The 46,928-nt window shown below is 68.9% G+C and carries 45 protein-coding genes and 2 pseudogenes; 30 read left to right on the forward strand and 17 right to left on the reverse strand.

All coding sequences use genetic code 11. The features are described from left to right. Window positions 1-184 precede the first annotated feature (184 nt). The gene (locus tag ABT009_RS43080; protein ID WP_351307440.1) at window positions 185-922 is read right to left on the reverse strand and encodes a phosphotransferase; all 738 of its coding nucleotides are present in this window, start codon (window positions 920-922) and stop codon (window positions 185-187) included. 321 nt (window positions 923-1,243) lie between these two features. Here ABT009_RS43080 and ABT009_RS43085 point away from each other — a divergent pair, with 321 nt between their 5' ends. The 6 genes from ABT009_RS43085 (at window position 1,244) to ABT009_RS43110 (ending at window position 5,012) form a co-directional block, all read left to right on the forward strand. Then, entirely contained in the window at window positions 1,244-2,413 is a 1,170-nt protein-coding gene (locus ABT009_RS43085) for a low temperature requirement protein A (protein WP_351307443.1), read from the forward strand. A gap of 196 nt (window positions 2,414-2,609) precedes the next feature. Continuing rightward, window positions 2,610-3,098: a hypothetical protein gene (locus ABT009_RS43090; RefSeq protein ID WP_351307446.1), complete on the forward strand. Its 489-nt coding sequence runs from the start codon at window positions 2,610-2,612 to the stop codon at window positions 3,096-3,098. A 256-nt stretch (window positions 3,099-3,354) separates the two neighbouring features. After that, complete coding sequence (locus tag ABT009_RS43095) at window positions 3,355-3,567, forward strand: hypothetical protein (RefSeq protein ID WP_351307449.1); 213 nt, start codon at window positions 3,355-3,357, stop codon at window positions 3,565-3,567. Between the two features lie 105 nt (window positions 3,568-3,672). Next, complete coding sequence (locus ABT009_RS43100) at window positions 3,673-3,939, forward strand: hypothetical protein (RefSeq protein WP_351307452.1); 267 nt, start codon at window positions 3,673-3,675, stop codon at window positions 3,937-3,939. Between the two features lie 349 nt (window positions 3,940-4,288). After that, window positions 4,289-4,732: a VOC family protein gene (locus ABT009_RS43105; protein WP_351307455.1), complete on the forward strand. Its 444-nt coding sequence runs from the start codon at window positions 4,289-4,291 to the stop codon at window positions 4,730-4,732. 94 nt (window positions 4,733-4,826) lie between these two features. Then, complete coding sequence (locus ABT009_RS43110; protein ID WP_351307568.1) at window positions 4,827-5,012, forward strand: hypothetical protein; 186 nt, start codon at window positions 4,827-4,829, stop codon at window positions 5,010-5,012. 27 nt (window positions 5,013-5,039) lie between these two features. Here the strand turns inward: ABT009_RS43110 and ABT009_RS47625 are convergent. Further along, window positions 5,040-5,190 (reverse strand): annotated as a pseudogene (locus ABT009_RS47625) (IS5/IS1182 family transposase); the annotation flags it as partial. Between the two features lie 233 nt (window positions 5,191-5,423). Between ABT009_RS47625 and ABT009_RS43120 the strand changes: the two are divergent. Both ABT009_RS43120 and ABT009_RS43125 read left to right on the forward strand, forming a co-directional pair. Beyond that, window positions 5,424-6,248, forward strand: a complete 825-nt coding sequence (locus tag ABT009_RS43120; protein ID WP_351307554.1) for an alpha/beta fold hydrolase — start codon at window positions 5,424-5,426, stop codon at window positions 6,246-6,248. A gap of 232 nt (window positions 6,249-6,480) precedes the next feature. After that, the gene (locus ABT009_RS43125) at window positions 6,481-6,636 is read left to right on the forward strand and encodes a VOC family protein (RefSeq protein WP_351307557.1); all 156 of its coding nucleotides are present in this window, start codon (window positions 6,481-6,483) and stop codon (window positions 6,634-6,636) included. Window positions 6,637-6,674: 38 nt separating this feature from the next. Here ABT009_RS43125 and ABT009_RS43130 read toward each other — a convergent pair. Both ABT009_RS43130 and ABT009_RS43135 read right to left on the reverse strand, forming a co-directional pair. Beyond that, window positions 6,675-7,085, reverse strand: a pseudogene (locus tag ABT009_RS43130) (protein kinase family protein); the annotation flags it as partial. A gap of 60 nt (window positions 7,086-7,145) precedes the next feature. Continuing rightward, the gene (locus ABT009_RS43135) at window positions 7,146-7,526 is read right to left on the reverse strand and encodes a winged helix-turn-helix transcriptional regulator (protein WP_351307459.1); all 381 of its coding nucleotides are present in this window, start codon (window positions 7,524-7,526) and stop codon (window positions 7,146-7,148) included. On the opposite strand from ABT009_RS43135, the gene ABT009_RS43140 reads away from it, so the two are divergent. Then, the gene (locus ABT009_RS43140; RefSeq protein ID WP_351307462.1) at window positions 7,506-8,264 is read left to right on the forward strand and encodes an NAD(P)-binding domain-containing protein; all 759 of its coding nucleotides are present in this window, start codon (window positions 7,506-7,508) and stop codon (window positions 8,262-8,264) included. The genes ABT009_RS43135 and ABT009_RS43140 overlap by 21 nt on opposite strands. A gap of 149 nt (window positions 8,265-8,413) precedes the next feature. Here the strand turns inward: ABT009_RS43140 and ABT009_RS43145 are convergent, their stop codons facing one another. Further along, the gene (locus ABT009_RS43145) at window positions 8,414-10,282 is read right to left on the reverse strand and encodes a glycoside hydrolase family 35 protein (RefSeq protein ID WP_351307465.1); all 1,869 of its coding nucleotides are present in this window, start codon (window positions 10,280-10,282) and stop codon (window positions 8,414-8,416) included. Window positions 10,283-10,345: 63 nt separating this feature from the next. On the opposite strand from ABT009_RS43145, the gene ABT009_RS43150 reads away from it, so the two are divergent. From ABT009_RS43150 to ABT009_RS43185, 8 genes are all read left to right on the forward strand, one after another. Beyond that, the gene (locus ABT009_RS43150) at window positions 10,346-11,365 is read left to right on the forward strand and encodes a LacI family DNA-binding transcriptional regulator (protein ID WP_351307468.1); all 1,020 of its coding nucleotides are present in this window, start codon (window positions 10,346-10,348) and stop codon (window positions 11,363-11,365) included. Window positions 11,366-11,605: 240 nt separating this feature from the next. Continuing rightward, on the forward strand, window positions 11,606-12,928 hold the full coding sequence (locus ABT009_RS43155; protein WP_351307470.1) for a carbohydrate ABC transporter substrate-binding protein: 1,323 nt from the start codon (window positions 11,606-11,608) through the stop codon (window positions 12,926-12,928). A gap of 109 nt (window positions 12,929-13,037) precedes the next feature. Next, window positions 13,038-14,027: a carbohydrate ABC transporter permease gene (locus ABT009_RS43160; RefSeq protein WP_351307473.1), complete on the forward strand. Its 990-nt coding sequence runs from the start codon at window positions 13,038-13,040 to the stop codon at window positions 14,025-14,027. Between the two features lie 11 nt (window positions 14,028-14,038). Beyond that, entirely contained in the window at window positions 14,039-14,962 is a 924-nt protein-coding gene (locus tag ABT009_RS43165) for a carbohydrate ABC transporter permease (RefSeq protein WP_351307476.1), read from the forward strand. 36 nt (window positions 14,963-14,998) lie between these two features. Continuing rightward, on the forward strand, window positions 14,999-15,187 hold the full coding sequence (locus ABT009_RS43170; protein ID WP_351307479.1) for a DUF6903 family protein: 189 nt from the start codon (window positions 14,999-15,001) through the stop codon (window positions 15,185-15,187). Continuing rightward, window positions 15,184-16,617 (forward strand): alpha-L-fucosidase, encoded by a 1,434-nt coding sequence (locus ABT009_RS43175; RefSeq protein ID WP_351307482.1) that lies wholly within the window; start codon window positions 15,184-15,186, stop codon window positions 16,615-16,617. Before ABT009_RS43170 ends, ABT009_RS43175 begins: the two co-directional genes overlap by 4 nt. Continuing rightward, complete coding sequence (locus ABT009_RS43180) at window positions 16,614-17,789, forward strand: hypothetical protein (protein ID WP_351307485.1); 1,176 nt, start codon at window positions 16,614-16,616, stop codon at window positions 17,787-17,789. The genes ABT009_RS43175 and ABT009_RS43180 overlap by 4 nt, the downstream gene beginning before the upstream one ends. Continuing rightward, a complete protein-coding gene (locus tag ABT009_RS43185) occupies window positions 17,786-20,170 on the forward strand; it encodes a discoidin domain-containing protein (protein WP_351307488.1) in 2,385 nt (794 codons plus the stop codon). The genes ABT009_RS43180 and ABT009_RS43185 overlap by 4 nt, the downstream gene beginning before the upstream one ends. Before the next feature lie 128 nt (window positions 20,171-20,298). Here the strand turns inward: ABT009_RS43185 and ABT009_RS43190 are convergent, their stop codons facing one another. Beyond that, window positions 20,299-21,390, reverse strand: coding sequence for a substrate-binding domain-containing protein (locus tag ABT009_RS43190; RefSeq protein ID WP_351307491.1), 1,092 nt, complete (start codon window positions 21,388-21,390; stop codon window positions 20,299-20,301). 209 nt (window positions 21,391-21,599) lie between these two features. Between ABT009_RS43190 and ABT009_RS43195 the strand changes: the two genes are divergently transcribed. Beyond that, window positions 21,600-21,752, forward strand: a complete 153-nt coding sequence (locus tag ABT009_RS43195) for a hypothetical protein (protein WP_351307494.1) — start codon at window positions 21,600-21,602, stop codon at window positions 21,750-21,752. 1,198 nt (window positions 21,753-22,950) lie between these two features. On the opposite strand, the gene ABT009_RS43200 is transcribed toward ABT009_RS43195, so the two are convergent. The 9 genes from ABT009_RS43200 to mhpA all read right to left on the reverse strand — a co-directional run bounded on the left by ABT009_RS43200 (window position 22,951) and on the right by mhpA (window position 32,122). After that, a complete protein-coding gene (locus ABT009_RS43200; RefSeq protein WP_351307497.1) occupies window positions 22,951-23,280 on the reverse strand; it encodes an antibiotic biosynthesis monooxygenase family protein in 330 nt (109 codons plus the stop codon). Window positions 23,281-23,470: 190 nt separating this feature from the next. Next, a complete protein-coding gene (gene lplAB / locus ABT009_RS43205; RefSeq protein WP_351307500.1) occupies window positions 23,471-24,535 on the reverse strand; it encodes a lipoate-protein ligase LplAB in 1,065 nt (354 codons plus the stop codon). 131 nt (window positions 24,536-24,666) lie between these two features. Next, window positions 24,667-25,353: an SDR family NAD(P)-dependent oxidoreductase gene (locus ABT009_RS43210; protein WP_351307503.1), complete on the reverse strand. Its 687-nt coding sequence runs from the start codon at window positions 25,351-25,353 to the stop codon at window positions 24,667-24,669. After that, window positions 25,353-26,534 (reverse strand): acyl-CoA dehydrogenase family protein, encoded by a 1,182-nt coding sequence (locus ABT009_RS43215; protein ID WP_351307506.1) that lies wholly within the window; start codon window positions 26,532-26,534, stop codon window positions 25,353-25,355. Before ABT009_RS43215 ends, ABT009_RS43210 begins: the two co-directional genes overlap by 1 nt. Before the next feature lie 170 nt (window positions 26,535-26,704). Beyond that, window positions 26,705-27,277, reverse strand: a complete 573-nt coding sequence (locus ABT009_RS43220; protein WP_351307509.1) for a TetR/AcrR family transcriptional regulator — start codon at window positions 27,275-27,277, stop codon at window positions 26,705-26,707. 237 nt (window positions 27,278-27,514) lie between these two features. After that, window positions 27,515-28,543, reverse strand: a complete 1,029-nt coding sequence (locus tag ABT009_RS43225; protein WP_351307560.1) for a maleylacetate reductase — start codon at window positions 28,541-28,543, stop codon at window positions 27,515-27,517. A 41-nt stretch (window positions 28,544-28,584) separates the two neighbouring features. Next, on the reverse strand, window positions 28,585-29,451 hold the full coding sequence (locus tag ABT009_RS43230) for a dioxygenase family protein (protein ID WP_351307512.1): 867 nt from the start codon (window positions 29,449-29,451) through the stop codon (window positions 28,585-28,587). An 8-nt stretch (window positions 29,452-29,459) separates the two neighbouring features. Then, on the reverse strand, window positions 29,460-30,569 hold the full coding sequence (locus ABT009_RS43235) for an alpha/beta hydrolase family protein (protein ID WP_351307515.1): 1,110 nt from the start codon (window positions 30,567-30,569) through the stop codon (window positions 29,460-29,462). Further along, window positions 30,566-32,122 carry a bifunctional 3-(3-hydroxy-phenyl)propionate/3-hydroxycinnamic acid hydroxylase MhpA gene (gene mhpA, locus ABT009_RS43240; protein ID WP_351307518.1) on the reverse strand — a complete coding sequence of 519 codons (1,557 nt, stop codon included), beginning with the start codon at window positions 32,120-32,122 and terminating at the stop codon, window positions 30,566-30,568. The genes ABT009_RS43235 and mhpA overlap by 4 nt, the downstream gene beginning before the upstream one ends. A gap of 173 nt (window positions 32,123-32,295) precedes the next feature. Between mhpA and ABT009_RS43245 the strand changes: the two genes are divergently transcribed. Beyond that, complete coding sequence (locus ABT009_RS43245) at window positions 32,296-32,943, forward strand: TetR/AcrR family transcriptional regulator (protein WP_351307521.1); 648 nt, start codon at window positions 32,296-32,298, stop codon at window positions 32,941-32,943. Window positions 32,944-33,302: 359 nt separating this feature from the next. Here ABT009_RS43245 and ABT009_RS43250 read toward each other — a convergent pair whose 3' ends face one another. Then, complete coding sequence (locus tag ABT009_RS43250) at window positions 33,303-33,809, reverse strand: MarR family winged helix-turn-helix transcriptional regulator (protein ID WP_351307524.1); 507 nt, start codon at window positions 33,807-33,809, stop codon at window positions 33,303-33,305. A 115-nt stretch (window positions 33,810-33,924) separates the two neighbouring features. On the opposite strand from ABT009_RS43250, the gene ABT009_RS43255 reads away from it, so the two are divergent. Together ABT009_RS43255 and ABT009_RS43260 are read left to right on the forward strand one after the other, a co-directional pair. Next, on the forward strand, window positions 33,925-35,058 hold the full coding sequence (locus ABT009_RS43255) for an ABC transporter substrate-binding protein (protein ID WP_351307527.1): 1,134 nt from the start codon (window positions 33,925-33,927) through the stop codon (window positions 35,056-35,058). A gap of 316 nt (window positions 35,059-35,374) precedes the next feature. After that, entirely contained in the window at window positions 35,375-36,640 is a 1,266-nt protein-coding gene (locus tag ABT009_RS43260; RefSeq protein WP_351307530.1) for an MFS transporter, read from the forward strand. A gap of 167 nt (window positions 36,641-36,807) precedes the next feature. Here the strand turns inward: ABT009_RS43260 and ABT009_RS43265 are convergent, their stop codons facing one another. Next, window positions 36,808-37,773: a LysR family transcriptional regulator gene (locus tag ABT009_RS43265; RefSeq protein WP_351307533.1), complete on the reverse strand. Its 966-nt coding sequence runs from the start codon at window positions 37,771-37,773 to the stop codon at window positions 36,808-36,810. A gap of 121 nt (window positions 37,774-37,894) precedes the next feature. Between ABT009_RS43265 and ABT009_RS43270 the strand changes: the two genes are divergently transcribed. The 9 genes from ABT009_RS43270 (at window position 37,895) to ABT009_RS43310 (ending at window position 46,814) form a co-directional block, all read left to right on the forward strand. Next, window positions 37,895-38,875, forward strand: coding sequence for a fumarylacetoacetate hydrolase family protein (locus ABT009_RS43270; protein WP_351307536.1), 981 nt, complete (start codon window positions 37,895-37,897; stop codon window positions 38,873-38,875). Next, on the forward strand, window positions 38,872-39,843 hold the full coding sequence (locus tag ABT009_RS43275) for a cyclase family protein (protein WP_351307538.1): 972 nt from the start codon (window positions 38,872-38,874) through the stop codon (window positions 39,841-39,843). Before ABT009_RS43270 ends, ABT009_RS43275 begins: the two co-directional genes overlap by 4 nt. Before the next feature lie 511 nt (window positions 39,844-40,354). Then, window positions 40,355-41,518, forward strand: coding sequence for an FAD-dependent oxidoreductase (locus tag ABT009_RS43280; RefSeq protein WP_351307563.1), 1,164 nt, complete (start codon window positions 40,355-40,357; stop codon window positions 41,516-41,518). After that, a complete protein-coding gene (locus ABT009_RS43285) occupies window positions 41,515-42,543 on the forward strand; it encodes an amidohydrolase family protein (protein ID WP_351307541.1) in 1,029 nt (342 codons plus the stop codon). The genes ABT009_RS43280 and ABT009_RS43285 overlap by 4 nt, the downstream gene beginning before the upstream one ends. A gap of 12 nt (window positions 42,544-42,555) precedes the next feature. Continuing rightward, a complete protein-coding gene (locus tag ABT009_RS43290; RefSeq protein ID WP_351307544.1) occupies window positions 42,556-43,494 on the forward strand; it encodes a VOC family protein in 939 nt (312 codons plus the stop codon). Window positions 43,495-43,627: 133 nt separating this feature from the next. Continuing rightward, entirely contained in the window at window positions 43,628-44,599 is a 972-nt protein-coding gene (locus tag ABT009_RS43295) for a fumarylacetoacetate hydrolase family protein (protein WP_351307546.1), read from the forward strand. Then, entirely contained in the window at window positions 44,596-45,345 is a 750-nt protein-coding gene (locus ABT009_RS43300) for an SDR family NAD(P)-dependent oxidoreductase (protein WP_351307549.1), read from the forward strand. The genes ABT009_RS43295 and ABT009_RS43300 overlap by 4 nt, the downstream gene beginning before the upstream one ends. A gap of 36 nt (window positions 45,346-45,381) precedes the next feature. Beyond that, window positions 45,382-46,164 (forward strand): CoA transferase subunit A, encoded by a 783-nt coding sequence (locus ABT009_RS43305; protein WP_351307551.1) that lies wholly within the window; start codon window positions 45,382-45,384, stop codon window positions 46,162-46,164. A 20-nt stretch (window positions 46,165-46,184) separates the two neighbouring features. After that, a complete protein-coding gene (locus tag ABT009_RS43310; RefSeq protein ID WP_351307565.1) occupies window positions 46,185-46,814 on the forward strand; it encodes a CoA transferase subunit B in 630 nt (209 codons plus the stop codon). Window positions 46,815-46,928 lie beyond the last annotated feature (114 nt).

Below are 46,928 nucleotides of genomic sequence, written 5' to 3' on the forward strand. Positions count from 1 at the left end.
CGGGGAGGGTGCCCGACGTCGCCTGGGCGCCGGGCGTGCGCGTCACACCCTGCCACAGCATCACTACGGTTGGCTAATCCAACTGGTGAGCCTGCCGCGCAGCGCCGCACCGTCTGGCATGAACATGGTCGTCCCCTCCCGTTGAACGGCGTGCCCCCCTGCCCGCCGCCAGGGCTCGCTCAGCTCAGCGCAGTGCACGCTCCAAGGCAGCCCGCTGCTCCACGACCCACCGATAAGCGCCCTGCACTTGTGTGACCACTCCCGCGTCGCGAAGGCGGACCATCGCGCGATCGCCGGATTCCGCCGCGGCCTCGATGCCGCGCCAGCAGTGGTCCTGCCACCACAGGATCGTCGATACGAGATCACGCCGCTCCGACAGCTGGTAGCTGTCAGCGATCAACCGCATCCGCCGAGCGGCATCGGCGACGTCCGCGACCTCCGGGCCGAGCCCGAGGTACTGCCAGCACACATGGGCCACGTCATGGATCCGGTCACCTGGCGCTGCGAGATCCCAGTCGATGAAGCCCACCGGACGCAGAGCGCCGCCCATCGGACGGTAGATGGTGTTCTTGGGCGACAGGTCGTTGTGGCACACGACCTCGTACGCTCCGGCCAGCTCGGTACCGGCCGTCAGATCGTGGAACTCACGGACGAGCAGGGCGACACGGGCAAGGCTCTCATCGGACACCACAGCGGCCGGCTGCTGCCTTTCCCAGGCCACATGCCCGTCGAGGTAGCTGAGGATCTCGCGGCCTTCCTCATCCCTGCCGAGGTAGCGCGGCGCTCCTGACCAGCCATGGGCCTCCAGCAGATCGAGGACGTGACCGACGAATTGGGTTCTGGCGGATGCGGGGCGGCGTACGGTTTCACCGACGCGAACGACGTGATTGACGAAACCTCCGGGCAGGGGCAGCTCAGGCATCCCTCCACCTTGCCCGACCAGCGCCTCGAATTCCTGTCCTTACCGACAGGCCTGCGGCGGAGAACTCGGTGATCTGCCCCCGTGTGTGGACCGACCAGCCGGCGGCTGGCGCGGCGACACGTGATCACGGATCGGCGTCGGCGACCTGCCGCAGATGAGGTCCCACTGGGCGCCGGCCCGCGTGACCACCATGGCGCAACACGCTGACCAGGGCGCAAGGTGCGTGCTGCGTGTGCCGGACGGGCGGCGTAGGCAACGGCCCATCGGATCTGCTGTGCTGGTGCCGTGACATCGACACCCGCTGCATCCCCGATACGCCGGATGACCGCCCGCAACCGGCACGAGGCGCACCGCTCCGCGACACCATTGGAACTCCTCTTCGACCTGTGCTTCGTCGTGGCCGTCAATCTGGCGGGCGCCCAGCTGGTGCACGCCGTCGCTGAGGATCATGCGGCGAGTGGCGTCGTGAACTACGCGATGGTGTTCTTCGCGATCTGGTGGGCCTGGATGAACTTCACCTGGTTCGCCTCGGCGTACGACACGGACGACGTGCCGTACCGCGTCACGACACTGGTGCAGATCGCCGGCGTGCTGATCCTCGCGGCCGGGGTGTCCCGCGCCTTCGGCGAGCATGACTTCACGGTCGTCTGCTTCGGCTATGTGGTGATGCGGCTGGCGCTGGTCACCCAGTGGCTGCGCGCGGCACGGTCCACCTCCGGCGAGGAGCGGGCCATGGCCCTTGCGTACGCGGGCGGGGTGTCGCTGTGCCAGCTCGGCTGGCTTGGCCTGCTGTTCGTGCCCGAGTCCGTCAGGGTCTGGGTCTTCCTGGTCATGGCCCTTGCCGAGATGTGCGTGCCGCTGGTGGCCGAGCGCCGCTGGAATACCAGCTGGCATCCGCACCACATCGCCGAGCGGTACGGGTTGTTCACCATCATCGTGCTGGGCGAGACCGTCCTGGCGGCCACCGTCGCGGTCCAGTCGGCGCTCGACGAAGACCACGCCCTGGGCGAGCTGGCGCCGATCGCCGTCGGCGGGCTGCTGATCGTCTTCGCGGCCTGGTGGATCTACTTCGTGGTGCCCGCCCACAGGAGACTGCTCTCCAGCAAGGAAGGGTTCCTGTGGGGGTACGGGCACTACCTGATCTTCGCCTCCGGCGCCGCTATCGGGGCGGGCCTGGAGGTGGCCGTGGAGCAGGCCGTACACAAGGCCCACATCTCGGTGACGGCGGCCGCCGCGGCGGTGACGATTCCGACAGCCCTGTTCCTGATCACGGTGTACGTACTGCACGCCCGCTACTTCAAGCGCGGGCCGGCCCAGCAGCTGACCCTGCCCGTCTCTGCTGTTCTGATTCTGCTGTGCACCTTCCTCGGCAACTGGGCCGTGCTGACCGCCGGGCTGGTGGCGACAGCAACAGTCGCCACGGGGGTCACCCTCACCGCCCGGGACACCCGGCAGCCGACGCAGGAGCACCGGCAAGCACGGCCAAAGTAAGGTGCGCGCCCAGGCTGGCGGACCGTCGCGTCCCAGGATGAGCAGCTTCACGACACACCGGAGACGGGTCCTCGACGGCGGCCTCCCGGCCCGTGTCCGGCATACGAACTTGCGGTCGTGCCTTGTGCACTTCGCGCCCTACGGATTCCGCGCCACGTACCACCATCTGTGCGTCAGCGCGGGGATCCCCGAGGAGATGGACGATGACCCGCGCTCCCTTGTGCGGGCGATCGAAGAATTGCACGCTGCTCGGCAGCTCTGGCTGGCTGACGAGCGCGCCTATGCCGCGCGACGGCGGGCTGAGAAGGCTCGTGGTCATCGGCAGCCGCGGCGCAACGAGACCTGGCGAGACTGGCAGCGGGGATGGGGAAACATCGCCTTCTCCCCCGACCCTGCGGTCCATCCCGACGGTGAGTTGTCCGCAGTGGTCGACCAGGTCCTGCGTTCGTCAGCCGCGCCCGGGGATACGGCTGCCCTGACGTGCCTGGTGTGCGGCGGCCGGGACGATGCCAGGCCCTGGTCCGACGGCGTCTCCCGGGTTCACCAGCTGTGCCGACGTTGCGGGGTGAGTCTGGCGGTCGAACGGGTTGATGCGCATGACCCGGTGCTGGCTGCTGCCCGTACCGAGCAGTGGAAGGAGATATGGAGGACGCGAGGTGTTTCCTCGCGCACCCGCGTCAGCTGAGCCCTTCCGAGGCTCGGCGGTCAGTTCAGCCGATGGCCTCTGGCTTGCGGGGGCTGGTCGTGAGGCACCCGGTGCCGGAGGGCGCGGCGCCGACACCGCAGCAGGCATGCGTGTGCCCCTGCACCATGTGCGCGAGGTTTCGCTGTGCCTCTGTACATGGCCAGAGCTGTCGAGCGACTCTGGTCTTGGTTGGCCTCAGCTCCATCCGAGCCCGGGCCCTGCGCCGTACCACGCTGCTCCTGCCAAGGGGTGCGCAATGCGAGTCGAATTGATCCAACGCGCCGCCGACGTGTTGTGGGACGTGCCTGACGACGCGCGCAAGGAGATCATCATGATCATCGCCGCCGTGGCCGAGGCGCCGGCCCCGGCGCGAGGGGTGATCGCAGCAGCGTTCGGCCAGCAGTGCTGGATCGAGTACATGTCCCGTGGCACCGTGCTCGAGGTCACCGACGTCGGGTGTTACTGCTGACGGCTGCACCGCGCCTGGGGCGCCCGGGGCAGCGGCACCCTCCCCGGCTTTGCTCGGCGCGGGGCGCTGGCAAGGGCTGTCACCATTGCCGAGATCGCCTGCCGAATGCCGCGCATCGACGTCGCGGTCCTGTTCATGGGAGCGGCTCGTGTGCCGAGCAAGATGCGCGGGCACCCGCTGACCTTGTCCGCACAGCGGGCGAGCGCCGCTGCGTCCGTGCTTGGTGCGCCCCTCGTGGTGCCTGCCCACTGCGACAGCTGGGCGCACTTCAGCGAAGAGCGCACCGACATCCAGCAAGCGTTCGACGACGCGGGACTGGCCGGGTGCCTGCGCACCGCTGAAACCGGTGAATGGATCGACCTGCCGTTCTGACCGCAGACCCCGTGGCCAGCAATTGAGTACGAAAAGGTTCCTGGGTGACGCTGCTGCGGCTGAGCAGTATCGTGAAGGGGTCTCTCCGCCGCGGCATTCTCCGCCGCCCCCGGGCGGGAGCCGACACCCAGGCGACCGTCGACCCTCAGCAGCCGTCCCAGATCCGGTCGGTTCCGCGCAGCCTCCTGTCCACCACATCGCTGGACGTCTACAAGAACACGGCTGCGGCGCTCAAAAAGAGAACCCTCACCAGCCGTGTCACAGGCGCAAACCCAGTACTGCGCGCCAGAGCGCGGGACTCGTGGACCGGCGGCTTGCATAGCTGCCAGAAATGCAGGAGGGCTCCATCGTGGATATGAGACTCGAAGTCGTCGTGATCCCCGTCGCCGACGTCGACCGGTCGAAGAGCTTCTACAAGGCGCTGGGGTGGCGGCTGGATGCTGACTTCGCCGCCGGTGACGGCTTCCGCGTGGTGCAACTGACACCGCCGGGTTCCGCGTGCTCGGTGATCTTCGGCAACGGGGTCAGCTCGGCCGTGCCGGGGTCTGCCGAGGGCCTGTACCTCGTGGTCTCGGACATCGAGGCGGCGCGGGCGGAGCTGGCCCGAAACGGGGTTGAGGTGAGCGAGGCCTTCCACGACGCGGGCGGAGTGTTCCACCACGCGGGCACCAAGGACCGGGTGCCCGGTCCCGATCCCGAGCGGCGCAGCTACGCGTCGTTCGCCTCGTTCACTGACCCGGACGGCAACGGCTGGATATTGCAGGAAGTCACCGAACGGCTTCCAGGCCGGTGACGCTGCTTGACCCCGTGTCGGCAGCTCCCAGGCAGCCGATCTCGTCGTCGGGCTGCCTGAAACTGGCCGACGGAAAGAGACGGGAGAGAATCCGATGCCTGTGGCATTCGCTTCGGCGGACGAACTGGCCCAGGCCCTCATACGTGCGGAGCAGGCACATGGGCGGTATGAGGAGGAGCTCGGGCACCGGGACGCGGACTGGCCGCTCTGGTATGCGCGCTTCCTTGAGGGAGAACAGACCGGTGGACTCATCTCCGACTCGGACGGTTCGAACCAGTAAGGAATTGCTTGTTCCGGAGCCCAGCGGGCGATGAGGTCGCCGTCCGCCGTCGCGGGGGCCTTCGCTGTCGTAGGTTTTGCCAGCCGATACTCCGACGACCAGGGGCAGTCCGTTCCCATCCAACAGGACGTGCATCTTGGATAACCAGGCTTGCCCCGGTCCCCGGGCTCGGACCTGTGTCTTTGCTCCTGCTGGAGCGCCAGCGCGCCGAGCAGCAGCGAAAGCCCGCACCCGACGGGATCCTCGAGGTCGGCATCGGCGCCGGCAAACTTGGCCGTGCCTACTTCGCCGTCTTCTTCGGCAGATGCCAGGGCTTTGCAGAACCCGCTGAACTCCAGCCCTGGCGCCGCCCCATCACGACACGTAAGGTGTCAATCGGATGGTGACACCTTACATTGAGGGGTGGACGCGTTGCGTGACTGGGAGCTGTCCAGGACGTTTGACAGCAGCTCGGGTGAGGTGCGCTGGGAGCGGCTCGGTAACCCGGCCGCGCCGCCGGTGGTTCTGCTGCACGGCACGCCGTTCTCCTCCTACGTCTGGCGCAGCATCGCCCGCGCGCTCGCGGCACATCATGAGGTGTTCGTCTGGGACATGCCCGGCTATGGCGCTTCGGCGAAGTTGGACGGGCAGGACGTCTCGCTCGCCGCTCAGGGCAGGGTCTTCACCGAGCTGCTGGAGCATTGGGGGGCGGCCGAACCCCTCGTTGTGGCACACGATTTCGGCGGCGCTGTCGCCCTGCGCGCCCATCTGCTGCACGGCGCACGCTACCGGCGGCTTGCACTGGTCGACCCGGTCGCCCTGGCGCCCTGGGGCTCGCCGTTCTTCCGCCTGGTCGGCGAGCACTTCAAGGTCTTCGAGCAGTTGCCGCCCGACCTGCACCGTGTACTCGTGCGCGAATACGTCAGCTCGGCGAGCAGCCCTGGGCTCCACCCGGCGGTCCTCGACCGCCTTGTCGAACCGTGGCTCGGCGAAGACGGCCAGCGGGCCTTCTACCGCCAGATCGCGCAGGCCGACCAGCGCTTCACCGATGAGATCCAGGAACATTACGGCTCCATCTCCGTCCCCGTCCTGGTGTGTTGGGGAGAGGACGACACGTGGATACCCGTGACCAAGGCACACGAGTTGGCAGCCCGTATACCGACAGCCGAGCTGCATCTGCTGCCCGGCGCCGGCCACCTGGTCCAAGAGGACACTCCAGCCGAGCTCACTGCGGCACTTTTGAACTTCCTCACCTGACAACGCCTTCAGGGTTCGCCCACGGCACCGTCAACTTCACCATCTACCGCCCGTCCTACGCCGAGTTCCGCCTTTACACCCCGGGGTAGCTGCGATGAGCTGAAGATTGCCGAGACATACTCCGGAGTGCCTTGCCCTCCCGCCAGCACACCCCCTGCCTGTCCCGGTGGTACTGCTCGGCCCAGATGCGACCGACGCCCACAAGACCCCGCGTCAGCGCTGACACATCGACCTGTGGCTGGCTCCGGAGCAGGCCGACTCACGTATCACGGCCGCCGTCACCGCCGGAGGCACCGTTGTCGACGATTCCCATGCGCCGGCGTTCACCGTGCTTGCCGATCCCGACGGCAACAGGGTCTGCGTGTGCACCGCCCTCGACCGGGATTAGCCGTCAGGGCCTGCTCCTGGGTGGAGTCGGCTCTAAATTGCCAGTTCTTCGGGGAGAGGTGGCACCGTGTCCGGCAGTACGCGCCAGTGGTACATCAGGGGAAAGTCCTGGTACTGGTTTGCGAGCACCCAGTTCGTGGTCATGATGTGCGCCGCCAGCTCCCGCCAGGCCCCGAAACTCGGGCCGCCGATACCGTATTGACAGAAGGCGGGCAGCCCGAATACGTTCGCGGTGGACCGCACGTTTTCCGGCAACCTCTCCGTATCGGTCAACGGGACCCGCTTGATGAAGACCGGGGTCCCGTCGATATCCAGCAGCGCCGACCGGCCCCCGATACCGGAACCAAGCGGCACAGCCGCGTCGACAAGGTCGTTCAATCTGTCGTCACTGCACAAGGCCAAAGCAGTGGAAACGGTGCTGTGGGCAGCCAGACGCTCACGCCGCGACATGCCGGGACGCTTCACTACTGCCTCCAAGCGGGCACAGTTCTTCCGGTCCGTGGCCGCACTTTACGTGGATGCCCGCCGTGCACCCTTTTCTTGGGCGGCAAGGAGCTCGTCACCGTGCTCGATCGTCCAGAGGCCGAGTGCCCTCATCGGGCCGTCGACCAGGCTCTGCCCCAAGCTGGTCAGGCCGTATTCGACGCGAGGTGGCGCCTCGGCGTGTGCGTGGCGGTCGACGAGGCCGTTGGCGAGTAGGCGGTGCAAGGTGTCGGTGAGGACTTTGTCGCTGATGCCGCCGATGGCGGCGCGGAGTTCGCGGCGCCGGCGCGGTCCCAGGTGAAGGGCCGCCAGGACCACGGGATCCCACGTGTGGGCGAAAAGATCGGTAGCGGCGCGCAGGCGGCAATCGGCAACCAGCTCGTAGCAGTGGGCTTCGTGATCACTCATCTCGCCAGCCATCATCGCGCGCTTGATACACACCGATCGGTGCGTAATGCCTTCTTTACCGTAGCTGCCCAACTGCTCTCTATAAGACGGGAAGTGACGATGCGTATCGGGATCCTGGGAACGGGGACGCTGGCGGCGGCGCTGGGTGAGGGCTGGGCACGTGCAGGGCATGAGGTGGTGATCGGCGGGCGGTCGCAGGCCAAGGCAGAGGAGCTTGCCGATCGGCTGGGCCCAGGCGTGCTCGCCGTGGCGCCGCGTGAGGCCGTCATCAGGCGCGATGCGGTGCTGCTCGCCGTGTCATGGGATGGCGTCGAGGAGATGCTGGGATCGGTGGGCGCGTCCGGCGGTTCGCTGGAGGGGACGGCGTTGATCGATCCCACGAATGCCGTCGCGCATGGTGTCGGTTTTCTACTCACGGAACACGGCGAGTCGATGGCGAAGCGGATCGCCGGGCAGGCTCCGGGAGCGCATGTCGTCAAGGCGTTCCATCTCTTTCCCGCCGCCCAGTGGACAACAGCTCCGGGTGGCGGCGCGGCGCGTGTGACGGTGGCGATGTGCGGCGACGATTTGGGGGCGCTGAGCGTCGTCAGCGAGCTGGTGCGGGATGTCGGCGGAACGCCGGCGGTTCTTGGGTCGCTGGATCGCGTCCGTCAGCCGGAGGAGGTGGCGGGTTTCGTCATCGGGCTGGCCTTCGCAGGCTTCGACCCCAGCTCTGCGGTTCCGCGCGTGACCTCGTAGGCCGCGCCTAGAGGGTCATCGGGCGCCCGGAGTGCCATGCCCTGGGAGTCGTCCACCGTACGACCGAGGCCCGCGGGGCAAAAGGTCATCGTCCTGCGGGCGGTGGAGACGCTGCCAGATCTGGCGGTCGGCTCGGTTTGGGGACTTCGTCAGCCGAACTCCTCGACGTACTCCTCTGGCGGTCCCAGCTCGGGGCGATCCCGCAACTCCAGGATTCCGCCGAGCCGTTCCAGCTCGAGGACCGTCATGGTGTTCTCACCGATGCGCAGCAGGGGTGCCGGGCAGTACAGCGTGACCTGCGGTCCGATCTCCCAGTAGCGGCCGAGCAGGAACCCGTTGACCCAGACGAGGCCGCGGCTCGATCCCGGCAGCGCGAGGAAGGTGTCCGCGGGCGTGTCGACGTGGAACATCGCGACGGCGAACCCGGCGTGTGTGGTCGCGGGACCGGCGGCGACCGCGCCGGCCAGCTCCGTGGAGGACCACTCCTGCAGCGCGACCGGCGTGCTGTCCCAGCCCTGCACGATGCGCCGGTCGATGAGGACGGGACCGAGCAGGCCCTTGTGCCGGCCGATGCCCGGCCCGTAGTTCACCCGGCCGAGGTTCTCGACCAGGACCTCCAGCTGTACGACGTCGCCGGTTCCGTGTATGGGGAGTTCCGGGTCACCGGGTTCGGCGACGCCGAGGAGGGTGCCGTCGCCGAAGACCAGTGCCCGGTCGCGTACGTCGGTGAGGACGAGCCGGTGCTCGCCCGCCGGGATGCGCGGATGCGCGGTGTGCAGGACCATTCCCGCGTCGAGCCCGAGTTGTTCGAACGAGGCAGGGCGCGGGGCGGTCGAGGTCGGGGCCGGCACGGCGCGGAGGCCGGCGAGCAGGTCGGCACGGTGGACGAGCGGGACGCGGTTCGGCGGGAGCGTCGGCATCTGCTCGGGTGAGCGGAGGGGTCCACGGGCGCCGAGCGCCTCCCGTACGGCGAAGAACTTGGCGGTGAGGCTGCCGTCCTCGGCGATCGGCGCGTCGGAGTCGTAGCTCGTCACGATGGGTTGCAGGCGGCCCCCGTCCTCGTTGGCGCCCGCCCAGAGCCCGAAGTTGGTGCCGCCGTGTGCCATGTAGATGCTCACGCTGCCGCCGTCGGCGATGATGCCGCGGAGTGTCCGGACCGCGCTGTCCACCCCGCGGACGTGGTGCCGCTTGCCCCAGTGGTCGAACCAGCCGTTCCAGAACTCGGCGACCACGAACGGTTCGTCCGGTCGCCGTGCCGCGAGGAGCTGCCGGGCGGCGTCGGGCTCGGAGCCCAGCGTGACGGCCGTCAGGGTCCCGGGCAGGGTGCCGCCGTCCAGCATGAGCTCGGTGGGTCCGTCAGCGGTGAACAGCAGCTCCCGGATGCCCCGTGTGGTCAGGGCCTGGCGATTCCAGCGCAGATAGGCATGGTCGTCGCCGAAGCTGCCGAACTCGTTCTCCACCTGCACCGCCACGACCGGCCCTCCTTCGGATGCCTGGAGCGCGGCGATGCGCGGGACCAGCTCGTCGAACCAGCGGCCGACGGCGGAGGTGAACGCCGGATCCGAGCTGCGGACCGCGACGTCCCGGCCGGTGAGCCAGCTCGGCAGGCCGCCGTTGGACCACTCCGCGCAGATGTACGGGCCGGGCCGGACGATGACGTCGAGGCCCTCCTCGCCCACCGTGCGGATGAACCGCTCGACGTCCCGCCAGCCGTCGAAGCGTGGCGCCTCGTCCTCGTGGGGCTGATGGAAGTTCCATGCCACATAGGTGTCGACGGTGTTGAGTCCGAGGTCGGCGAGGCGGCGGATCCGGTCCCGCCAGAGGTCGGGGTGGACGCGGAAGTAGTGCAGCGCCCCGGACAGGATGCGATGGGGGACGCCATGCCGGTACACGCGGCCTCCACGCCAGGTGAGAGCGCTCGTGGCGGCGCCGGCCGTCGCATCGATGTTGGTGTGGGCCGGAGAGATGTGCGTCGTGGGCGGCTCAGTCACGTTGCGAGCGTATGTTATCGATGCCATGAGTAACAAGTTCGATAGGATCTGATGGACGAAGTCGCGGGCCGGCCGCGGGAGAGGAGCGCCATGACCGAGGGCACCGCGAGGCTGAGGCAGCCGAGCATGGCTGATGTGGCTCGGACCGCCGGGGTGTCGGCGCAGACCGTCTCGCGTGCGCTCCGCGACTCGCCGAACGTCAACCCCGAGACCAAGAGGCGCGTGCTCGCCGCCGTGGAACAGGTCGGCTACCGGTTCAACAGCGCCGCCAGGGCGCTCTCCTCCGGGCGCAGCCACACCATCGGACTCGTGCTGCTGGCGTCCGGCGGGTACTACTCGCGCTCGGCGGTGACCGCCGGTGTCGAGGCGGCCGCCGGCGCGGCCGGGTACGCGGTGAGCATCGCAACCATCGCCGCGCTCGACACCGGGCTGATGGAGCGATCCCTGTCCAAGCTCGCCGACCAGGGCGTCGACGGCTTCGTCATCGCTGTACCGCTCATCTCCGTGACACGGAAGATGGAGGACATCACCCGCGACATCCCGACCGTCACCCTCGACGGCTCGCGGACAGCGGGCGCCCGGGTGCTCGGGATCGACCAGCAGGAGGCGGGCCGTGTCGCCACGCAGCACCTGCTCGACCTGGGGCACCGCCAGGTCTGGCACATCTCCGGGCCGGACGAGTGGATCGAAGCGCGCCAGCGGCGACAGGGCTGGCAGGAGTGCCTGGCCACAGCCGGGATCGTGGCGCCGCCTCCCCTCGAGGGCGACTGGTCGCCCGACTCGGGATACCGGCAAGGGCAGATCATCGCGATGATCCCGGAGGTGACCGCGGTCTTCGTCGCCAGCGACGAGATGGCCTTCGGGGTGATCCGCGCCTTGCGCGAGCGCGGCCGGTCGGTGCCCGAGGACGTGTCCATCGTGAGCGTCGACGACATCGCCCTGGCGGCCCACTGCTCTCCGCCGCTGACGACCGTCCGGCAGGACTTCTACCGCTACGGCGCGGCGGCCGTCGCCCTGCTGCTGCAGGGCGACGATGCCGACGTCGATGAATCCGTCGCCACCGCGTCACTGTCGGTACGCGCCTCCACGGCACCGCCGCGCTCCCTCTGAGCAACGCGCCAGCCGTTCGTTGAAATGCCTCTTGTGGGCCCCTTGCGCCTTCATATGGATCGGTGCCACCGTAAGCCTGCATGTTATCGGTGCCACCGTAACAAGCCCGGGTCGCCATGTGATCCAGATCCCAGGCGCGGTGGCGTGGCGTCACGGCGGTGTGGCCTCCGAAGGGGCTGGCCCCGGACTTGTTCTACCGCTCGCAGCCAGGTGGGCAACTGTCCACGGGAAGGACCTCACATGAGGAGATCGCTCGTCCTCGCGGGCGCCGCGGTCACGGTGCTCGGACTGCTCGCCGGCTGCTCGGCCGGCGGGAGCGGCTCGGACTCCGGCAAGACGACCCTCAAGGTCGCCGCCCTCGAAGGCGGCTACGGCCGGGACATGTACACACAGGTCATCAAGGCATACGAGGCCTCGCACCCCGACATCGATGTCCAGTTGCAGATCTCGAAGAGCATCGAAGACGAGATCACCCCGAACATGAAGGCGGGAAAGTACCCGGACGTCGTGGTGCTCGGCCAGGGCCGTAAGGCCGCCCTCACCGAGACCCTCATCAAGGACAAGGCCTTGGAGGACCTCACACCGGTGCTGAAGGCGAAGGTCCCCGGCGAGGACAAGACCGCGGGGGACAAGCTCACCAAGGGCATCGTCGGCAACCTCAACACCAACCCCTACGGTACGGACAAGACGTACCTGATGCCGATGTACTACGCCCCGACCGGGCTCTTCTACAACAAGGGCCTGTTCGAGCAGAAGGGTTGGAAGGTCCCGGCCACCTGGGACGAGATGTTCACGCTCGGGGACAAGGCCAAGAAGCAGGGCATACCCCTGTTCACCTACCCGACCGCCGGGTACCTCGACTCGTTCTTCTTCGCGCTCCTCGCGGACATCGGCGGGGAGCAGTTCTACACCGACGTCATGACGTACAAGAAGGACGTCTGGAAGACGGCGAACGCCCGCAAGGCCCTCAACATCACCACCCGCCTGCTGGGCTACGCCGCGCCCGCCACCGTCGGATACGCCAATGAGCAGGACTTCACCAAGAACCAGCAGTTGATCCTCGACAACAAGGCGCTGTTCATGCCGAACGGAACCTGGATTGTCGGCGAGATGGCGGATGCGCCACGCGCAAAGGGCTTCCAGTGGGGTCTGACGCCGCTGCCGGCGGTCACCGCGGGCAGCAAGCGCTACATCACGACGTCGGTCGAGTCGGTCTGGATCCCCACCGCCGCCGAACACAAGGACGCGGCGAAGGACTTCATCGCCTACCTGTACTCCGACAAGGCGGCGAAGATCTTCGCCAAGTCGAACGCGATCCAGCCGATCGAAGGCATCGCAAGCAGCCTGTCCGGGGAGAACGCCGAGTTCTACAAGGTGTACGAGGACCCGTCGGTCGCCGCGCTCGTCGGCGGGTTCGCGAGCACCGCACCGGTCGAGGGTGTCGACATCAAGGCCACGCTCTTCGACACCGCCAACAGCATCATCAGCGGCGACACCACTGAGGACAAGTGGCAGGCCGCGCTGAACGACGCCAGCGAGAAGCTGCGCGAGGCGGGCGACTGACGTGCCCGGCGGCGGCCCGCCCAGCCGGGGCCGCCGCCGACGCCTCTCCGACCGGGGAGACCCTCTCCGCTCACCCAGGACTGCTGCGGACGACCCAAGGACCGGCACGGTGACGACCCTCTCCACCCCCACCCCATCCCCAGGCTCGACGAACCGCACATCCGAACCGGCGCCGTCCTCCGGGAGTTCCCGGCGCGGCGCCCGTGCCCCGGCCCGCGGGCGCGGCAACGCCGGCTTCGTGCTCGCCTGCCTGCTTCCCGCGCTGGTGCTCTTCGCGGTGTTCATGGTCGTCCCGACCGTGAACGTGTTCCGGATGTCCCTCTACACCTGGAGCGGGTTCTCCCCGGGCATGCGTTTCGTGGGGCTCGACAACTTCACCCACCTCCTCGACGACGAGCAGTTCGTGCGCGCATTCCAGAACACGGTCGCGCTCCTGGTCGTAGTGACCGTCGTGACGATGGGCATGGGCCTGTTCCTCGCCGCGATCATGACCCGGCAACGGCTGCGCGGACGGAACCTGTACCGGTTCGTCCTCTACATCCCGAACGTGCTCTCGGTGGTCGTGATCGCGGCGATCTTCTCCGCCGTGTACGACCAGAAGAACGGTCTGCTCAACGGCACGCTCCGGCTGCTGTCCCTCGATGGCCTTCAACAGGTCTGGCTCGGCAACCAGAAACTCGTGCTCTACTCCGTCGCGATCGCGATGGTCTGGCAGTCGCTGGGCTATTACATGGTCCTCTACATGGCGAGCATGGCGAGCATCCCGGAGGAGCTCTACGAGGCGAGCGCGCTCGACTGCGCGTCCCCCTTCCGGCAGTTCTTCGCCATCACGCTGCCGCTCATCTGGCAAAACCTCCGCACAACGCTGACGTTCTTCATCATGAGCGCCGTCAACCTCAGCTTCGTCCTGGTTCGTGCGATGACCGGCGGCGGGCCCGACGGCTCCTCCGAGGTCCTGCTGAACTACATGTACAAGCAGGCGTACACGAACTCGTCGTACGGCTACGGCATGGCCATCGGTGTCGTCATCTTCGCGTTCTCGTTCCTCGTGTCGCTCCTGGTGAGCCGGGCGACGCGGCGCGAGCCCCTCCAGTTCTGAGGACAGACACCATGACCATGATCAATTCGTTCCGACCGCGCACAGACCACCCGCGCGCCGACCACCCGCGCGCCGCCCGGTCGCGGATCGGCCGGGCGCTCACGTACACCCTTGTCATCGCACTCGCCCTCGCCATCGCGATGCCGGTCGCCTGGGTGCTGCTCGCCTCGCTCAAGCAGAAGAGCGAGTTCTTCGGCAGCCCCTGGACGCTGCCGAAGAGCCTACAACTCCAGAACTACGTCGACGCGTTCGTCACCGCGCACATGGGTCAGTACTTCCTGACATCGGTGCTCGTCACGGTGCTCGGGCTTGTGTTCGTCCTGGCGGTCTCCGTGCCGGCGGCCTACGTCATCGCCCGGTACGAGTTCCGCGGCCGCGGCCTCGTGGAGATCGCGCTCCTGGGCGGTCTCTTCGTCAACGTCAACTACATCGTCGTGCCGATCTTCCTCATGCTCGTCGATTGGGACCGCTCGCTCATCGACGTCTTTCCCGGCGGCTTCTTCATCGACAACCCCGCGGTCCTGTCGCTCGTCTATGCGGCCACGTCGATCCCGTTCACGATCTATCTGCTCACCGCATACTTCCGGTCGATACCCGTCGAATACGAGGAGGCCGCCGCCCTGGACGGGGCGTCTCGCTTCCGGATCATGACCCAAGTCATGCTCCCGATGGCGCGCCCGGCGGTCACCACCGTGATCCTGTTCAACTTCCTGGCCTACTGGAACGACTTCATCATCGCGCTCACCCTGCTCCCCGGCGAGGGCAAGACGTTGCAGGTCGGCCTGCTCAACCTCTTCACCGCGCAGAAGGCGGCGGCCGACTACGGCCGTCTCTACGCCGGCATGGTCATCGTCATCGTGCCCGTCCTCATCCTCTACGCCGTCATCCAGCGCCGGCTCATCGAGGGCATCGCATCCGGCGGAGTGAAGGGCTGACCGACCCCCCGCGGCATCAGCGGAAGGAAAACCGTCATGACTGACATGAAGGAATCGACGCGTACGGCATTGCTCGTCACCGCCCGTACGCTCGTCGCGGGAGCCTGCCTCACGCTCGTGGTCATCGCGCGAACGACGGTCGGGTGGGGAAACCTCCTGGTCATGCTCGCCGCGCTGGCCGGGCTGCTGGCCCTGCTCGCCTCGTACAACCGGCGGTTCCGGTGACCGCGGCCGCGACCTCCGGACAGGCACGGGCACTGGCCGCAGTAGGGCCGAGCGAGCGCCAACTCGCCTGGCAGGCAATGGAGTTCTACGGGTTCATCCACTTCGGCATGAACACGATGACGGACCGGGAGTGGGGCGAAGGACACGACGACCCGGCCGCCTTCGACCCGGCCGGACTCGACGCCGACCAGTGGGTCGCGGCACTCAAGAGCGCCGGGATGACCGGCGTGATCCTCACCTGCAAGCACCACGACGGGTTCTGCCTGTGGCCGAGCGACGTCACGACCTACTCGGTCGCCTCGTCGCCGTGGCGAAGCGGCCAGGGCGACGTGGTCGCGGAGGTGGCCGACGCGGCCCAGCGGCACGGCCTGCGGTTCGGGATCTACCTCTCCCCCTGGGACCGCACCGAGGCGACCTACGGCTCCGGGACCGCGTACGACGACTTCTACGTCGCCCAGCTCACCGAACTGCTCACCCGGTACGGACCGGTGTTCTCGGTCTGGCTGGACGGCGCGAACGGCGAGGGCCCCAACGGCAAGACCCAGGTGTACGACTGGGAGCGGTACTACGCGGTGGTCCGCGAGTTGCAGCCGGACGCGGTCATCAGCGTGTGCGGGCCCGATGTCCGCTGGTGCGGCAACGAGGCCGGGGACACCCGCCCCGACGAGTGGAGCGTGGTCCCGCGCGCCCTGCAGGACGCCGAGCGGACCGCGGACCGCTCGCAGAAGACGGACGACGGAGTCTTCGCCCGGCTCGTGCGCAGCGACGACCGCGACCACGGCAGCCGAGCCGCGCTGGCCGGGCACGAGGACGACCTGGTCTGGTACCCGGCCGAGGTCAACACCTCGATCCGTCCGGGATGGTTCCACCACCCGGCCGAGGACGCCGCGGTCCGCTCCGTGGATGAGCTGTTCACCATCTACCTGAGCGCCGTCGGCGGCAACTCCTGCTTCCTGCTCAACGTCCCGCCGGCCATGGACGGGCGTATGCGCGATACCGATGTGGCGGTCCTTGAGCGGCTCGGGCGGCGCATCGAGGACTTCCGGGCGCGGCGAATCGAGGCGACCGCGACGGTCTCGTCCGGGATCGCGGGCGACATTGCGACCGCGTGGCCGGGCGCGGGGCGTACGCCGTGGCGGCCTGACGATACGGACCCCCTGCCCGGCGTGACACTCGCGTTCGGACGGCCCCGCCCGGTCGAGGCGGTCGTCCTGGGCGAGGACATCACGCAGGGGCAGCGCATCGAGCACGTCGTCGTACGGGGCCACCGGGACGGCCGGTGGACGACGCTCGCCGAGGCGAACGCGGTGGGCTACCAGCGCATCCTGACGTTCCCGCCGGCCGACGTCGACGCCGTGCGGGCCGAGGTGACCCAAGCCCGGGACACGCCCGTCGTCGCCCGGGTGGCTGTGATCGGGGCGACCTCATGAAGGGCACCTTGCCCAGACAGGGCACCTCACGTAAGCCCGGCCCCCCGCACAAGCAGAGCACCTCACGCAAGCCGAGCGCCCCCCGCAAACCGGCCACCCCCCGCACGACGAACACCTCCCGCAGGCCGTCGCGCCGGGCCGTCGTCCTGTTCACCGGCGTGTGCCTCGCCCTCGCCGCGCTCGTGGCCACCGGAGTGACGATGCTCCGCCACGACCGCACCAGCGAGGTCGCCTCCCTCGACGGGCACCCCGTGACCCGCGACGAACTGCTCTTCCACATGCGGCGGCTCGCGCCGACCGTGCAGAACGAGCTGCGCAACAAGTACCACCTGTGGGGTGCGATCGACTGGAACGCGAAGGCCGGTGACAAGACCGCGCTCCAGCGGCTCGAGACCCGTGCGCTCGATGAAATCTGGCGGGACAAGACCACGCTCATCCTCGCGAAGGAGCAGGGGCTCATCGACTCCGTGGACTACGCGGACTTCCTCGCCGGGGTGGCCAAGGAGAACCAGTCCCGTGCCGATGCCATCGCGGCGGGCCAGACCGTCTACGGCGTCGCGCAATTCTCCCCCGAGGAGTACTACACACACCGGCTCACCGAGCTCACCACGAGCCTGAAGAAGCGCCTCAGCGCGGACGTCGGCAAACCGCTCTGGGTCACCGACGCCGACGTCCGGCATGCGTTCGACGCCGACCGGAACGCCTGGAGCGCCAACGCGACCACGTACAGATACTCGGAGCTCGTCGTGCCGGTGCCCGCCGGCGCTTCCTCGGACTACGCCGCCCGCCTGCAACGGCGAGTGGCCGCCGCCGGGCGCCTCGCGGCCGTCGCCCCCGGGGAATCCGGTGCCAAGCTCACGACCGGCACGTACGACGGCAGTGGCTCCACCGGGCTGAACGCCCACGACCAGGACCTCATGGCAGTGCTCGGCACACTCGCCCCGGGCCAGATCTCCGCCCCCGTCACGGGCACCGGCCAGATCACCTACTACGAGCTCGACAGCAAGAAAGTCGACGAGGACAAGGCGTTCGCCGACTACCGCCAGCGAATCCGGCAGTCACTCCTCGAGGAGAAGTTCAACAAGTTCCTCCAACGCCGCGTCAAGAGCAGCGACATCGAAGTCAACACCTCGGCGGTGGACGCCATCAACGCAAAGGATGTGCAGCAATGAGACCTGTCGATCCTGTCGACACCGAACCACCACCCGTCAACGAGGCGACTCCAACGCGTCGGCAGTTCTCGGCGCGGGCGCTCCGCGGGAGCCTCAGCGCCCTGTTCACCGCCCTGCTCGCCGCGCTGCTCGTCGGATCGCTCGTTCCCGCCGCGCACGCCACCGCGGCCCCGGACCGCGCTCCCACCCCCGCTGCCGCCAAGCCGAGCTGGCCGGGCAACACACCGAACATGACGGGTGGCAAGGACTACTTCATCGACGCCACGCATGGTCACGACGACGCGGCCGGGACCTCGCCGAAGGCCGCCTGGCGCAGCCTGTCCAAGGCCAACGCGACGACGTTCAGGCCCGGCGACCGCATCCTGCTCAAGGCCGGTGAGGAGTGGCAGGACGAGCAGTTGTGGCCGAAGGGCTCGGGCAGCGCGGGCAAACCGATCACCATCTCGGCGTACGGCGACCCGAGCGCCGGCCGGCCGTACATCGCGACGAACGGCAAGGTGCCGAGCCCGTTCAACGCGGACGGCACGAAGAATCCCGCCACCGTCGGCCTCACCGGCGCCATCGTGCTGCGCAACCAGCAGTACTGGGAGATCAACAACGTCGAGCTGTCCAATGACGACGACTTCGCGACCAACATCACCAAAGGGTCCTATGTCCGCGACGGCATCATGGTGTCGATCAACGCCGACCTCCTGAAGGACGGCGCGGACAGCATCATGGACCACTTCCGCATCTCGGACGTGTACGTCCACAACATCGACGGCCCGAGCTACTGGCAGAAAATCCACTACGGCGCCGTCGACTTCCAGGTCTTCGGCAGCCGCAGCTACAAGGATTACGGCACCGGCGGCTATTACTTCAAGGACGTCCGGATCGAGAACAACACCTTCGAGAACGTCGAATTGCACGCCGTCCAGTTCGCGTTCAACTGGTTCGCGGCCGACGGCGCGGACGCCGGCCAGTACGACGAGAACGGGAAGTGGCACGAGGGCTGGGAACAGCTGTGGGTGCGCACCCGCGACCTGTACAGCCGCGACGTCTACATCGGCCACAACTACGCCGAGAGCATCGGCCAGGGCGCGATCCAGCTCGCCAACACCAAGAACATGACGGTCGAGTACAACGAGGTGAACGGGTATCTGAAGCGCTACGACGCGGTGTCCTGCGCGCTCTACCTATGGGCCGGCGCCGACTCGGTCATGCAGTTCAACGAGGTCTACGGCGGTCCGAACAACGAATTCGACGGCACACCCTGGGACCTCGAGTACACGAACTTCAACGTCACGTACCAGTTCAACTACTCGCACGACAACGCGGCGGGCTGGATGGCCTATATGGGCAACAGCTCCAACTCGGTGGCCCGCTACAACCTGAGCGTCAACGACAACGGCGTGCTCGTGAAGAACATGCTGTCGACGAATTACTCGCCGACGTATTTCACGAACAACACCTTCGTCTACGACGGCGCGGACCTCGACTACGTCCACGACGAAACGTTTCTGAGCCGCGTCTACTTCCTGAACAACATCTTCTACAACACCTCGACGACGACTCCGACACCGTGGTACCGCCGGACCGGCGCCCTGCGCCAGGCCGTGTTCTCCAACAACGACTACTACGAGGCCGGCGGCACCCACTCCAGCCAGGAACCGGCCGACCCGAAGGGGTCCCGGGCCGACCCGCGGTTCGTCGGTGACCCCGCCGAGTACGTCACCGGGGCAGGCGTTGACCGAATCCGTAGGGCCGCGGCGCACTTCGCGCTGCGAAAGGACTCACCGCTCATCGACGCCGGCCGGTACAACCCGCATCTGGGTACCAAGGACTTCCTCGGCACGCACATCTACTACGGCGACGCACCGGACATAGGCCTGGCCGAGACCCGAGTCGGCCCGCAGGTCACCAACCCTGTCGACGACGATCCCATCGAGGAGGAGGTGGACAACCGGGTCGACCTCGCGCTCGGCAAACCCGTCACCGCGAGCTCGACCCACCCCGGGGCGAACGGGACGCTCACCGCGGACAAGCTGACCGACGGCGACCTTACGACCCGCTGGGCCGCGGCCGATGACGCGGCCTACCCGATCACACTCGACATCGACTTCGGCGCGGACACCACGTTCGACGAGGTCTACCTGGACGAGTACACCGACTCCGGCACCAACCCGCGGGTGAAGTCGTTCGAACTTCAGCGGTGGGACGCCGGAACCGGCCAATGGGTGACCTTCGCGAGCCGCGACACAGGTATCAGTCACGACCTCACCGTCACCGGCTTCGGCAGCGTCACGACCTCCCGGCTCCGGGTGGCGCTCACCGGGCAGATCGCGACGGAGCAGTACACCCCGACGCTGACCGAGATCGCTGTTTACCACACCAGCGAGTAGGCCAGGCCAGAGCGTGTAACGGCACCGGCGGGTGGATGCCACGGCGTCCACCCGCCTTTCCGCCGCGCGGGAAGCTGTCCCCGGGGCATACGAGCCTGACGCTGTTCCATCCAGCGGTTCACGGCCGGCTACGACCTGGAGCCGGCGAGAAGGCTGGCCTCCTCGCACGCAGTTCTGTATCGGGAGGTGCAGATCTGCTCGATCGTGTACAGGCCGTCCTTGACCACAGTGTCGACGTTGTCGACGGTCACAGAGACCGGACTCAGGAGGACGGCTGGGATGTCCTCGACGGTGCGGCTGCTGACGCTTTCCTTGGCGAGATCATCGATACTCTCGCCGCGCCCCAGTGCAAGGGCCAATTTGGCAGCGGCGTCGGCCTGCACCTTGAAGTTCTTATAGACGGTCATGTACTGCTCCCCAGCGACGATGCGCTGGAGGGCAGAGAGCTCGGCGTCCTGTCCGGTGATCGGAGGAAAAGGCTTCACATTAGCTGCCTTCAGGGCAGAGACGATGCCGGTGGCGAGACCGTCGCTGGCCGCGTAGACGCCGTCGATCCCGTCTGGGCCAAGGGAGGCGATAGCGCCGGACATGTTCGCACGGGCGACATCGGTTCTCCATTCGGGGGTGTTGTAGGACCTACCGATCTTCACTCTTCCCTTGAGAGCGGAGAGCGCGCCCTTCTCGAAGGAGGCTGAGTTGGGGTCGGTATCCGAGCCATTCATCATGACGATCTGGGCTCCGTCCGGCCTGTCGCCCAGCGCCTTGAGAAGCGCCTCACCTTGAACCCTGCCGACCTCTACGTTGTCGAAGGAGACGTAGGCCGAGACCGGGCCCTCAGCGAGTCGGTCATAGGCGACGACCGGGATGTTCGCCTGGTGCGCCCTCTGGACCGAGGCACCGATCGACCGGGCGTCGACTGGAATCAAAACTATGACGTCGACCCCATTGATGATCATCGTGTCCACCTGCTGCTGCTGGGCAACCGGGCTGTCCTGAGCCTCGGCGGCATCCACTGTGCAATCTCCGCACAGCTTCTTGATCGCCTCCGCGATCAATGGCTCGTCGAAGTCCAGCCAGCGGCGGTCGGCCGGCCCCGGGGACAGCACCCCAATGGTCAGACTTCTTTCATCGGATTCGCCCGTATCCCCACAGGCGGCTAGGCCGGCAGCCAAGGACACCGCAGCTGCCACGGCTACGAATCGCTTTACATGAACGTTCACGCCCGCGGCCTCCGGTTCGCTTCACTTGTTCGCGCGCCCGATAGCGAAGGCATGCACGCTCCGCAGCCACGCCCCCTTTTGCTTCGTGACAGCAAATATCGAACCAGATAGAGACAGAGAGATATTTTCAATGTAGCAAAAATCACCGCTTTCCCAACCAAAGTGTTCGCGTGTGCGGGTGTCGTCGGCGGCCGCCGGCCGACCCCTGGATGGTCACCGCGCTGGTCGCCACCGCCGTCACCCGTGCCGCCGACGACGGCACCAGCCCCGATGGCCTGATACCGCTCACCTGCAACGAGATCCAGCACCTATTCACCGCCCCCCTCCCTCCGCGCCGCGGTGCACCAGCTGAGCTGGCGTGATCTTCGGTCCTGGACGGCTCACACCGAACCAACGTCAGACTCAGGTCATTGGGTTCAGTCCTGGCGATCACTGCTGTTGTGTCGGCGATTCGAGTCCGCAGGCGTAGACGCTTTCCCGTCCGCATCATGATCAGGACCATGACTGCCCTTCGAATGGCTCATGCCGCACACGCTGCCGCCTCCTCGGAGACCCTCCGCTTCTCCGACTCGCCCGGCAAGGGGGCCGTGGCGGCAACGGCGGCCGGCCCGTGACACGGGCAGCAGCATGCTGCCCCTGCGTACCTGCCCTCGCAGCGAAGGTGCGAGGCCGTCGAACACCAGCCGGAGATGTAACAGTGCGAAGTGGTCCGCGTACGCAGCATTGTCATTGACGTCACTCTTCCTGCACGCGGCCGCTGCGGCCCGTGACAGTAAGGCTCGGTTCGACGGCGGCAGCAGCGGCGCGGCATGCCACCCGATCAACAGGAGCCGAGCAGTCGAGCGACAGTGCGACCGGGAAACTTATATACGTGCTATATACAACAACATCTGGCGTCAATTGATTCCGCCAACCAGGCGGCATCCTCAGCGCGGCGCCATTCGGATCGGCGGCAAGTCTCCGCTGGCCTTGATTTCCGTCCAGGTGGTGGTCTCAACAACGGCAACTCGCACGAGTAGCAATATTGATCGTCTTCGCTCGCTCCACGTGCCCCTCGACGACCCTGGAAGTCCACGGCAGGGTGAGGCCGGTGATGACGGTGTCGAGGTCCTGGCGGAGGAAGCCGGAGAAGCTCTGCATCGGCTTCGAGACTTCCCGCTCGGGCTGGCGGGTCCAGTCCAGCAGCAGATACCGCGCCGGTGACGGACGCGATCAGCGAATGCGCGGGCGACGTCGCAGGCCCGGGTGATGCCGGGGCAGGCCAGCCCGCCTGAACGGCTTCGGCCGGCACTGGAGTCGGTTGAGTCTTCCGAGGTCAGCGCGCAGCCCGCGGCGCACAGCGCGCGGGACGACCGGTGGACGACCGCCGGCACGGCCACCTGGGCACGCGCCAGTACCCGGCGCCGCACCCGGGCGCGAGCGGCCGTGCCGGCGCGTTCCGGCACAGAGGATGAGCAGGTCACCCGGCTGATTGGCACGGATGGTGAGGGCGTGAGCGGCCGGTCCGCCCACCACGGTCGCGTGCCGTGGATGTCCTCGGGCATACCGTCAGCGGACAGTTCAAGCGTTCTTCGGCGCAGCCTGCTGAACGACCTCGAAGGACCAAAGTGTGGAGCCGGTGGCGGCCGGCTTGGGGGGCTCTCCGCCCTCCGCGCTGCCGCCCTGGTGTGCCGCCTTCATCGGCCCCTCAAGCCAAGCCTGGAAGGACTCCTCATCGCGCCACCGCGTGTAGACGAGGTAATTGTCGGTGCCTTCGGCCGGACGGAGGAGTTCGAACCATTCGAAGCCGTCGGAGTTTTCGACGGCGTGCGCCCGGGAGGCGAAGCGCTTCTCGAGGGTTTCTCGCTGTTCAGCCGGGACGGTCAGTACGTTGATCTTGACTACGCTCATGGCTCCATCCTGCCGCAGCCGTTGGCGGCAACGGTGCACCGGCATGACGGTATATCGCAGCTCCCTCGGTTCTGCTGGTCAGCGACACCGAGCACTTGCACACCAAGGGCGCGGAGACGTTCCTGCAGATCGCCCGCGTCTGGGCGAACACCGCGGTCTCGACCCCGAGGGGGAGAAGTCAAGCTTGCGCTTACGGCACACGGCCGGTCCATGCCGGGGAAGCGAATTTTGTGACGGCCAGTTCCTCAGCACGCTCGAGTTCCTGCCGGGTGATGTGGCCGGTGGTGAGGCCGTAGCGTGCACGGAATGAATCGATCATGCGGTCAATGACGGCGTCGCGGGACAGGCCGGTCTGCCGCCTCAGCGGGTCGACACGCTTCTTGGCACTGCCGATGCCTTTGCCGGACAGCTTCTCCCGGCCGATGCGGAGCACCTCGAGCATCTTGTCGGCGTCGATGTCGTAGGACATGGTCACGTGGTGGAGGACTGCGCCCGGACCGCCGTCGTGGCCGACCACACGCTTCTGCGCGGCTCCGGCAATCTTGCCCGCCTCGGTCGCGATGTCGTTGAGCGGCTGGTACCAGGCCTTGATGCCCATGTCGTCGAGGGCGCCCAGCACCCAGTCGTCGAGGTAGGCGTAGGAGTCGGCGAACGACAGTCCGGACACGAGGGAGGCGGGGACGGAAAGCGAGTACGTGATGGTGTTTCCGGGTTCCACGAACATGGCCCCGCCACCCGAGATGCGCCGCACGACGGTCATGTTGTGGTGGTGAGCGGCTTTGGCGTCGACCTCGTTGCGCAGGGACTGGAAACTGCCGATGACGACGGCCGGTCCGCCCCACTCCCACACCCGGAGGGTCGGCGGCCGGCGCCCTGCGGCGACCCCTGCGGTGAGGACCTCGTCGAGCGCCATGTGCAGGGCAGGCGGCTGAGGCGGCTCGTGGATGAGCTGCCAGTCGTAGTCAGTCCAGTCCGTGGCCTGGGCAAGAGCGCGGCGGACGGCGATGGCAACCCCTTCCGCAGTGAGGCCGTACATGACGGTGCCCTCGGGAAGGCCCGCTTCGATCCGCCGGGCGAGCTCAGCGGCCTCTGCGGCTACGGGGGCTCCTTCAAGCGCCCGGTTGATGGCAAGGAGCGCCTCATCGGGCTCGAGGAAGAAGTCCCCCGCCACCCGGACATGGCGCAGAACACCCTCGTGGTCGTCGAGGTCGACCACAACCAGTTTGCCCCCAGGCACTTTGTACTCGCCGTGCATGCTGATCCGCCTTGATCGTTGCTGTACCGCCGTCACGGTAACGCCACCCTTGCCCCTCCTGTTCCACGCTGGAGACCCGTTGACGGTGCACCCGTTCATCGAGGCGGAGAAGCTCCTGGCGACTTCACAGTTCAGCGCGGTGCCATGCGCAGTGCGCCGTCCATCCGGATGGTCTCGCCGTTGAGGTAGTCGTGGGCGATGATCGAGAGGGCGAGTTGCGCGTACTCCTCGGGTCGCGCAAGGCGCCGCGGGAACGGCACGCCGGCGGCGAGCGAGGCGCGGAACTCTTCGGAGACGGTGGCCAGCATCGGGGTTTCCACGATGCCGGGGGCGATGGTGCACACGCGGATTCCGTACTGGGCGAGGTCGCGGGCGGCCGGCATGGAAGCGGTGTTGATGATGACGCCGCGCTGGCCTCCTGCGTCCGCCTCGGTCTCTGCGATGGCCTCGGCGGCGAGCGCCAGGACGTTGAACGAGCCGATCAGGTTGACCTGGACGACCTTGGCGTAGAGGGCGAGGTCATGCACGCCCTTCTTGCCGAGGATGCGCATGGAGGGGCCGATGCCGGCGCAGTTGATCACGGTGCGCAGCGGGACGCCGCCGTCCGCCGCGGTCGCTACGGATGCCCGGACCTGCTCGGCGTCGGTGACATCGGCGCCGACGTAGGTGACGCCCTTGACATCGGGGGCGCCGTCGATGCTTGACGGCAGGTCGAGGGCGTAGACCGCCGCGCCGTGGTCTGCGAGCGCCTTGGCGGTCGCCGCGCCGAGGCCGGAGGCACCGCCGGTGACGAGGGCGGCGGTGTTGTCGAGCTGCATCAGTTCTCCTTGCCGAGCACGGTGATGGCTCCCCTTGCGGGTTGGTCCAGCTGGCGGCTGATGACCATGCGCTGGATCTGGTTGGTGCCTTCGAAGATCTGCATGACCTTGGCCTCGCGCATATGGCGCTCGACGGGGAAGTCACGGGTGTAGCCGTAACCGCCGAGCACCTGCACGGCGTCAGTGGTGACCTTCATCGCGTTGTCGGTGGCGACCAGTTTGGCTATGGACGCCTCACGGGTGAAGGGCAGGCCCTGGTCCTTCAGCCGGGCGGCGGAAAGGGTCGTGGCCCGCGCGGACTCGATCGCGGCGGCCATGTCGGCCAGGACGAACGCCAGCCCCTGATGTTCGATGATCGGTTTGCCGAAGGTCTCCCGCTCCTTGGCGTAGCGGACGGCGTGGTCGAAGGCGCCCTGGGCCAGTCCCGTGGCCACCGCGGCGATGCCGAGTCTGCCGGAGTCCAGCGAGGCGAGAGCGATGCGCAGCCCCTGCCCCTCCTTTCCGATGCGGCGGTGGACGGGGACGCGTACACCGTCCAGGTGCATGGTGGCGGTGGCCGATCCGGTCAAACCCATCTTGCGCTCGGGCGCGTCAGCGGTCAGGCCGGGCGTATCGGCCGGTATCAGGAAGCAGGAGATCCCGTGCGAGCGGTCGTCGGAGGTACGCGCCATGACGGTGTAGAAGTCCGCGTGACCGCCGTGTGTGGTCCAGGCTTTGGCGCCGTGCAGCACATAGTGGTCGCCTTCGCGGACGGCTCGGGTGCGCATGGCCGCAGGATCGGAGCCGGCGTGCGGCTCCGACAGGCAGTAGGCGCCGAGCAACTCGCCGCCGAGCATGTCCGGGAGCCACTCCTTCTTCTGGGCCGCCGTGCCGTACGCAGCGAGGCCGAAGCAGGAGAGCGAGTGCACGGAGACCCCGACGGCGACACTCGACCAGACGGCTGCCAGCTCCTCCAGCGTCTGGAGGTAGACCTCGTAGGGCTGGCCACCGCCGCCGTATTCCTCGGGGTAGGGCAGTCCGAGCAGTCCCGCGCGGCCGAGCGTCCGGAAGACCTCGCGTGGGAACCTCTCATCGGCCTCCGCCTGGGCCGCCCTGGGAGCGAGCTCCTTCACGGCGAGCGCCCGGGTGAGATCGATGAGGTCGGCGGCTTCTGGGGACTGCATGGTGCGGGTGGCGGGCATCGGGGCCTCCCCGGATGATACTGAAGTGAGTACGACAGTATCATTCAGCGTACTAGCTGCGGGAGCCGAAGACCGCCCGGACCGAAGAAACCCGGGAAGCTGTGGCGGTTGATGTGGTGGGGGCGGTGGGGCGGAGGTCGGCGCCTGGTTTTCCCTCGGCTGGAGGCAGGTCAGGACGAGACGGCGTGCACGATCAGCGACGCCAGCTCCGCGTACGCCTCGGAGTCGCTCAGCCCGGTCCGCGCGGCCACCTCGCCTCGCTGGATCTGCTGCATGGTAGCGGCCGCGACCTCGCCCACGAACGCCGCGTGCACCTCCCGGAAGACGCCCTCGGTCACGCCCTCCGTGATCAGCTGCCGCACCCGGTCGGCGGCGAGCCTCGTGTTGGCCTCGTACACGTCGCGCGCGGGTCGGAAGGCAGCCATGTCGTCGAGGAACTGCCGGGACAGCGGCCTGAGCTGCTCGGCCACGGCGTGCAGATAGACCAGCACCCGGTCCGACGGTGCGGCTGCCTCCGCCACCTGCTTCTCGACCGCCTCGGCCGCGGTCCGGAAGTAGTGCTTGACCGCTTCCCTCACCAGGTCCTGCTTGCTCCCGGCTAGCTGGTACAGCGTGGTCTTGGAGCAGTGCAGTCGCTCGGCCAGGTCGTCGAGTGTGAAAGAAGCGAAACCTTCCGCCGCCAACAGCGCCACCAGACGCTCCAATAGCTCACTCTGTCGGGCGGTGCGGCGGGCGGACGGCATGACCTCAGCTTATCCGCTGAGCACCGCACGCCTCGCCGACAGGTCTGCCGGCCCGCTCACGGTCGGATCGCCGCCGTACGACCGGCCGCATGAGCACCAGAGGCGCCGCGCCCGAGGCGATCGAGCACAGTCCCATGAGCGCGCCCTTCCTCTCCCGCATCACCAAGGTCCCCGTCGACACCGTCTAGCTGGCGAGGAGATCCTGCACCGACTCCTCCTCCCCCCGAGAAGGCCCGGTCAAGGCGCGAGGGTTCCGTGCAGGGCGTCCGTGAGAAGGGAGCGGAGGGCTTTCGCGGTGACCGGTCTTGGATTGGCGTAGGGCTGGGCCTGTGCCTGGGCGGTGATCTCGTCGAAGTCGTGCTCCGTGAGGCCGAGTTCGGCGAGTGAGCGCGGAGCACCGAGTTCGGCGGTTGCCCGCGCAAGGTGCTTCGGTACATCGTCCGTGGCCAGGGCTCGGCGGAGGGCCCGTTCGGCACTCGGCGCCGCGGGGAGGTTGAAGGCGGCGACGTACGGGAGCAGGACCGTGTGCGTGGCGGCGTGGGGCAGGTCGAAGGTGCCGCCCAGGATGTGGCAGACCTTGTGGTGCAGGGACATTGTCGTCGCTCCCAGGCACGCCCCGCACAGCCATGCCCCGCGCAGCGCGTCCGTCCGGGCGTCGAGGTCCAGTGGGTCGGCGGCGATGCCCGGCAGGGCGGTGGCCAGCGAGCGCACGCCTTCCTCGGCCATCAGGGAGACGATCGGCGAGGCGTCGGGCGCGTACAAGGCTTCCACTGCATGGGCGATGGCGTTGAAGCCGCTGGTCACCGACACGTCCACGGGGAGGTGGAGGGTGAGTTCGGGATCGTAGACCACGCTGCGCGGCAGAACGGCCGGGTCGCGGCCGGTCCGTTTGCGGCCGTTCTCGGTGAGCCCCCAGACGGGCGTCATCTCCGAGCCCGCGTACGTGGTCGGCACGCTGATCACGGGCAGGCCGGACTCCAGGACTATCGCCTTCCCCAGGCCGATGGTGGAGCCGCCACCGATGGCCAGGCAACCGTCCGCGCCGGCGTCGCGTGCGGCCGCGCGGGCCGCTTCAGCGACCTGGACCGGCACGTGCATCCGGGCTTCGGTGAAGAGCCCGGCGCACGCGTCGCCGAGCAGGGTGGCGGCGTGCTCGGCGAGAGCACGCTGCCCGGGAGTGGCCAGCACCAGCATCCGCCGCAGACCCAGTCGCTCGGCCTCCTGGGGCAGGTCACGCAGGCTGCCGGCGCCGAAGACCACGCGCATCGGCAGAGCCTCGTACGTGAAGGGGGGCCGCGTCTCGGTCGTCACGGCGTCTCCCCTGCCGGCGCCAGGACGATGTCGAACCCGGCGTGCGTGAAGGGCACGGCCACGCCGAAGAGATCGGCGTCCTGCTCGTCGTAGGACTCGGTGAAGTCGGTGATCAGGCCCCGCTTGACCGCGAAGACGGCGTCGGAGTCGACGTACGGGCTTCCCGCGACGAACGCGTGGGTGGTGACCGGCCGGTGGCCGTCGGCGCTCGCGATGAAGTGGACGTGGGCGGGCCGGTAGGGGTGCCTCTCGGTGGCTTCGAGGAGGCGGCCCACGGGGCCGTCGGTGGGGATCGGGTAGTGGGAGGGGACGACGGTGCGGAACCAGAAGCGGCCCTTGTCGTCCGTGCGGAACAGCCCGCGTCCGTTGCCCGGCGGCTGCACGTCGGGCTGCTGCACGTCGTAGAAACCGTCCTCCGAGCACTGCCACACGTCGAGTTCGGCGCCCGGCAGAGGGGTGCCGTCGGCGCCGAGCACCCGACCGGAGACCACACACGAGCGGCCGGTGCCGAGGAGGTCTATCCGGTCGCCGAGTTCGCGGCGGGGGGACTCGGTCATGTGGAAGGGGCCGAGGACGGTGCTCTCGGTGCCCTCCTCTGCCCCGTTCATGGTCTCGACGAGCATGGAGACGCCCAGAACGTCGGAGAGCAGGACGAACTCCTGCCGGGTCGCGTCGCACTTCTGGCCGACGGCGGTGAGGAAACCGATCGCGGCCTCCCACTCCTCCATCGTGGGCTCGATGTCCCGTACGAAAGCGTGCAGATGACGGGTGAGGCTCTCCATCACCTCCCGCAGGCGTCCGTCCTTGGTTTCACGGAAGCTCTCCACGACCGCGTCGGTGGCGGTCTCAACGGTGAAGTCCATTGATCGTCCTAGCTGTTCGGGGCGTCCGGGCCGACGAGGTGGTCCATGAACCAGTCTCCGGTGAGCGCATCGCGTTCGGCCGCGTGGTTGTACAGAGTGTGCTCGCCGTCGGGCCAGATGCGGACGGTCGCGACGGCGGGGTCGGCGGCGTGCAGGAAGGGTTCCTGATCCTCGTAACGGGCGAGGGGGTCCTGGCCGCCGTGCAGCAGGAGCAGCGGGCAGCCGATCCGGTGCTTGTCCGGGTCGAAGCGCAGGCTGGCCATGACCTCGGCCACCCGGTTCAGGTCGTCGGTTCCGACCACCGCGGCCATCTGCTCGCGTGCGGTGCGGAATTCGGGGATGGTCGGTACCGCCGGAGCGCCGTTCACCACCACAGCGCCGACGCGCGGGTCGGCGGCGGCCAGGTGGGCGGCGAACAGGCCGCCGAAGCTGATGCCCTGGATTCCGATGGCGGCGCCGAGGCGGGAATCCGCCTCGACCAGGTCGACGAAGCGGGCGAAGCCCTCGGCGACACGCTCATCGACGTACAGCCTGTGGCGCAGCCGCGACTCGCCCTGGCCAGGTCCTTCCGCGAGCAGACATGCCAGGCCGCGCGCGGTGTACGCGGCGGCGACGGGCAGATACGCGGCTCCCCAGCCGCTGAGCCCGCCCCACACGATGACGGTGGCCCGGGCCGTGCCGCCCGGCGGCAGGCACAGCCAGCCGGTGAGGACGCCGTCGCGGTGAGGGATCTCGACGCGTTCCATGAGTGGTGTGAGTGAGTCTGCGAGAGCGGTGGTCGCGGCGGTGTGCCGGGCGTACAGCTCCCGCTTCTGAGGAGTGTCGGACTGGTGCGCCATCTGCGCGAACATCAGGGCGGCGGAGGCGAATCGGTAGGCCTGGCGCGCGGTGGTACGGTGCCCCGCATCCTCCGCGAGACGGGCACGCTCCAACTGGTTCTCCGCGAGTGCCGCGGCGGCGTCCTGCCACGGCGTCCCGTCCGCAGTGTGGGACAGCAGCCGACGGGCGTCGGCGGGGTCCATGCCGCAGTCGGTGAGCCGGGTGAAGGGCATGGCCCGGTGCTGGGCCGCGACCAGCGTCGGCAACGGCGCCGCCGCATCGGGGTTTCCGGTGGTCATACGGCCGCCTTGACCGTTCCGGACAGCGCGGCGTCGAGGTCGTCCACGAGCGCGCCGAGGTCCGTGCTGTCGGGCGCCGCGCCGAACAGGACGAAGTCGGGCCGCGCCAGATACGCGACCGCGCCGAGCTGCTGGAGATACGGGCGGTGCCGCCCGTCGAGGTCGTCGACGCTGTCGAGTGCGACCACGGCGCAGCCCAGGCGCTCCAGCTTGGCGAGCCGCTCCGGGCCGAGGGCTGCGGTGGGGTCCTCGGTGGCGACCAGGGTGAAGCCGTATCCAGTGAGGTCGTCGAAGCGTCCGGTGCGCCCGTCGGCCAGGCGGATCCGGCCCTGCGGGGTGAGGGTGCCGACCGGCGGCGCCGCTCCCGGCCGCAGCACTCCGTCGCGCAGCGGCGGGAATGGGGGCGGTGGGGGCACCTTGCCCGCGAAGAAGGCCGCGTCCCGGGCCGCCGCCGCCTCGGCATCGTGCGTGTTGGCGACCCTGCCGAGGCCGATCGCCGCGTGAGTGATGGCGGTGACGTGCGGGCGACGCTCGGTCTCGTATGTGTCGAGGAGTGCGTCGGAAGCCTGGCCGCCGAGAACGAGGTTCAGTTTCCAGGCGAGGTTGGTGGCGTCGCGTATGCCGCTGCACGCGCCCTGGCCGAGGTACGGGGGCATGGTGTGGGCGGCATCGCCGGTCAGGAAGACCCGGCCGGTCCGCCAGCGAGTGGCGATACGGGCCTCGAAGCCGTAGACGAGCTGGCGGGTGATCCGCACGTCGTCGGGGCCCAGGCCGTGGTAGTGGCGCAGGAGCCGCCAGGCGGTCTCCGGAGCGGTCATCTCCTCGCGGGTCTCGCCCGGCAGCAGGGCGAACTCGAAGCGCTGACGGGTGTGGCCGATGTTGATGGTCATGTGCCCGCGCGCGGGATCGCAGTACTGGGTGCCGTACGCGAACTCCGGGGGCTGGGGGCGCAGCCACTCGGTGTCGATGTTGACCCACTGCTCGTTGAAGCCGAAATCCTGACGCTCCACGCCGAGCAGTTCCCGGACCCCGCTGCGGCTGCCGTCGGCAGCGATCACGTAGCGGGCCCGGACCTGATCGTGCGGGCCGTCGGCGCTGATCGCGTCGGCGTTCCAGCCGCGCAGGCGCAAGGTGACGCCGTCGTCGTCCTGTTCGAGGCCGGTGACCGCCCAGCCCTGGCGGACGTCGACCGTGCCGTAGCCGCGCAACCGCTTGTCGATCGCGCTCTCCACGTCCGGCTGGTACATGGAGATGTGATCCGGATACCCCATCGGGCCGTCGGGTGTCGCCGGGATGCGCACGAGGGTCTCGCCCTTGCCGTTGACCCACACGTACTGGCACAGCGACGAGTCGTGCAGCGCTTCGTCGATGTCGGCGGCCGCCTGGACGGTGCGGGCGGTCTCGTCGTCGATGTGGGTGAGCCGGGGCAGCCCGTACAGGGCGGGCCAGCGTTCGCAGACCACGACCCGGTGGCCGAGCCGGCCCAGCAGGGACGCGGCGGTCAAGCCGGTCGGTCCGTAGCCGACAACGGCGATGTCGTAGAGCGGAGCCATGAAACACCTCCAGGTACAGCCCCGCGCCGTTGCGAGGGGTGAGGTGGGAAGGGTGGGACGCAGTCGCGTCGAGTCGCAGAGCAGGTATGTGAGTTTCAATTCACATTCAATGTGAGCCGAGGTTCACATGCACGCAACGTGGACGTCAAGAGCCCCGTCGATAAAATGCGCAAGTGACAGAGCCCACCGCCCGCCGACCTGCCGCCCTCCAGGAACGCAGCCGCCGTTCGCAGCAGGACATCCTGGAGGCCGGGTACGCGCTGCTCGAAGAGGGCGGGGTGGACGCACTGACGGTGGCCGCCGTCGCCGAGCGGGCCGGCATGGCGGTCGGGTCCATCTATCGCCGGTTCGGCGACAAGGAGGGGCTGCTGCTGGCGATCCAGCACGCCTTCACCGAGAACCTCCTGGCCGAGATCGCCCGGCGCTCATCCGTGGAACGGCTGCGCATCCTGCGCGATCCTGCGGTCGCCATCGCCGAGGCCGTCGGGGCGCTCGCCGACGCGTTCCAGTCGCACGAAGCCCTGTTGCGCGTCTTCCTGCTGCTCGGTACCCGGCACGAAGGGGCGCGGTCGGAGGGCTCACGGGTCAGCATCGAGGGCAACCGCCGCTTCGCCGCGGCCCTGGACCACGTACCCATCGCCCACCCGGACCGCGCGGCCGCGCTGGACTTCGCCTACCGCCTGACCTACGCCACGCTGGCGCACCGGGTCACCCAGGGCGAGTTCCTGGAGTCCGACCGCCCGCTGCCGTGGAACGAACTGCGCAGCCGACTGCAGACGGCGGCCATCTCCTACCTCCTCAGCACACCGGAAGACCGCTGACGGCTCGGCTCGCCGTCGCGAAAGAGTGCGTGCAGAGGACCTGACTCGCCATGTCGCGTCTGCAAGTTCGACCTCACCATAGATGTGAGCACGAACTCACATTCCTGTTGACTATTGTCTTCCTGCTTGTCTTCCTCGCTGTGCAAACACCCTCGTAACACGGCCCAGGCCCCCTCCCCCGCCTCAGGAAATCCCGTCGTGGCACCGATGAGCAGCTCAAAGGAGAACAACGGCGCGGGGCACCCCTCGACCTCGACCAGCTGTTCGTCCACCCCGGACCGGAGACCCGCACGTGGTCCGCGTGGCGCATCGACCCCTACTGCTGGGACACCTGCCGTACCGAGCGAGATCGGACCGCCCTACCGTCGGCGCCAGGGAAGCACCTCCTGGTCGTCCTCAGTGGTGTCCACGTGTAGAAGTGCGGCATTGATAGCCTCGCCGATCTCCGCGAACTGGCGCACCTGTTCAGGGGTCAGCGCGTCGAAGACGGCGCGGCGCACGGCCTCGACGTGACCGGGGGCTGCCTGCTCCAGAAGCTGACGCCCCTGCGCGGTCAGCACGGCGAGCTGGTTGCGCCGGTTCGCCGGATCGTCCCGGCGGTCCACGTAACCGGTCTGCTGGAGGCGGGTCACGGCATGGGTGAGTCGACTGCGGGTGATCTTCAGGCGCTCGGCCAGCTCGGACATGGTCAGGGCCTGGTCCGGGACGGAGGAGAGGTGGGCGAGCAGGGTGTAGTCGGCGTGTGTCATCCCCGCGTCTTTGCGCAGTTGGCGGTTCAGGTGGTCGGACAGCAGGGTGGAGAACTCGACGTAGGCGAGCCAGGCCCGTCTCTCCTCGGTGTCCAGCCAGCGTGGCGTCGTGGGCATGGTCACACCTTAATCCTCGTTGTTTGAATCTTCAAACCTCTTGCCGTAGCGTGCACCGCAACGCGACGTTTGAAATCTCAAACGCACGCTCGTACATGAGAGGCAGCACATCGCCATGAAGCCCACGAAGAAGCTGATCGGCGCGGCCGTCGCCACCCTCCTGGCCATGACCGCCGTCACCACGACCGCCATGGCCAACACCGGCACACACCACCACGCGGCCGTGAGCGAACAGGACCAGCTCCAGGCGCTCTACCGGCAGGCCAAGGCGGAAGGCGGCAACGTTACCGTCTACATGGGCGGCGACGCACCCGGCCAGTGGGACTCGCTGTCCGCCGCGTTCCGGCAGCAGTTCCCGGACGTCCAGCTGCATCTGGTCACCGACCTGAGCAAGTACCACGACGCCCGCATCGACAACCAGCTCGCCACCGGCCACCTCGTCGCCGACGCCGCGATCCTGCAGACAACCCAGGACTTCGACCGCTGGAAGAAGGACAAGGACCTGCTGAAGTACAAGCCGGTCGGCTGGGACAAGGTCTTCGCCAACGCCAAGGACAAGGACGGCTACTACACCAGCGTCTTCTACGGCGCCTTCTCCTACATCGTCAACAGCAAGCAACTCCCCGCCGACCCTGGTGACTTCAAGGGCACCGAGCTGCTGAAGCCCGAGTACAAGAACAAGCTGATCCTGACCTACCCCAACGACGACGACGCCGTGCTGTTCGGCTACAAGCAGATCGTCGACCAGTACGGCTGGAACTACCTGGCCCGACTGGTCAAGCAGAACCCGAAGCTGATCCGCGGTGTCCCGGGCTCGGCCGCCGGAGTGGCGAGCGGCGACTACCTCGCCTCCATCGCCGTAGGCGGCGACGCCCGCCCCAACGGCGCCACGGCCCTCTCCGACACCGAGCGCTTCAACTCATGGGCGCAGCGGGGCGCCATCTTCAAGCAGGCCCCGCACAAGGCCGGCGCCAAGCTCTTCCTGAGCTGGCTCACCTCCCAGGCCACCCAGAAGAACGCCATCGCCACCTGGACCTGGTCCGTCCGCAAGGACGTCGCCCCGCCGGCCGGACTCAAGCCCCTGTCCTCGTACAAGAACACGGACCCGGACGCGTTCGCGCGATTCATGGCGAACCGCGGCGCCGTCGAGCGCTTCCGCTCCCAGGTCGAGCTCTACTTCGGCCAGGTCAAGGGCGCCGACCCCGCCGACCCCCAGGGCACCCTCGGCCGCACTCCCGGATCCTTCTGAGCCACCCGACCGACTCCCGGGAGCGGGTCCGCCGGCACAGCGACGGCGGACCCGCTCCGGCATGCCCGTGAACCACGACTCGGACCACGGGCTCCGCTCGGCCATCCCCCGCCCATCCATGGGGTGGATGACCCGGATACGGGATTCGGATCGTGTGGAGGATGGCGGCGGCCCCCGGGACGGCCCATAGTCGTCCCTACCCGCACGCCGCCGTCCGGACCAGCCGCCGGTGTGCGGACTTCCCGGGCATGCCCTGCGCCGCCGACGGCGCCCCTGATGGCATGCCCGCTCCCGTACACCGTCCCCTGGAGTCGCCATGCCTGGTTCCGTGCCCCCGTCCCCCGCCGCGGTGGACGACGTCGCTCCGTCGCCCGTCCCCGTCTCGGGCCCGGCCCATCTGCTGCGCGTGACCCTGCTGATGGCGGGCAGCTGTCTGCCGATCCTGGGCGCGGTGCTGATCGCCCCGGTGCTGCCGAAGATGCAGGACTCCTTCGCCTCGACTCCGGGGGCCAAGGCGCTGGTTCCCCTCGCGCTGACCATTCCGGCGCTGTCGCTGGCGCTGCTGGCCCCGTTCGCCGGGGTGATCGTGGACCGGCTGGGCCGCAAGCGCCTGCTGATCGTGGCGACCCTCCTGTACGCCGTGTTCGGCACGGCTCCGCTCTGGCTGGACTCGCTGGGCGCCATCATCGCCAGCCGCGCCTTGGTCGGTGTCACCGAGGCCGCCATCATGACCTGCTGCACCACCCTGATAGGCGACTACTACTCCGGTCACCAGCGGGTGAAGTACCTCGCCCTGCAGACCATGTGCGCCTCCGCGTCGGCCACCGCCTTCTTCGTGCTCGGCGGCGCCGTCGGCGCGACCGGCTGGCGCATGCCCTTCTGGGTCTACGCCGTGAGCCTGGTGCTCGCCCCGCTGATGGCCACCGCTCTGCCCACCCCGGCGGCCCGCGCGGCCACCGACGAGGCCCCGGCCGAGACCACGACCCGCCGTCCGTTCCCCTGGCGGCAGATGGCAGGCATCTGCGCCCTCACCTTCTTCGGGGCGATGGTCTTCTACACCGTCCCGGTGGAGATGTCGTACCTGCTCGACGACCTCGGCGTGGAGGACACCGGTGTGATCGGCCTGGCCACCGCGATCGCGAGTGCCGCCACCGTGGCCGGAGCGGTCACCTTCGCCCGGCTGAAGCGCTCCCCCGACCCGATGCTGCCCGCCGTGCTCGCGCTCTGCGCGGCCGGTTTCGGAGTGATGTTCTTCGCCGGCAACGCCCCGCTGCTGGTCGTCGGAGCGGTGGTCAACTGCCTGGGCACGGGCATGCTGCTGCCCGCCCTCCTCACCAGTGCCATGTCCCGTCTGGCGTTCGAGGACCGCGGCCGCGGCACGGGGCTGTGGATGGCGGCCTTCTTCGGCGGCGAGTTCGTCTGCCCGTTGGTGCTGCTCGCCGTGGAGTCGGCGATCGGCAGTCTCGCCGGTGCGGTGGGCGTGCTCGGGCTGGCCGCCGCCCTCGTCGCGGCGGGACTGCTGGCGGCCCGCCGTCGCGCGGGCGCAGCGGATCCCCGGCCGTTGCCGGAGCAGTTGGCCTGAGGGCGCGGTAGCGGACGGGCCGGGGGTGCCGGAAACGGTGCCCCCCGGCCCGCGTCACGCGTGCCAGGGACACCGTCGTACCGGACGACGGTGAGGCCGGCGCGCACCGATCACACGCTGCCGTGAGGGCAGGGTTCCGCTGGTCGCCGGCTGCCGCCGGGCCGGGATCAGAGCTGCTCCGGTGCCGGCCCCCCGCCCTGTACGGCGGAGACGGCCTCTTCCGGGCCGCGGCCCGTCAGCGTCGCGCCCACCTCCGCGGCCTTCTGCCGCAGCCAGATATGGGCCGCGTCCTGGGTGTGCACCGGGTGCCACCACATCGCCTCCTGCACCGGTACCGCCTCGAAGGGGCAGGGCAGGACGCGCACCGCGGCGGAGCGGACCACTCTGCGGGCCAGGCGCTCCTGGATCATCGCGACCCGGCGGGTGCCCTCGACCATGTGGGGCAGCAACTGGAAGGTCTGCACGGAGACCTCCACGCGGGGGCTGATGCCGAGCATGCTGAGCTGACGGGCGGCCGGGGCGTCGTAGGGCCTCTGGTAGACGGCCCAGGGCAGGCGGGCCAGCTGGTCGAGGGTGAGTTCGTCGCCGATCTCGGGGTGGTCGTCCGCGACCAGGCACAGCCATCGGTCCTGGTGGAGGTCGACGACGGGGAAGCCGTCGATGACGCCGTGCGGCATCAGCAGTCCGTCGACGGTGCTCAGCACGGCGGCGGTGTGCTCCACGACGGAGGGTGCCGGGTGCTGGAAGGTGAGCCGGATGCCGGGCGCCTCCTGGTGCAGGGCGCGGGCGAGTGCGGCGCCGAAGACGGCCGCGCCGTAGTCGGATGCGAGCAGGGTGAACTCACGTGTCTCGGCGGCCGGGTCGAAGTCCGCCTGGCTGGAGAAGACCCGTTCCAGCAGGTCGCACGCGGTGGCACTACGGTCGCGCAGGGCGACGCCGAGCGGGGTCAGCTCGTAGGAGTTGCCGGTCCGGGCGAGCAACTCGTCGTCGAAATGGCGGCGCAGCCGGGACAGCGCCGCACTCATCGCGGGCTGGCTCAGCCCGACGCGCTCGCCGGCCCTGGTCACGTTGCGCTCCTCCAGCAGAGCACGCAGGGCGACGACCAGATTGAGGTCGAGTCGGGACAGGTTCACCGGGCACCACCTAGTAAGCAAGAGCCATCCATGTCATGGATTCGGCGCATCCACAAGATTGATTTCCGTGATTCGCCGATTCGGGGCCAGAGTAGTCCGCAACCCAGCAGGAGGAAATCTGATGGCAACGCTCGCGCAACCTGCCGGCCCGTTCGCGCTCGGCACGTTCTCCGCTCCGGACGGGGAGCCGTTCCCCGGTCTCTTGTCCAAGGACCGGGTGCTCGACCTTCGTGCGGCTCTCGGCGAACCCGCCCTGACGACCCGTGGGATCTTCGAACGCTGGGCGGAGCTGCTGCCGCTCCTGCACGCCCTCGCCACGGACGCGACCGGCGGCTGGCAGGCACTGGACGGCCTGCGGGTCCATGCCCCCGTCGAGCCCCGCCAGATCTTCCAGTCGGGCGCCAACTACCGGCAGCACGTGATCGACCTTGAGGTCGCCCACCGCTCCCCCGACGACCCGCGCACCGTCGAGGAGGCGCGCGCGGAGATCGCCGCGATCATGGACCGGCGGGCCGCCGAGGACCTGCCGTACGTGTTCATCGGCCTGCCCAGCACCATCGCCGGCCCGTACGACGACGTCGTACTCCCTTCCTGGGCGAAGAAGCCGGACTGGGAGCTGGAATTGGCGGCCGTCATCGCCAAGCCCGCATACCGGATATCCGTCGAGGAGGCCCTGGAGTACGTCGCCGGCTACACGATCGCCAACGACCTCACCGACCGCGCCACCGTCTTCCGGCGGGACATGCCCGCCATCGGCACCGACTGGCTGCGCTGCAAGAACGCTCCCGGCTTCACCCCGCTCGGGCCCTGGATCGTCCCCGCCGAGTCCATCGCCGACCCGGGTGACCTGCGGGTCACCCTGAAGCTGAACGGCGAGACCATGCAGGACGAGTCCACCAAGGACATGCTCTTCGGCATCACGCGGCTGGTGTCGTACATCTCCCAGACCTCCCGGCTCCTACCCGGCGACCTGGTGCTGACCGGCAGCCCGGCCGGCAACGGCATCCACTGGGGGCGGCTGCTGCGCGACGGCGACGTCATGGAGGGTTCGATCACCGGTCTGGGTGTGCAGCGCACCCGCTGTGTGGAGGAGAAGTCATGAGCCTGGACCGCCACGACCCCGAGGGCGCGATCGCCCAGGCCGCCAAGGCGTACTCCAACTGGGGTCGCTGGGGCGAGGACGACGTGCTCGGCACCCTGAACTTCCTCGACGAGGCCAAGCGGCGCGAAGGCGCGGCGCTCGTGCGCCGGGGCGTCAGTTTCTCGCTCTCGCAGTCCTTCGACATGAACGGCCCGCAGAAGGGCTGGCGCCGGCGGACCAACCCCGTGCACACCATGCTCGACACCGGCACCGACGCGGCCCTCGGCAACCAGGGCTTCCCGCACGGCATCGGCGGCGCCGACGACGTGATCGCGATGCCGTTGCAGTGTTCCACGCAGTGGGACGGGCTCGGGCACATCTTCGACCACGGTTTCGCCTGGAACGGCCGCCGGGCTGACCGGGTGGTCACCTCCGACGGCGACCTGGTCACCGGCATCGAGCACATGGCTCCGTACGTGGCCGGTCGCGGCGTACTGCTGGACGTGGCCCGGGTCATCGGTGACGACGACGGTGAACCGGAGCTGCCGGACGGTTTCGCGATCACCGCGGAGCACCTGACCGCGACCGCGGAGGCCCACGGCGTGAGCGTCGGCCGCGGCGACATCATCCTCGTCCGCACCGGACACCTCGCCCGCGCCCGGCGCGACGGCTGGGGCGACTACGCGGGCGGCCCCGCGCCGGGTCTGTCGTTCACCACTGCTGGCTGGCTGCACGGCAGCGAGATCGCCGCGATCGCCACCGACACCTGGGGTTTCGAGGTGCGGCCGAACGAGTTCGAGAACGCCTTCCAGCCCCTGCACCAGGTCGTCATCCCCAACATGGGCCTGCTGATCGGCGAGATGTGGGACCTCGACGCCCTCGCCGCGGACTGCGCCGACGACGGCGTGTACGAGTTCTGGCTCACCGCCGCGCCCCTGCCCATCACCGGCGCCGTCGGCTCCCCCGTGAACCCCATCGCCGTCAAGTAGCCCGCTCAGCCGCCGGATGCGCCCCTCCCCGGACAGCAACGGCGCATCCGACCCTTGCCTCGCACCATCCCTGGCCCGCGCTCCCAGCGGGCGAGAGCCGCACCCCCGCCGCCCGAAGCCGCGCGGCCCAACCCGGGGGTAACCCCGACATGGCTGACAGCGTCTCTGGAAATTAAGGATCCTGGGTTATCGCGTGGCCCCGAGGGGTGGAAGCGGTAACGAGCGCGGACGAGTCCGGGCCGATCCTTGGGCAGAGCCCGCGCGCGGCGTCACTGGCGGTGACGCGATGCCGACGTCTGGACTGTGCCCGGCTCTTTCGAGTTGGGCACACCCTGGGATCGCCGCCCCGCCGGACGCTGAACCGATCACCACAGATGGACCGCGATGTCGGTGGCGGGGACCGCGCGCATTTCAAGCACGCGGCAGGTATCAGGTAAAACGACAGGAGCTCCATATGGTTACGCCCGAACTGGATCCAGCTTCCAGCAGCTTCCCGAAGTCAATCACCGCACTGTCAGAGACCCTCACTCTCCCCCAGCCTCCGGCCGGGGGGACACCCACCGTCTTGGTCATCGGCGGGGGCGCCTCAGGCAACGCCGTCACCATCCTGCTGCGCCGCGCCGGCATCGCCGTCGACCTGATCGAGGCGAAGCCCGACTGGAACGCCACCACCGGCTCCGGCATCACCCTCCAGGGCAACGCCCTGCGGGTCCTGCGCGAACTGGGTGTGTGGGAACAGGTGGAAGCCTCCGGATACCCCTTCGGCTCGCTGGGCGTAACCGCCCCGGACGGTACCGTTCTGTTCGTCGCCGAGGACATCCAGACCGGCGGGGAGGACCTGCCCGCCACCCTCGGCATGCAGCGCCCCCAGCTGCAGCAGATCCTCATCGACGCGGTCCGCGCCTCCGGCGCCGGCGTTCGCCTCGGCACCACCGCCGAGGCGCTGGAACAGCACGCCGACGGCGTCTCGGTGCGCTTCAGCGACGGCAGCGAGGGCCGATACGACCTGGTGATCGCCGCCGACGGTCTCAACTCCGCCACCCGCGCCGCGATCGGCATCACCGACAAGCCCGAGCCCACCGGCATGGCCATCTGGCGCATCGCCGCCCCACGGCCCGAGAGCGTGACGCGCACCGACCTCGCCTACGGCGGCCCCGCCTACATCGCGGGCTATTGCCCCACCAGCGAGAACACCATCTACGCGTACGTCGTCGAGGGCTGCCGCGACCGCGCCTCCATCGACCCGGCCACCTACGCCGACGAGATGCGCCGCCTGGCGCAGGGCTACGGCGGGGTCTGGCCGGAGATCACCGAGCACATCACCGACCCGAAGAAGGTCAACTACACCTGGTTCGACCGCCTGCTGGTCGAGGGCTCCTGGCACCGGGGCCGGGTCGTGCTCATCGGCGACGCCGCCCACTGCTGCCCGCCCACCATGGCCCAGGGCGCGGCGATGTCCCTGGAGGACGCCCTCGTCCTCGCCGAGCTGCTCACCAGCGGCCGTGACTGGGACGACGAGCTGTTCCAGGCCTACCACGAGCGCCGCATCTCCCGGGTGCGCACCGTCGTCGAGGCGTCCGTGCAGATCGGCCAGTGGCAGCTGGACGGCGTGCGCGACGCCGACATGGCCGGGCTGGTCGGCCGCACCATGAACCTGCTCAAGGAGCGCCCGTGACCGCCACCGCATCCTCCGCGCCGACCATCGACGTCCACGCCCACCTCCTGCTGCCGGAGGTCGAGGAGGCCGTCGCCGGGCAGGCCGGCCTCGCCGAGGCCCGCACCCTCGACGCCCGCCGCAACGGCCCGGCGGCCCTCGCCGTGAACGGTCCCATGGTCGGTGAGCGGGTGCCGCGGCTGACGGACGTCGCCGTGCGTCTGGCGGCCATGGAGGCGGCCGGCGTGGACGTGCAGCTGGTGAGCCCCTCGCCGGGCCACTACCACTACTGGGCCGAGCCCCAACTGGCCGAGCGGGTGTGCCGGTTGGCCAACGAGGGCACCGCGGCGCACTGCGCGAAGGCCCCCGACCGGCTGCACGGCCTCGGTCTGATCCCGCTCCAGCACCCCGACCTCGCGGTGGATGTGCTCGACCACGCACTGGACCAGGGGCTGAAGGGCGTGGAGATCTCCTCGCACGCGCCGGGGCCGGGCGGGACACGGGAGGTGGAGCTCTCCGACCCGCGGCTCGCGCCCTTCTGGGCGCGCGCGGAGGAGGCCGGCGCCCTGGTCTTCCTGCACCCGTTCGGCTGCACGCTCGACGAGCGCCTGGACCAGTGGTACCTGTCCAACACGGTCGGCCAGCCCACCGAGAACGCCGTCGCTCTCTCCCACCTGATCTTCTCCGGCGTCCTGGACCGCCATCCGGGCCTGAAGCTGATCGCGGCGCACGGCGGCGGCTATCTCCCCACTCACATCGGCCGTTCCGACCACGCCTGGCGGGCCCGCCCCGACGCCCGGGACTGCGCCCGTGAGCCGAGCAGCTACCTGAAGCAGTTGTACTTCGACTCCCTCGTCCACGCCCCCCACGTACTGCGGGAGCTGGTCAGGGCCGCTGGTCCGGAACGGGTCCTGCTCGGCTCCGACTTCCCCTTCGACATGGGCACCGACGACCCGCTGGGTGCGCTGCGCGCCGCGGACCTGCCCGACGCCGACTTCCACGCCGTGCGCGGCGGCAACGCCGCCGCCCTGCTCAACCTCGTCTGAGGAGGAACCCCCATGAGCAACCGCCTGCTCACCCATCTGCGGCACGTCGACCTCGCCGTGCCCGACTACGACAAGCAGCTCGACTTCTACGCCGGCGTCTGGGGCCTGACCAAGGTCGCCGAGGACTCCGGCATCTCCTTCCTCGCCGCCGAGGGCAGCCCAGAACAGTACGTCGTACGACTGCGCAAGGCCGGCGAGAAGCGCCTCGACCTGGTCTCCTATGGGGCGGGTAGCCCGGCCGACGTCGACACACTGGCCGAGCAGCTTCTCTCCCAGGGCGTGCAGTTGATCTCCCAGCCGGGGAAGCTCGACACCCCGGGCGGCGGGTACGGCTTCCGCTTCTTCGATGTCGACGGCCGCACCATCGAGGTCTCCGCCGACGTCGAGGCCCGCCGGCACCGCAGGATCGAGGAGAAGGAGTCGATCCCGGTCCGCCTGTCGCACGTGGTGCTCAACTCCCCGGACCTGAACAAGACCCGGGAGTGGTACGAGCGCCACCTCGGCTTCCGCCTCTCCGACACCCTCAGCTCGCCGCACATGGGCGAGGTCATGCACTTCATGCGCATCAGCAACCAGCACCACTCGATGGCCATCGCCCAGTGCCCGCACACCTCCCTGCACCACATCTCCTTCGAGATGCGCGGCCTGGACGAGTACATGCGCGGCTCCGGCCGCGTGATGCGGGCCGGGGCCCGCAAGATCTGGGGCCCGGGCCGGCACATGGCGGGCGACAACACCTTCACGTACTTCCTGGACCCGCACGGCAACACGGTCGAGTACACCACCGAGCTGGAGGAGCTGGACGAGGACACCTGGCATCCCCACGTCTACGACTTCTCGAAGCCCGAGGTCACCGACCAGTGGGGCACCGCGAACCCGATGAACGAGCTGGTCGCCAAGGAGTCGTTCAACGACGTCGACCGCGGCGTGTTCGTCGCCCCGCCGGTCTGACCGTCTGACGTCTGCCCGTCCGACCGGCAGGGCCCCAAGTCACCGGGGGCGCGGCGATCCCCTGTCCTGCCCTGACTGCCCGCCGCGTCCCCGGGGCTTCCGTGCCCGCCCTCACGCCGACAGGACTTCTCCCATGCGTTTCGCCACCTACGAACACCGCAGCCGACACCATGTGGCCGTCGTCGAAGAGGACGGCACGCTCCGTCCCCTGCCCGGTGTCAGCTCCCTGACCGGACTGCTCGCCGAGGGAGGCGGCCTGCCCGAACTGCTCGGCGCGGGGGCCGCGATGCTCGACGTCCCGGCCGGTCCCCACGTCTCCGAGGTGCGGCTGCTGCCGCCGCTCCAGCCGCCCACCGTGCGGGACTTCGTCACCTTCGAGGAACACGTGGAGGGCGTACGGCGGTCCGTGGACGGGGCCGCCGGTGTGCCGGAGCGGTGGTACGCGGCCCCGACGTTCTACTTCACCAACCCCTACGCCGTGTACGGCCCGCACGACGACATCCCCATGCCCCCGGGGTCGAGCGTGCTCGACTTCGAGCTCGAAGTCGCCGCCGTGATCGGCAAGGAGGGCCGCGACCTCACTCCCGAGCAGGCCCGCGACCACATCGTCGGCTACACCGTCTTCAACGACTGGTCCGCCCGCGACCTGCAGTCGGCTGAGATGAAGGTCGGCCTGGGCCCCTGCAAGGGCAAGGACACGGCCACCACGCTGGGCCCGTACTTGGTCACCGCCGACGAGCTGGAGAAGTACCGCGACGCGGACGGCTTCCTGCGCCTGGCGCTGACGGCGGAGATCAACGGTGAGGTGGTCGGCAAGGACCTGCTGTCCAATATGAGCTGGACCTTCGAGGAGATGGTCGCCTACGCCTCGCGCGGAACGTGGGTGCGTCCCGGCGACGTCCTCGGTTCCGGCACGTGCGGCAACGGCGGATGCCTCGCCGAGCTGTGGGGCGTACGAGGCGGGCAGGACCCGGCGCCGCTGAAGCCCGGCGACACGGTCACGCTCACCGTCTCGGGCATCGGCAGCGTCTCCAACACCGTGGTCCCCGGCCCTGACCCCCTGCCGGTTCCCGTCGCCCGGCGCCGCCCCCGGGAGCGGCCGTGACCGACCTGCATCCCAAGCGGCTCCTCGGAAAGGTCGTCGTGGTCACGGGTGCGGCCAGCGGCCAGGGCGCCGCGGAGGCCGAGGCACTGACCCGCGAGGGCGCCCGGGTGATCGCCACTGATGTGGCGGAGGTACCCGGCTGCCGCCGCCTCGACGTCACCAGCGAGAAGGACTGGGCGGAACTCGCCGCCGAACTGCGCGAGGCGTACGGGCAGGTGCACGGCCTGGTCAACAACGCGGGCATCACCTGGCGGGCTCGGATCGACGACGTACGCGCCGAGGACATGGCCCGGGTCCACGCGGTCAACGTCACCGGGCCTCTCCTGGGCATCCAGCACCTGGTGCCGCTGATGCGCCCGGGGGCGTCGATCGTGAACGTCGGTTCGTCAGCGGCGCTGACCGCCCACTACCCCGTGGCGTACACGGCGAGCAAGTGGGCGCTGCGCGGCCTGTCGAAAACCGCCGCCATGGAACTGGGGCCCCGCGGCATCCGCGTGAACATGATCCATCCCGGTTTCATCGAGACCGCGATGACCGCGTCCGCCGCTCCCGCGTTCCGCGAGGCGAACGTCCGCGAGACACCGCTCGGCCGCACCGGGACCGTCGACGAGATCACCCCGCTCGTCACCTTCCTCCTCTCAGACGACGCGTCCTTCATCACCGGAGCCGAGATCCCGGTCGATGGCGGCCTCACCGCGCACGGCGGCGCCAAGCCGATCTCGGAGGCCCTGCGCCCGGACGCCTGAACCAGCAATAACGCACGACAGAAAGGCCCTCTCTCCATGGACAAGGTCTGCGCGAGCGCCGCGGAGGCGGTCGCCGACATCCCCGACGGCGCGTCGCTGGCCGTCGGCGGCTTCGGCCTCAGCGGCATCCCCGACGTGCTCATCCAGGCCCTCCACGCCCAGGGCGCCACCGGCCTGGAGGTCGTGTCGAACAACTGCGGTGTGGACGGGCGCGGACTCGGGGTCCTGCTGGCCGACGGCCGGATCGCCCGCGTCACGGGCAGTTACGTGGGCGAGAACAAGGAGTTCGCCCGCCAGTACCTCTCGGGCGAGCTGGAGGTGGAGCTGGTGCCGCAGGGCACGCTGGCCGAGCGGCTGCGCGCCGGCGGAGCGGGCATCCCCGCCTTCTACACCCCAGCCGGGGTGGGCACCCAGGTCGCCCGCGGCGGACTGCCGTGGCGGTACGCGGCCGACGGCACGGTCGCCGTGGCTTCCCCGCCCAAGGAAACGCGCGACTTTGCCGGCCGTCCGTACGTCCTGGAGCACGGCATCACCACCGACTTCGCACTCGTACGGGCCTGGCGGGGCGACCGCCACGGAAACCTGGTCTTCCGCAAGTCCGCCGCCAACTTCAACCCGCTGGCCGCGATGGCCGGCCGGATCACCGTCGCCGAGGTGGAGGAACTCGTCGAGCCGGGCGCGTTGAGCCCGGACGAGATCCACCTGCCGGGCATCTTCGTCCAGCGGATCGTGGCCCTCACGCCGGCCCAGGCCGCCGACAAGCAGATCGAACGCCTTTCAATTTCCGCGTCTTCGACACGAGGGACCGTACGCGCATGAGCACCACCATCGGTACGCAACTGGGCTGGACCCGAGACCAGATGGCCGCCCGGGCAGCCGCCGAACTCACCGACGGCTCCTACGTCAACCTCGGCATCGGCCTGCCCACCCTCATCCCCGGCCACCTCCCACCAGACGTCCATGTCGTCCTCCACTCCGAGAACGGCATCCTGGGCACCGGCCCTTACCCGACCGAGGAGGAGGTCGACCCCGACCTGATCAACGCGGGCAAGGAGACCGTCACCGTGCTGCCGGGGGCCTCGTTCTTCGACTCGGCCCTGTCCTTCGGCATGATCCGGGGCGGCCACATCGACACCGCCGTGCTCGGGGCCATGCAGGTCTCCGCCGCCGGCGACCTGGCCAACTGGATGATCCCCGGCAAGATGGTCAAGGGCATGGGCGGCGCGATGGACCTGGTCCACGGTGCCCGCCGGGTCATCGTCCTGATGGAACACACCGCGAAGGACGGCAGCCCGAAGATCGTCAAGGAATGCGCCCTCCCGCTCACCGGCGAACGGTGCGTCCACCGCATCATCACCGACCTCGGCGTCCTCGACGTCACGCCCGAGGGCCTCGCGCTCGTGGAATGCGGGCCGGGTGTGACCGCCGAGGACATCGCCGACCGCACCGACGCGCCTCTGATCCAGTAGGCACAGGCCACGCACAAGCCGGGCGGGCAGGGACCGTGCGCAGACGGCCGCGGCCTCGAAGAAGCCCGATCTGAAGGTGAGCGGTGCGTATATGCCGGTGCCGCCGACGGCCGA

The organism is Streptomyces sp. NPDC002896 (genome assembly GCF_040295225.1).
Classification (GTDB): Bacteria; Actinomycetota; Actinomycetes; order Streptomycetales; family Streptomycetaceae; genus Streptomyces.

Coding starts and splice junctions, on each gene's coding strand:
- ABT009_RS43085 (WP_351307443.1), top strand. CDS start 1,244: ATGACCGCCCGCAACCGGCACGAGGCGCACCGCTCCGCGACACCATTG.
- mhpA (WP_351307518.1), bottom strand. CDS start 32,122: ATGGCTCCGCTCTACGACATCGCCGTTGTCGGCTACGGACCGACCGGC.
- ABT009_RS43195 (WP_351307494.1), top strand. CDS start 21,600: ATGGTCACCGCGCTGGTCGCCACCGCCGTCACCCGTGCCGCCGACGAC.
- ABT009_RS43225 (WP_351307560.1), bottom strand. CDS start 28,543: ATGCGCGTGGTCTTCGGCGCCGGCAGCCTGCGTGACCTGCCCCAGGAG.
- ABT009_RS43290 (WP_351307544.1), top strand. CDS start 42,556: ATGAGCAACCGCCTGCTCACCCATCTGCGGCACGTCGACCTCGCCGTG.
- ABT009_RS43260 (WP_351307530.1), top strand. CDS start 35,375: ATGCCTGGTTCCGTGCCCCCGTCCCCCGCCGCGGTGGACGACGTCGCT.
- ABT009_RS43170 (WP_351307479.1), top strand. CDS start 14,999: ATGACTGACATGAAGGAATCGACGCGTACGGCATTGCTCGTCACCGCC.
- ABT009_RS43155 (WP_351307470.1), top strand. CDS start 11,606: ATGAGGAGATCGCTCGTCCTCGCGGGCGCCGCGGTCACGGTGCTCGGA.
- ABT009_RS43270 (WP_351307536.1), top strand. CDS start 37,895: ATGGCAACGCTCGCGCAACCTGCCGGCCCGTTCGCGCTCGGCACGTTC.
- ABT009_RS43210 (WP_351307503.1), bottom strand. CDS start 25,353: ATGCAGCTCGACAACACCGCCGCCCTCGTCACCGGCGGTGCCTCCGGC.
- ABT009_RS43230 (WP_351307512.1), bottom strand. CDS start 29,451: ATGGACTTCACCGTTGAGACCGCCACCGACGCGGTCGTGGAGAGCTTC.
- ABT009_RS43165 (WP_351307476.1), top strand. CDS start 14,039: ATGACCATGATCAATTCGTTCCGACCGCGCACAGACCACCCGCGCGCC.
- ABT009_RS43145 (WP_351307465.1), bottom strand. CDS start 10,282: ATGGCATCGATAACATACGCTCGCAACGTGACTGAGCCGCCCACGACG.
- ABT009_RS43090 (WP_351307446.1), top strand. CDS start 2,610: ATGGACGATGACCCGCGCTCCCTTGTGCGGGCGATCGAAGAATTGCAC.
- ABT009_RS43275 (WP_351307538.1), top strand. CDS start 38,872: ATGAGCCTGGACCGCCACGACCCCGAGGGCGCGATCGCCCAGGCCGCC.
- ABT009_RS43100 (WP_351307452.1), top strand. CDS start 3,673: ATGCCGCGCATCGACGTCGCGGTCCTGTTCATGGGAGCGGCTCGTGTG.
- ABT009_RS43200 (WP_351307497.1), bottom strand. CDS start 23,280: ATGAGCGTAGTCAAGATCAACGTACTGACCGTCCCGGCTGAACAGCGA.
- ABT009_RS43305 (WP_351307551.1), top strand. CDS start 45,382: ATGGACAAGGTCTGCGCGAGCGCCGCGGAGGCGGTCGCCGACATCCCC.
- ABT009_RS43185 (WP_351307488.1), top strand. CDS start 17,786: ATGAGACCTGTCGATCCTGTCGACACCGAACCACCACCCGTCAACGAG.
- ABT009_RS43295 (WP_351307546.1), top strand. CDS start 43,628: ATGCGTTTCGCCACCTACGAACACCGCAGCCGACACCATGTGGCCGTC.
- ABT009_RS43110 (WP_351307568.1), top strand. CDS start 4,827: ATGCCTGTGGCATTCGCTTCGGCGGACGAACTGGCCCAGGCCCTCATA.
- ABT009_RS43255 (WP_351307527.1), top strand. CDS start 33,925: ATGAAGCCCACGAAGAAGCTGATCGGCGCGGCCGTCGCCACCCTCCTG.
- ABT009_RS43180 (WP_351307485.1), top strand. CDS start 16,614: ATGAAGGGCACCTTGCCCAGACAGGGCACCTCACGTAAGCCCGGCCCC.
- ABT009_RS43150 (WP_351307468.1), top strand. CDS start 10,346: ATGACCGAGGGCACCGCGAGGCTGAGGCAGCCGAGCATGGCTGATGTG.
- ABT009_RS43220 (WP_351307509.1), bottom strand. CDS start 27,277: ATGCCGTCCGCCCGCCGCACCGCCCGACAGAGTGAGCTATTGGAGCGT.
- ABT009_RS43080 (WP_351307440.1), bottom strand. CDS start 922: ATGCCTGAGCTGCCCCTGCCCGGAGGTTTCGTCAATCACGTCGTTCGC.
- lplAB (WP_351307500.1), bottom strand. CDS start 24,535: ATGCACGGCGAGTACAAAGTGCCTGGGGGCAAACTGGTTGTGGTCGAC.
- ABT009_RS43135 (WP_351307459.1), bottom strand. CDS start 7,526: ATGAGTGATCACGAAGCCCACTGCTACGAGCTGGTTGCCGATTGCCGC.
- ABT009_RS43215 (WP_351307506.1), bottom strand. CDS start 26,534: ATGCCCGCCACCCGCACCATGCAGTCCCCAGAAGCCGCCGACCTCATC.
- ABT009_RS43095 (WP_351307449.1), top strand. CDS start 3,355: ATGCGAGTCGAATTGATCCAACGCGCCGCCGACGTGTTGTGGGACGTG.
- ABT009_RS43235 (WP_351307515.1), bottom strand. CDS start 30,569: ATGACCACCGGAAACCCCGATGCGGCGGCGCCGTTGCCGACGCTGGTC.
- ABT009_RS43250 (WP_351307524.1), bottom strand. CDS start 33,809: ATGCCCACGACGCCACGCTGGCTGGACACCGAGGAGAGACGGGCCTGG.